This window comes from Parerythrobacter aestuarii, assembly GCF_030140925.1.
GTDB lineage: Bacteria > Pseudomonadota > Alphaproteobacteria > Sphingomonadales > Sphingomonadaceae > Parerythrobacter > Parerythrobacter aestuarii.
In genome coordinates, this window is record NZ_JARBWD010000001.1 from 1,301,447 (window position 1) to 1,355,163 (window position 53,717).

The window sequence follows — 53,717 nt, forward strand, 5'->3', positions numbered from 1 at the left end:
AACTTCATCGAGCCGGCCGATGTCCGGCAGATCAACACGCAGTTCACGCCGGAATACTTTGCCGACGAACTGCAGTTGCAGGCGCACATCGAACACAACTTCGGTGCCATCCAGGTCGGGCTTTCGGGCACTTACCAGGAAACCAGCGTCGACTCGCGTCAGGATTACAACAACGGTGTTGGTGCAATCCCGCAGGCGGCAACCGCATTCGGCACCCTGGCCGTATTCGCCAACCCGCTTGCTGTCGGCCCGGTCGTGGCTTCCTACTTCCAGCCGGTGGTGGATGCCCTGTTCGATGGCAATGGCAACCTCTGCGTCTCGGACACGCGGGCAGATAACCGTGGTGCCTTCGAAGGCTTCGCAATCTGTACGCCGGACGGCACTCAGTTTGACCGCTCGCGCACCAACGGCAAGTCGTGGTCAACGGAAATGATCATCTCGTCGGACTTCGACGGGCCGTTCAACTTCCTCGTTGGCGGCATTTATGCCAATGCCAAGGCGACTGACACCGACTACTACGTCAACGCTTTCGCGATCGACTATATCACCGGTGTGCTTGGTTCGTTTACGTCGCTGGGTGCAGGCTTGCCGCCGAGCTACCTCGCAACCTCGTTCTATCGCAACAATACCCAGCGGTTCGAGCTCAAGAGCTACGGCCTGTTCGGCGAAGTCTATTTCGACGTCTCCGACAATCTCAAGCTGACTGCGGGCCTGCGGTACAACAACGACAAGAAGGCGCTCGATGCCCGCACCACGCTGGCGAGCTTCCTCAACCCGTACTCCAACGATGGCGATCCGTTCGCTTCGCCCTTCGTTGGCAGCTTCGATGCCGACCCGGGCACCGCTGGCAACCAGTTGCTGCAATCACGCAGCGTGGGCTTCGACGAGATTACCGGTCGTTTCGTAATCGACTGGCAGATTTCGCAGGACAACCTGATCTACGCTTCGTATTCGCGTGGCTACAAGTCGGGTGGTATCAACCCGCCGCTGTCGCCGGTGTTCGCGGTGAGCGAGAGCTTCGGTCCGGAATCGATCGACGCCTTCGAAATCGGTTCGAAGAACACCTTCGCCAACGGGGCACTGCAGGTGAACGCCACGGCGTTCTACTACAAGTACTCCGGCTTGCAGCTGAGCCGCATTATCGCGCGGACCTCGGTCAACGACCAGATCGACGCAAAGGTCTGGGGCCTGGAGCTTGAAACGCTGGTTTCGCCTTCTCCTGAATGGCTGATCAACGTCAACTTCAGCTACCTCAACGCTACGGTGTCGGGTGACCAGTTCTTCTCCAACCCGCGTGATCCGGGTGGTGGCGATCCGAATGCGGTCATCATCAAGGACATCACCAACGGTGCGCTGTGCGCCGTCACCGGTGCCGGTGCGAATGCTTTCGTCAATGCCGTCAACCCGGCGCTGGGTCTGCAGGGCACCACGTCCTTCCCGTCCGACAGTGGTATCGCTTCGAACGGTGCCTTCAGCATCTGCTCGGTGCTCGACGCACAGGCGACCGCCATCGGCGGCCTGTTCGGCGGCGTCCAGGTGCTGAGCCCGGGCGTGCAGGTCAACCTCAAGGGCAACAAGCTGCCCCAAGCGCCGGAAATGAAGGCTTCGGCCGGCATCCAGTACACCGCCGATCTCAGCGGTGACATGACGCTGGTTCCGCGCTTCGACATTGCCTTCACCGGTGAGCAATACGGCAATGTGTTCAACGGCCGGGTGAACCGGATCGAACCGTTCGTCCAGGCGAACGCCCAGATCCAGCTCAACGGTCCGGACAACAAGTGGTTCGTTCGCGGGTTTGTCCAGAACATCTTCAACAGCGATTCGGTGACGGGTCTTTACGTGACCGACGCCTCGTCGGGCCTGTTCACCAACGTCTTCACGCTCGATCCGCGCCGCTACGGCATCGCGGCGGGCTTCAATTTCTGACCCGATAAGAGGTTAGGGAGAGGGGAGGGCCGGCCTTCGGGTCGGCCCTTTTTCTATGCCTGCTCTATTCGCCCTTGGTGGTGGAGAACGGCGAAAAGTCGGTATCGCTGTCATAGACATCGACCCCTTCGCGCTGCTTCAGCGTACCAACCACGACATAGGTGACCGGCGTCAGCACCGCTTCCCACACGACCTTGAGCAGCCAGTTGGTGACCATCACGGTCAGCACGTCTGACGTTTCCCAGATGCCGAGAAAGGCAATGGGATAGAAGATCAGGCTGTCGATGCCCTGGCCGAACACGGTTGAACCGATTGTGCGGCTCCACAATGCCTTGCCTTGCGTCCAGACCTTCATCTTGGCGAGCACGAATGAATTGACGAACTCGCCCGCCCAGAAGGCGGTGATTGAGGCAAGCACGATCCGCCACGTACTGCCGAAAACCGATTCGTAGGCTTCCTGCCCGTCCCAGCTGGCGGCCGGCGGCATGGCGACGACGACATAGCTCATGAACGCCATGAAGATCATCGCTGCAAATCCGGTCCAGATCACCCTGCGGGCGCGGGCATAGCCATAGACCTCGGTCAGCACGTCGCCGATGACATAGCTGACGGGGAAGAACAGGATCCCGGCGCCGAAGGTAAAGCCGGCCACTGTCGAGAGCTTGGCTGCCCCGATCAGGTTCGACAGCAACAGGATTGCGACGAAGGCCGCCATGACCAGGTCGAAGTAGCGGAAGTGGGTCGGCGCGCTGCCTGAAACGCGGTTCGGGGTGCTGTTTTCCATGGCCGAGCGCCTTATCTTGGTTTTGTGTCGCGGCAAAGCACGCTAACACGCACCTCGCGCGCGCCCGTAGCTCATCTGGATAGAGCGCGAGACTTCTAATCTTGAGGCAGCAGGTTCGAGTCCTGCCGGGCGCGCCAGATTTCCATCAGGCCGAAGGATTGATGGAAATGTGGCGGGTCCCCAAAGGATCGAACCCGTTCGGAGTCGGAGCGAAGCGGAGACGAACGAGCCGCTTGGCGGCGAGGACAGTCCTGCCGGGCGCGCCAGTTTCTCTTCGCTTAACCCCGCGCCACGCTCTCCAGCGGCTCGCCGGTCACCGGATAGCCGAGATCGGCGTCGATCTCGAGCCAGCGCTCGCCGTCGCGCTCAGTCATGAAGGGTGTGATGGTGCGGACCGGGATATCGCGGGCCTGCTGCCTGGCCTCGCCGTAGCTCCCGAACAACGCCAACCGCTCGATATTGCGGCGGGTCGGGAAGATCAGCTTGATCTCGCCAGTTTCCGCCATGTCGAGAGCGCCCTTGGCCGTGGTCCAGAACAGGTGAGTGTTCTCCGAATTATCGACTGCAATGTCGACCGCTCCGGTGCCGAGATTGGCAAGATAAAAGCGGGTGTCGTAAACGCGCGGGATGCGCTCGTTCTTGGGAAACCAGCGGGCAAACGGTGTCAGCTGGTCAAAATCGAGCGTCCAGCCGAATTCCTCAAGCACCGGTGCCAGTGCTTCGGTTTCCAGCAAGCGGCGGCGCGCACCGGCCGCAGTTTCTGCGGTCACTTCGCCCACGAGGCCGATAGCGAGACCGGTCTCTTCCAGAGTCTCGCGCACCACAGCAATCTGGTGCGCCGTTTCATCCTGGGGCAGCTCGCCTTGGACTGACCGGGCAAGTTCGAAATCGGCATCGTCAACCCGGCCACCGGGGAACACGGCCATGCCTCCCGCGAAAACCATGGTCTTTGAGCGGACAGTCATGAGGATCTCGGGCGGTCCGTCTTCGCTGCCATCGCGAAAGATCACTACGGTTGCGGCGGGAATTCCATCGGCTGGTTGCGGGTCGTTTGCCATGCCAATCTTGTGGCGTGCCCTGATGCGAATGCCAAGTCGGCATTTCGCAGTGCCTGTCGGAAAACCTTACACACCGGACCCGGGTAAAGTTTGGTTTACCATCGTGTCGCCCAGAAACCTGCGGCTCGCACAAACTGGCACGCGATGTGCACAACCTTGGCTGGACCCGACAACAGTCTTCGATACGAGGCGGGGTCACTGGTCTCCCGACCCCGCCTCCCCGAAGCCTGTAATGAAAAAGGCCCGCCATCACGGCGGGCCTTTTCGATTCTGGCAGATGGAGAAAGCTCGGTTAGCCCCTTAGCTGGCGCGGGCGACGGCTTTTTCCTCCAGCATTTGCTGCAGCTCACCAGCTTCGAACATTTCCATCATGATGTCGCTGCCACCGACAAATTCGCCCTTCACGTAAAGCTGGGGAATCGTCGGCCAGTCCGAGAAGGTCTTGATCCCCTGGCGAATTTCCATGTCCTGCAGTACGTCCACGCCTTCGTAGGCGACGCCGCAATGTTCGAGGATCGAGACCGCCCGGCTGGAAAAACCGCACTGCGGGAACAGCGGGGTACCCTTCATGAACAGCACGACGTCACTGCCTTCGACGATGTCGGAGATGCGGGAATTGATGTCAGACATGGGGCCGATAGCCTTCCTGTTTGAATTCGGTGTTGTCCGTCACTTGGGGACGGCAGTTGTCAGTTGCAAGGCATGGAGCACGCCGCCCATGTTCCCGTCCAGCGCGGCATAGACCAGCTTGTGCTGCTGTACGCGGCTCTTGCCTGCAAATTGCGGTGCGGTGACCTTGGCTGCCCAATGGTCGTTGTCGCCAGCAAGATCGGTCATTTCGACAACCGCCCCGGGCAGGGCGGCGGTGATCATGTCCGTAATTTCGGTTGCGGTCATAGGCATGGGACAAGCTCTGCCTTGCTCAGTTTTCGCTCATGTACTGGCGGCGGGCTTCTATGGCCATTTCTTCCAGGGCGGCACGAACGCCTGCTTCGTCGATTTCGACGCCAGCGGTGGTAAGATCGCCTAGAACCTTGCGGATCACGTCCTCGTCGCCGGCCTCTTCAAAATCGGCTTGCACCACGGCCTTGGCATAGGAATCGGTTTCCTCTTCGTTGAGGCCCATCTTTTCCGCAGCCCAATGCCCCAGCAGGCGATTGCGGCGCGCTGCAACCTTGAATGCGGTGTCTTCGTCCATGGCGAACTTGGCCTCTTCAGCGCGTTCGCGGTCTTTGAAATCGGTCATATTTGTCCCTCGAAAGTGAATACTTGGCCGAGATAGGGGGGCTTCGGCAGACGGCAATGCCGATCAGTCCATCAGGACAACGAGTTTTCCAACAGCTTCGCGGTTTTCCAGCTTGGCGATGGCCTTGCCGCCATCTGCGAGGCTGAATGTTTCGGAGACCAGCGGGTCGATCTTGCCGGCCTGCATCAGGTCGAACAATTCCTGGACCTGCTCGCGGTACTTGACCGGTTCGCGTGCGGTAAAGGCACCCCAGAACACCCCGGCGATGTCGCAGCTCTTGAGCAGTGTCAGGTTGAGCGGCATCTTGGCGATGCCCGCAGGGAAGCCGACCACGAGGAAGCGGCCTTCCCACGCGATCGAGCGCAGCGCCGGTTCGGAATACTGCCCGCCGACGATGTCGTAGACGATATTGGCCCCTTCCGGGCCGCAGGCGGCCTTGAAGGCGTTGGCGAGTGCCTTGGAGGCATCCTTGTCCATTTCCTCGCGCGGATAGATCACCACTTCGTCGGCACCGGCCTGCCTGGCAACTTCGCCCTTGGCTTCGCTGGAAACGGCCGCGACGACGCGTGCACCGAAGGCCTTGGCCAGTTCGACCGCCGAAAGGCCTACGCCGCCCGCTGCACCCAGCACCAGCACGGTGTCACCTTCCTTGATGTGACCGCGATCCTTCAGGCCGTGGATAGTCGTGCCATAGGTCATCAGCAGCGAGGCTGCCTTCTCGAACGGGACACCGTCAGGCACCGGGAACAGTCGCCCAGCATTGACGATCACCTTTTCGGCGAGGCCACCATTACCCATGCCGCCGAGCACTTTGTCGCCGACCTTGAAGTTCTCGACCCCTTCGCCGATCGCCTCGACAACGCCGGAAATTTCGCCGCCGGGTGAATAGGGGCGCTCGGGCTTGAACTGGTAGAGGTCGCGGATCATCAGCGTGTCGGGATAGTTGATGGCGCAGGCCTTCACATCGACCAGCACTTCGCCCGGGCCGGGGGTGGGGACTTCGATCTCGTCGAGCGTCAGGGTCTCAGGTCCGCCAACGGCGTGGGTGCGTAGGGCTTTCATGCGGCAATCTCCGTTCCTCGTGTCAGCCATGGCATCGCCGATGCCTGCTGCTTCTCATATGTATCGATAGCGCCTGCCTGCTGCAGCGTCAGGCCGATTTCGTCCAGCCCTTCGAGCAGGCATTGCTTGCGGAAAGGATCGACTTCGAAGGCGAATCGATCCTGGTAGGGGGTGGTGACCGTTTGCGTCTCGAGATCGACCGTGATGGGATCGGTCTGTGCAACTTCCAGCAGCCGGTCGACCTGCTCCTGCGGCAGGGCGACGGTCAGGATGCCGTTCTTGAAGGCATTGCCGCTGAAAATGTCGGAAAAGCTGGGCGCAATGACCACGGTGATACCGAGGTCGAGCAGCGCCCAGGCTGCATGCTCGCGGCTCGAACCGCAGCCGAAATTGTCGCCAGCGATCAGGATCGGCGCGCCTTTGAACTCATCGCTGTCGAACAGGTTGTCGGGATCTTGCCGAACCGTTTCGAAAGCGCCTTTGCCGAGCCCTTCGCGAGTGATGGTCTTGAGCCAGTGTGCCGGGATGATCACGTCGGTGTCGACGTTCTTGGCACCATAGGGGATGGCGCGCCCTTCAACCTGGCTCACAGGATCCATCAATCGGTCTCCGGCTTCTCGCCCGAGGGGATCGGCCCGGGCTGGGGCTTGTCGTCTTTCTTTTTGCGCTTGCCCGCATAGAGCAGAGCGGCGGCAATGGCAGCGGAGCCGATGGCTCCGGCGATGGCTTTGGTGGGGATCTTCTTGGTCATGGAAACGCTTTGGTATCGCTGGCGACTTCTCGCAAGGGGGTTCAACCGGTCAATTCACGAACATCGGCGAGCCGCCCCGTCACTGCGGCGGCAGCGGCCATGGCTGGGCTCATCAGGTGTGTACGTGCACCGGGACCCTGGCGACCGACGAAATTGCGGTTGCTGGTCGAGGCGCAGCGTTCGCCGGGCGGGACCTTGTCGGGGTTCATGGCGAGGCAGGCTGAGCAGCCCGGCTCGCGCCACTCGAAGCCGGCTTCGGTGAAGATTCTGTCGAGCCCTTCTTCCTCGGCCTGGGCCTTGACGAGGCCGGAGCCCGGTACGGCGATGGCCCACTTCACTCCTTCGGCCTTCTGGCGCCCCTTCAGCACGGCGGCGGCGGCGCGAAGGTCTTCGATGCGGCTGTTGGTGCAGCTGCCGATGAAGACATTCTCGATCGGTACGTCCTGCATCCGCTGTCCGGGGGTCAGGCCCATATAGTCGAGGCTCCTGGCGGCAGCGGCCTGCTTTGAAGCATCGGCGAAACTTTCGGGGGAGGGCACTGCTCCACCAATCGGTACGACATCCTCGGGGCTGGTGCCCCATGTCACGGTCGGCTCGATATCGGCGGCGTCGATGACCACGCTGGTGTCGAACTGCGCACCTTCGTCGGTTGCGAGCGAGCGCCACCATGCCACGGCCTGCTCCCACTCCTCGCCTTTCGGCGCATAGGGGCGGTCCTTGAGGTAGGCGAAGGTGACATCGTCGGGCGCGATCAGGCCGGCGCGGGCACCGCCTTCGATGCTCATGTTGCAGACGGTGAGCCGACCTTCTGCGCTCATCTGTTCGAACACCTTGCCGCGATACTCGATGACATGGCCGGTGCCGCCGGCAGTGCCGATCACGCCGATGATGTGCAAAATCAGGTCCTTGGGCGTCACACCTGCGCCCAAGTCTCCTTCGACCCGGACTTCCATGGTTTTTGAGCGCTTGAGCTGCAGCGTCTGTGTAGCAAGCACATGCTCGACTTCGCTGGTGCCGATGCCAAAGGCCAGTGCACCAACCCCGCCATGCGCGGCGGTATGCGAATCCCCGCAGACGATGGTGGTACCGGGCAGCGAGAAGCCTTGCTCTGGCCCGACGACATGGACGATGCCCTGTTCGCGGGCGATGGCGTCGATGTAGCGGATGCCGAATTCAGGCGCGTTGCGCTCGAGCGCGGCGAGCTGCTGTGCGCTCTGCGGATCGGCGATGGGAAGGCGCTTGCCCGATGCGTCGACTCGAGGGGTCGTCGGGACGTTGTGATCGGGCACCGCCAGAGTCAGGTCGGGCCGGCGCACCGTGCGCCCGCTCAGCCGCAAGGCTTCGAAGGCCTGCGGGCTGGTGACTTCATGGACGAGATGGCGGTCGATATAGACCAGCGCGGTGCCGTCCTCGCGCTGGTCGACGACATGCGCGTCCCAGATCTTCTCGTAAAGCGTGCGCGGTTTGCTGCTCATGGAGCGATGCTTTGCGGCCTTTGCGCAACACAGGCAAGATTGCGTGCCAAAAGCAATTGCGGGGTCATGGAAATGAAAGCTATTTGCGCCTAACTTACACCCATGTCAGCAAAGGTCCCCTCTCGCCCGTTCGCCTTTCCCATCCGCGTCCTGCCCGATGATATCGACTTCATGGGGCATGTGAACAATGCCCGGTATCTCAATTGGGTGCAGGATGCAGTGCTGGCGCATTGGCGCAAGCTGGCCCCGGCAGAGGAAGTCGCGAGCAAGGCGTGGGTCGCGCTCAAGCATGAAATCACCTACCGCAAGCCTGCGTTCCTGGAAGATGATGTCGTCGCCAGGACGGTGCTGGAACATTTCCAGGGTGCACGGGCATTTTATCACACAGTGATCAGCCGCGGCGAGGAAGTGCTGGCCGAGGTGAAGTCCAGCTGGTGCTGCATCGATGCCGAGACGCTGCGCCCGGCGCGCATCGGAGACCATTTGCGCGAGTTCTTTTTTCCCGACGCCGACTGACCTATACAGACATCCATGCTTGATTGGCTGGTCCCTGTCCTGATCGTCGTCGCCACTATCCTTGCGATGGAATTCGTGGCGTGGTCGAGTCACAAATACATCATGCATGGCTTCGGCTGGGCCTGGCACCGCGACCATCACGAACCGCATGACAACATGTTCGAGAAGAACGACCTCTACGGAGTCGTCGGCGCGGTCATGAGCATCTCGATGTTCCTATGGGGCAGCCCGTTGATCGCGGCAGAATATGTGTGGCCGCAGGCCACCTGGATCGGGTTCGGCATCCTTTGTTACGGCATCATCTACACGCTGGTGCACGATGGGCTGGTCCATCAGCGCTATTTCCGCTGGGTGCCAAAGCGCGGCTATGCCAAGCAGCTGGTGCAAGCGCACAAGCTGCACCACGCAACCATCGGCAAGGAAGGCGGGGTCAGCTTCGGCTTCATCTTCGCGCGCGACCCGGCCAAGCTCAAGGAAGAGCTCAAGCGTCAGCGCGAAGCGGGCATCGCGGTAGTGAGGGACGCGGCAGGAGCCTGATCACTCGTTGCGGGTCGCGATCCAGCTGCCACAGATCACCAGCACTGCGACCGAGACCCACACCCATGGTGCGCCCAGTGTGGCCCATGTGAACAGCACGCCAGCGCTCATCGCGGTCACCGCTGCCAGCTTGGCCGGGCGGCGGATAACGCGGTTCTCCCGCCAGTCGGCAATCTGTGGGCCCCATTGCGGGTGGTTGAGGATCTTCTGCTCCCATGCCGGGTTGCTGCGGGCGAAGCAGAACACTGCCAGCAGCAGGAACGGCACAGTCGGCATCAGTGGCAGTATAGCCCCGATCGCTCCCAGTGCGACGCTGGCGATTCCACCCGCGAGATAGAGCGGGCGCATCGTGTCAGGCGGTCGCGGCAATTCGCGCGGCGTGTTCCCGGACCAGCGCGATCATGTTGGGGACGCCTTGCGTGCGGTTGGAACTCAGCTGGTTTCTCAGGTCGAAGGGTTCGAGCGCCGCGGCGATATCCATGGCCGCGACCGTCTCGGCCGGCTTGTCCTGCACCGCGGCAATCACGAGAGCGACGATGCCCTTGGTGATTGCGGCGTTGCTATCGGCAAGAAAGTGAAGTTTGTCGCCTTCGCCCGTAGGATAGACCCACACGCTGGCCGAGCACCCACGCACCAGCGTGGCATCAGTCTTGAGGGCATCGGGCATGGGGTCCAGCTCGCGGCCCAGCTCGATGAGCAGGCGGTAACGTTCGTCGCCTTCAAGGAACTCGTATTCTTCCTGGATGTCTTCAAGCGTTCGCATGCGGGGGCATGTAGTCGCTTCGCATCACAAATCCACCCCGCTGGCGATGGCCTCGAGCTTGCGGATGCGTTCCTTGAGATCGGCCATCTCGATCCGCGCCGCGCCTTCACCTGCGCCGCCTTCGATCTCGACCAGGCCGAACGACCTGGTCTTGTCCAGCTCCTGCCGTTTGAGCGCGAGCCAGCCGTGCCAGGCGCGCAACAGCGCAGCGACGACAACGCTCAGGCCAACCAAGGCGGTTACGGCAATGACGAATGTGGGGTCACTCATCTCGATCTTTCCTCCTGATGGGGTATTTCCTGCCTACCCCGGTCCCTTTCCTGTCAGCGCTCGTCGCGCAATTTCTCAATCTCTTCGGCCGTACGACGGGCGGGATCGGTAGCGATCCGTTCCAGCACCTGGATCCTGTCCTTCAACTGGCCCACTTCCTCTTGCAGCTCTTTCTCGCGCTGGCTCTGTTCCAGTGCCGCTTGCTTGTCGGCACCGTGCTGGCGGAGCCGCCGGCTGCCGCCGCCGCGCGATCGCAGCACACCGGCAACGGCGCTTATCAGCACGATCAGGACAATGGCGGTGGCCCAGTTCACGACGTCTTCTCCCGGCTATCGAGCCGAAGGTCCGTATCCTGCAGGTCGCGAAGTTGTTCGATCTGCCGTGCAAGCGGCTCGTTGTTGTCGGTCGCAATGCGCTCCAGCACACGGACACGCTCTTCGAGTGCTTCGTATTTCGCGTCGCTGGCCTTGCCGCTCTGGTTGGTGCGGTGTTCTTCGAGCCAACGCTTGTGCTTCAGGCTCTTGCTGGCGATGCCGTTGATACCCAGCGTCACGATAACGATGATCGTCAGGACAAAGCCGAAAATCAGGATCAGGTCTCCGTCCATTATGCTGCCTCCTCGGTCTTGCGGGCCGGCGCGGAGGCGTCCCGCAAGGATTCGATCTCATCAGCGAGGTCATGCGAGCGATCGGTTGCGATCCGCTCCAGCACTCGCACGCGGTCTTCCAGCGTTCCGGCTTTGGCTGCTGGCGTCGTCCCACTGCTGCCGCTCTTGCGGCGAAGGAACAGCCAGACCGCGCCACCCGTGGCGACGGCGGCAAGGCTGGCCATCTGCAAGGCGTCGATGACCAGGGGGGTGTCTGCTCCGAACATCAGGCGTTCCCTTCTGGTTCGCGGTGCTCGAGAGCCCGCTCGCGCAGTGCCTCGATCTCGCTGCCCAGGTGATAGCCACTGTCCGTGACGATCCGCTCCACATTGGCGAGCCGGTCCTTCATTGCGCCCAGTTCGGCACGCAATTCGGCGTTTTCCTGAGTCAGCAAGGTCACGCGTTGTTTGGCTTCGGCATTGTCTTTCGGATAAACGGCGCGTCCCCAGCTGTTCTCCAGCGGATAGCCGTTCTTGACGCGAAGCCATGTCGTGAACACCCAGCCTGCAACAGCGCCAAGGCCAACGACAGTGAGAAGTTCGGTGGTGATAAGCTCCGAAATCATCAGGCTTTTTCCTTGCTTTCGATGTTGAGTGGGACGCCGGCGTCCTTGTCGCGCAAGGCTTCGATTTCATCCGCGAGCGAATAGCCACGGTCTGTGACGATCTTCTCCAGCACGATCATGCGATCCTTCATGGCGTCGAGCATGTCGTGCAGCTGGCGGTTTTCGGCCTTGAGCGCCTTCGTCTCGCCGGTTTCCGCCCGTTCAGTCTTGCCGCCCCACTCGTCTTCGAGCGGGTAGCCATGTCGGGCACGAATCCAGTTATTGAGAACCCACCCGCCAGTGGTGATCGCGATGATAGTCAGGACGAAAGCCTGTCCACCCCATTCCATTACACATTCTCCTTGCGAGCGATGTCGAGGGGGACGCCGGCACCCTGGTCTTCGACCTTCTTGGTGTCGCGCAGGGCTTCGATCTGGGTGGCGATATCGTAGCCGCGATCGGTAACGATGCGTTCAAGAACCTGCACCCGGTCTTCCAATCGCTGCACCTGGCTCGAATACTGGGCTGCTTTCTCGGCGGTTGCGGCAGCGGTCGTGGTGACCTGCATCTGGGCAACCTTCTCCTTATGCTTGGCCCAAATCGCGACCATCGGGATTGTGCACCCGAAAATGATTGCGACTATCGGTATCAATTCACCCACGTCCTAATCCTCCCTTGTGCGCTCGATCAGCGCAGCTTCTCGATTTCCTCTGCCGTCCGGCGGGCCGGGTCGGTGGCGATGGTTTCCAGCACCGCCATCCGGTCCTGCAGCATGGCGATGGTTTCCTTCAGCTCGGTCTTGTCGTGCACCAGCTGGGCCTCGCGGTCGCTGCGACCAAATTTGATCTCGGCCATCTTGCGGCGGTGCTTGAGGACCGAGTCTGTGATGCCCCACAGACCCATTGCACCAAACAGGACAACCAGCGGGATCATGAATATCGCTTCGGTCGGCATTGGCTTGCTCCCCTCTGTCCAAGTCGCTTAGCGCAGGCGCTCGATTTCAGCGTTGAGGCGCGGGTTGGATGAGACGTAGAAGGTCTCGACTTCAGCCAGCCGACGGTCGATCTCACGGAACTTGCCGCGCACTTCGCGCACCGTCCGCTTCGGGTTCTGGCGCATGCCCTGCCAGTACTTCTGCTCGTCATGGTCGGTGTAGAGATGGGACGGCTTCTTGTTCAGCAGGATGCCGGCCACGAAGTAGGCGAGGATCGGCCAGCCCATCGAAAGGGCAAGGACGATGAAGCCAAGCCGGACCCAGAGGGCGTTGACGCCGGTGTAGTCGGCAATCCCGGAACAGACACCCAGGAACTTGGCGTTCTGCTTGTCGCGATAAAGCGTGGTGCGGGGGGTGTTCACGAGTTTGCTCCTCTCTTCTCGGCGACGAGCTTCTCGAGCTCGGCCAGTTTCAGATTGTCTTCTTCCGGATCCTGCACCAGGCGGGCCGGCTTGAAATCGACGTGGTCGTGGGCGACCAGGCGTTCGACGGTGTCCATGCGTTCATCGAGGCGCTTGGCCAGCTGGTACATTTCTTCCAGCAGCACTTCGTCGTCGCTGGTGATGGTCGCTGCGGTCTTCCACTTGGTGACATAGTGCAGGATCAGCCACGGAAGCCCGATGAAAATGGCCGGGATGATGATGATTTCTTCCATGGTGAATTAGTCCTCCTGCTTGTCTTTCTTGCCGCCCATTCCCAGGGCACGCTTCATTTCTTCGAGTTCCTCATCGACCTTGTCGCTACCCGCGAGGGCATTGATTTCGTCGGCGAGGCTGGGGGTACCCGACTGGTCGGCGATGCTGAGCGCTTCGGCACGGCCTTCGGCATAATCGACCCGGCGTTCGAGCTGGTCGAAACGGGTGAGGGCATCGTCTACGCGCTCGTTGGTCATCAGGCTGCGCAGCTTGACGCGGTTCTCGGCGCTCTCGAGGCGGGCAGCGATCGCAGTCTGGCGGCTGCGGGCTTCGCGCAGGCGGCCCTGCAATTTGCTGATGTCCTGTTCATAGGCGCGCAGCGCATCATCGAGCACGGCGATTTCCTGCTTGAGCTGGTCGCTCATGTCGGAGGCCTTCTTCTTTTCCACCAGGGCGGCGCGGGCGAGGTCTTCGCGGTCCTTCGACAGCGCCAGCTGGGCTTTCTCGGCCCAGTCGGCCTGCAGCTTGTCCAGCTTGACCGTGTGGCGATGCATTTCCTTCTGGTCGGCGATGGTGCGCGCGGCAGAGGCGCGGACTTCGACCAGCGTTTCTTCCATCTCCAGAATGATCATGCGGATCATCTTCTGCGGGTCGTCCGCCTGATCGAGCATGTCGTTGAAGTTGGCGGCAATGATATCGCGGGTGCGGCTGAAAATTCCCATAAAGGGTGCTCCTGAAAGAAATTCGTTGACCTTGGCGTTGACCTTGTCCGGCTGCGTCCATTCCGATGCAGTGAGTGGATCGCTGCCCTTGCCCTGTGTCGGGGTGGGGCTGCGGCGCAGCTTTTCTACCTCGGCTTCGAGGCGCGACAACCCGGAACGGACCGGAGCCCTGTACGCCATATTGGCGCGAGGGGACTGGGGGGAGCCTTGGGGGGGGCTGGCGGGCTCCGGTCCTAGGGGGTTGGCAGGCTTGCTCACGCGATTTCCACCTGCTGGTAAGCAGCGGTGGCAGCGTAAGCAGGCGTAATCTGAACCTGCGTGCTCAGGGCCACGAATGCCGTCATTGCGGTGATGCTGGCGAGAGCGGCCTGACCGAGTTTGGTCTGGAAGAATTCGCGGTTATACATGGTCGGGTTCCTCCCTAGTGTAAGTGCCTCCAAACTTTCTGGCGGCGTTTGACCAGCACTCTGCAAAGGCCGTGCCAAACTGCAAAAACGGGAGAATTCAGAGGTCCTTAAGGTTTTTCACCAAATGTCACTTGGTGCATATTGCCAACCCTTGGGAAAAATCACTATATATCGGTCATGGAGCGCGGGAATCAGTTTGTTGGCCAGTCCACGGCCTTTCTCGATGCGGTCGAGCGGGCCAGCCGTGCGGCCCCGATGCAGCGCCCGATTCTCATTATCGGCGAGCGGGGGACCGGCAAGGAACTGATCGCCGAACGCCTGCATCGCCTGTCGTCGCGCTGGGACGAGCCGCTCGTCATCATGAACTGCGCGGCGTTGCCCGAAACGTTGATCGAAGCCGAACTGTTCGGCCACGAAGCGGGTGCCTTCACCGGTGCTACCAGAGCGCGCGAAGGAAGGTTCGAAGAAGCCGACAAGGGCACGCTATTTCTCGACGAGCTGGGCACATTGTCGATGGCCGCACAAGAACGGCTTTTGAGGGCTGTCGAATATGGCGAAGTGACACGGATCGGTTCGTCGCGCCCGGTCCGGGTCGACGTTCGGATTGTTGCGGCCACCAATGAAGACCTGCCCAAGCTGGCCGAGCAGGGCAAGTTCCGCGCCGACTTGCTCGACCGGCTCAGCTTCGAAGTCATCACCTTGCCGCCCCTGCGCGTACGCGAAGGCGATATCGGTGTATTGGCTGAATATTTCGGACGGCGCATGGCGGCCGAGCTCGAATGGGAAGGGTGGCCGGGCTTCTCCGCCCATGTCCAGGCGCAGCTGGAGGAGCACCAATGGCCCGGGAACGTCCGCGAATTGCGGAACGTCGTGGAGCGGGCGGTCTATCGGTGGGACAGCTGGGAAGAGCCGATCGGCCATGTCCAGTTCGATCCCTTTGACAGCCCGTGGAAACCGATTGCCGAGGAAGGTCCGAAGCGGACCGAGGGCACGGATTTCCGCGATGCTGTCCAGCATACGGCGCGGCCGACACTTGACCTCGAGAACGTCGACGATTTGCGCGCGGCAGTGGACGAGCATGAGCGCAAGATCGTCGAGCATGCGTTGGGCAAGCACCGCTGGAACCAGCGGCAGACGGCCAAGGCACTGGGGCTGACTTACGACCAACTCAGGCATTGCATCAAGAAGCACGGCCTGATGGAAGAGGATTGACGGTTCACACAACAGGGGGATGAGGGTTTGCGTTTTTCATCTTTGGCAGGGAGCTTGGCCCTGCTTTTCGCGATGCCGGTTGCGGCTCAGGATTCCGGCACCGATTCTGCACCAGCGGCTACAACAACCGCTGAACTCGGGCGTCAAATGTATCGCTACGATCAGGCTGCCTGGCACGGCACCGATGCCGTCGCTGCCCAAGTCAACCTCAGGGACTACCCAGAATTGCGCGGCTATCTGGTCGAGCCGCTGGACAACGGCAATCTGTCTTTCGTGTTCTTTGCCGAGGATGATGCGGGGCGCTACGAATTCGCGCGGCTGGAAATGGACGGTTCTAAGGTCCTGTCGGGCGGTATCCTTGAATCAGAGGAAAGAACGCGCCTGTCGCCGCGGCTCGAAGCGATGGCTGATGCCCGCGCCAGCGCTATCGACGAGTTGAAACGGCAGGAATGGCGCTTTTGCAGCAACAGCCCGGCCAACACACTGATCTTTCCACCCGATGACGAAGGTACCGTACCGGTCTATTTTCTCACTTCGACAACCGAGGCCAATCTGTTCCCCTTTGGCGGACACTATCGGATCGATGTAAAGGCGGATGGCAGCGTCGCCGCATCGCGCAAATTCACCAATTCCTGCCTCAACCTGGGCCTGCGCAAAGGGCCGAATGGTGAGAAGCCGGTCGGGATCGGAGTCTCGCACTTGCTCGACGAGGAGCCCACCGAGATCCACTATTTCCAGAGCTACTACGTCCCCGCAAAGGTGTTCGTGATGATCGATGGTGCTGCCTGGGTTATCGAAAAGGGCAAGCTTGACGAGAAGATCGAGGACTTTGGCCAGTAGACCGGCATTGTCTCCGCCGTGGTCAGGGCTCGCCAGTCGAGAGCCTTGCTGCCACGTCGTGACTTGACATTTCCGGATCATTTCCATATTTCTAGAAACATGGAAATATTGGATCACGACGCTGCTGCCTTAGCGATGGTCGATCGACTGTCTGCGCTGGCGAGCGAGCACCGGCTGGCGGTGTTCCGCGTGTTGGTGAAGGCAGGTAAGACCGGCCTTCCGGCAGGCGAAATCGCTGCCAGGCTTGGTTTGCCTGCCAGCTCGCTGTCGTTCCACCTTTCGCATCTGCGTCAGGCAGGGCTGGTGCAGGACGAGCGCGTCGGTCGCTCGATCATTTATCGCGCCGGCTTCGATACGATGCGGTCGCTGGTCCAGTATTTGCTCGAAGAATGCTGCGTCGATGATGCAGCCGGCACGCCGTGCGCGGATGCATGCGGCGAACTGAAAGGATAAGTTCATGAAGCGTCTCCATGTCAGCCTCTCCGTCTCCGATCTCGCCCGGTCGAAGGCCTTCTATTCGCAGATGCTCGGCAGCGAGCCCACGCTGGAGAAGGATCACTATGCGCAATGGATGCTGGACGATCCGGCGGTCAATTTCGTGATCGAAGACAATGTCGGCACAACGGGCCTGTCCCACCTGGGTGTCCAGGCCAATGATGCTGATGAGCTGGAGGCTCAGTTTTCACGCGTCCGCGCTACCGGGCAGGATGTGTTCGAGGAAGGTGACACGCAGTGCTGCTATGCCAAATCGACCAAGAACTGGGTGTCCGACCCGGATGGTGTCGTGTGGGAGACTTTCCAGACACACAGTCGCACAGCCGACTTCGGTGTGCCGTCGCGGCGACCGAATGAAGCTGCGTGATTGACCGGCGGCCCTACCTGATTGTTCGCTTGCCCGCCGGTTCGCCAGCGGGCAAGCAGCGTCCATGTGCAATCTCTACAAGGTAAGAAGTTCGCATACTGAAGTCGCCGACTTCTTCGACGCAATTGTCGAGGATTTCGGCGCCAATACCGCCGAGGAAGTCTATCCCGGTTACCCCACATCTGTAGTCGCCGACGGCAGGCTGCAATCTATGGTGTGGGGCTTCCCCCTCGCTCGCAAGGGTGCAAAAGGGCAGCCGCTCAAGCCCAAGCCGGTCAACAATACCCGCACCGACAAGGTGAAGAGCTATTTCTGGCGGGAATCGTTCGAGGAACGTCGCTGCCTTATCCCGGTCTCCGAATTCGCCGAAGCAGAGGGCCCCAGGGGCAGCATGACGCGCACATGGTTTTCCATGCCCGACGCGCCGCTGTTTGCCACCGCCGGGATCTGGCGCCAGACCGACGAATGGGGAGCGGCGTGTTCGATGCTGATGACCGAGGCCAATGCGCAGGTTGGACCAATCCACAACAGGATGCCCGTGATCCTCCCACGCGACGTATGGGGGCAATGGCTGGGCGGGACTCCGGGCGAGGCCTATGACTTGTGCGTGCCCTATGCGGGACAGCTAGCGGTCGATCGGACCGAAGAGCCGTGGTTCAAGCGTCGCGGCGGGTCGGCCTGAACCCGCCTTGTCGCAAAGCTGCAACAACATTGGCGAAACAAACACTCCTTAACTTGTCGGCGCCGCATCGACTGCTAAGAGTGTGCGCCAGAGTTTGGGGGTCGTTTTCGTATGCATGTGTTGGCTGCCCGTTTCCGGAGGCACCAGACTTTTTCATTTTTCCTGTGGTTGGCATTACTGCTGGCTACAGTCGCATGCGCCTTTCCCGCTCGCGCGCAGGACGGGGCGACCACGCTCACCGATGTCCAGCTGATCGCCGAGAGTCAGGACCAGACGATTGTCCGCCTTCGTTTCTCCCCTGCAGTCGCGACTTTTTCCGACGTCAGCGAGGACGGAGTTGCCGCGGTGCAGCTTGCCGATACGCGCCGTGCGCAGGGGGCAGCGCTCAATCGGCAGCTCAAGGGATTGGTTACCGAAGTCAGCTTCAGCCAGGATTCTGACGGGCTGACGGTCCGTTTTCGTAGCCGCAATCCGGCAATCCTCGAAACGCGGACCAGTGGTGAGACCAATTTGCTCGTCACGATCCGGCGGCCTCGCCCAGGTGAATCCATCCGGTCGGGCGAGCGCGTCAAAGGTGAAGGGTTCGCTTATGGCCAGGAAGGCGACCTGCCAGAATTCCGCGACCCGGCCCCGGGCGAAGACGGATTCGCGCTGATCGAACTCAAATATGCCGACGTGAGCGAAGTCGTGGGGCTGCTTTCCGACGGTGCTAGCGTGAAACCGAACGATGCCTTTATCCGCTCGGAACCTGGTTTCGGTTCTCCGGGAACAAATGGCACCAATTACGGCAATGTTGTGCGCCCACAGGAGGAGGAGGAGCTCCCTCTCGGGCAGAAGGTCAATTCCAGCCTAGGCATCGATCGCCGCCTCAATGCCATCTGGGTCGAAGGCTCGCCTGAACGGATCGCCCGGGTCAGGCGCATGATCGCCCTGATCGATCGCCCGGTCGACAGCGTCATACTCGAGACCCAGTTCGTGGAACTGACCGAAACCGGAGCCCGCAATGTCGGGTTCGATTTCACCGATGGCAACGGGCGGGTCGGCTTCGGCACGATCCAGTCCGGGCAATTCCTCGACTTCGGCTTCAGCCCCGAAGCGACGGTGGAATCGTTCAGCCTGCAGGCGGCTGTCTACGCCCAGGTGCAAAAGGGCGAAGGAAGGATCGTCTCGGCCCCGCGAATAGCTGCGCAAAGCGGAACCACGGCCAAGATCACCACCGGCGATGCCTTGCCGATCCTCACTTCGATCCAGCTGTCGGGCGTGAACGGTGTGTCGCAACAGGTGCAATATGTGAATGTTGGCGTCACCTTGCAGATTGCCCCGAGGGTCAATAGTGACGGCTTCATCACTTCGAAGATCTATGGTGTCGTCTCAAGCGTGACAGGGTTCTCGCAGGGCTTCCCGACGATCAGCCAGCGCGAGGCCGAGACCAGCGCGACGGTCCGTGATGGCGAGACCTTCGTGATCGGCGGCCTCACCCAGGAAGCGCGCCTGATCTCCAAGAGCAAGGTGCCGATCCTTGGGGACATCCCGCTGATCGGCGAGCTGTTCAAGCGCGAGAACTCCACCGACAGCAACACCGAGCTTTACATCATCATTACGCCGCACATTATCCGCCATGGTGACAGCGCAAAATTGCGCGAGGTCCTGCGGCGCGAGGCTGATGGCGAGTCTTCGCTCGAAAGTCCCAAGGGCCAATAACCCAAGAAATCAGTGGCGTTTGGAGATGTTTTTACATTCTGCGCACAATAATGTCGTTAATACTGGGTATATGCGCAATATCTTATAGTTAACTCCGGGTTGATGTTGATTTTTCTCCAGTAGCCTTGACCGCGGCCTTCCGAAGCGTAGTGTCCGCCTTACTGGACTGAGGAGCAGGGGTCGTAGTCACTGGTTGCAGCCATCGGGAGAAGGCTGTCGGTGAAGCTCTTATCCGCTTTCCGGGACTGAACTCGCCTTTGAGGGGGAATACATGAAACTTACCAACCGCAAGACCGCGCTCATCGCTGGCGCAGCTGCCGTGGCGGCATTTGCCGTTCCGGCTGTCGCCAACCATGCCTGGAGCAACTACCACTGGGAACGCACCGGTGATGCCGTAACCGTTCCGGTGATCGACAACACCACCGGTATCTGGGCTCAGCGCAACCACACCGGTCTGGCCGTCGCCGATTGGAACCAGTCACCTGTGATCGACGCGCCGCTGCTGCGTGGTAATGCCGATCCGTCCTGTGCAGGCGTCGCCAACCAGATCAACGTCTGCAACGACGACTATGGCAACACCGGATGGCTCGGTATCGCCAGCATCAGCATCTCGCGTGGCCGTAGCTCGCACATCACTGCCGGCATCACCAAGTTGAACGACTATTACTTCAACCAGCCGCAGTATAACAACGACACTTGGCGACAGCTGGTGACCTGCCAGGAAATCGGTCACGATTATGGCCTCGGCCACCAGAACGAGGACTTCAGCACCGACCTGACGACATCGTGCATGGAATACACCAGCCAGCCGGCAGGAAATGAAAGCCCCGATGCGCACGACTACGAGCAACTGCTCGACATCTACGCGCATAGCGATGGCGGCAGTGGCGGCCCGGGCGGCGGCAAGGGCGGCGGCAAGAAGTTCGATGCGGGCAATCACCCGTCGAACTGGGGCCAGGCCATCGCATTCGATGCCAAGGGGCGTCCCAATGTCTATCGCCGGGTGCAGGGCAACGAGATCATCGTGACCCATGTGACCTGGGCTATCGGCGAAGGCCCGAGCCACGATCATTGATCTGACCTCGATCGAAAAGAAGAAGGGTCCGGTGGAAGCCGGGCCCTTTTTCGTTGCAATCGTTACGCACCGCGCCTATCTGGCCCTCATCCCGACATTGTCGTGACACTGGAGGGGCTGGCGCCACACGGGGCCGGCACCGAACCCGCTTGTCATGTCAATGCCGAGCAAATGGAGACCGAATGGCCGATATGGCTCGCCTGACTGCATTGATCGAACCCGAAGCGGAAGCGCTGGGTTTCGAACTCGTGCGCGTCAAGATGATGCCTTCGGAAGCCGGCGATGGCGGCATGGCGCTGCAGATCATGGCGGAAGACCCGGCAACGGGTCAGCTGGTGATCGAGCAATGCGCTGCGCTGAGCCGCCGCGTCTCCGACGTGATGGATGCAGTCGAAGAGCAGGGCGAAGTGCTGATCGAAGGGGCCTATCACCTCGAAGTGAGTTCCCCCGGTATCGATCGCCCGCTGACCAGGCCTAAGGATTTCTCCGAGTGGGCTGGTCACGAAGCGAAGGTGAGCCTGACAGAAAAGGTCGATGGCCACCGCAATATCCGTGGTATACTGCGCGGCATCGAAGGCGAGACGGTCACCATCGAAGACCGCAAGGCGGGCGCAATCGCCGTCTTGCTCGAACAGATTCACAGCGCCAAGCTGGTCCTGACCGACGAGCTTATCGCTGCCACCAAACCCATCGACACCAGCGGTGTCGAGGATATCGAAGAAGACCAAGAAGAGAAGGCTGACGACTGATGGCCAGTGCAATTTCCGCCAACAAGGCCGAGCTGCTCGCGATCGCGAACTCGGTTGCTTCGGAAAAGATGATCGACAAGGCGATCGTCATCGAAGCGATGGAAGAAGCGATCCAGAAGAGCGCGCGCAACCGCTATGGTGCTGAGAACGACATCCGCGCCAAGCTCGACCCGCAGACCGGCGATTTGCGCCTGTGGCGTGTCGTTGAAGTGGTCGAGGAAGTCGAAGACTACTTCAAGCAGGTCGATCTCAAGGCCGCGCAGAAGCTTGAAGCCGATGCCAAGATTGGCGACTTCATTGTCGATCCGCTGCCGCCAGTGGACCTTGGTCGCATCGATGCGCAGAGCGCCAAGCAGGTGATCTTCCAGAAGGTCCGCGATGCGGAGCGCGAGCGCCAGTTCGAGGAATTCAAGGACCGTGCGGGTGAGATCATCACCGGTGTCATCAAGTCGGTCGAATTCGGCCATGTCATCGTCAACCTCGGCCGCGCCGAAGGTGTCATCCGCCGCGACCAGCAGATCCCGCGCGAAGCCGCGCGTGTCGGCGAGCGTGTCCGCGCGATCATCACCAAGGTCGAGCGCAACAACCGCGGCCCGCAAATCTTCCTCAGCCGTGCGCACCCCGATTTCATGCGCAAGCTGTTCGCGCAGGAAGTGCCAGAGATTTACGATGGCATCATCGAGATAAAGGCCGCAGCCCGCGATCCGGGCAGCCGTGCGAAAATCGGTGTGATCAGCCATGACAGCTCGATCGACCCGGTCGGCGCCTGTGTCGGTATGAAGGGCAGCCGCGTGCAGGCCGTCGTGCAGGAACTGCAGGGCGAGAAGATCGACATCATCCCGTGGTCGGAAGACACCGCTACCTTCATCGTCAACGCGCTCCAGCCGGCCACGGTCAGCCGCGTCGTGCTCGACGAAGATGAAGGCCGCATTGAAGTCGTGGTTCCGGATGACCAGCTGTCGCTGGCAATCGGTCGCCGCGGCCAGAACGTGCGCCTCGCCAGCCAGCTGACCGGTCACCAGATCGACATCATGACCGAAGAAGAGGCGAGCGAGAAGCAGAGCAAGGAATTTGCCACCCGTTCGAAGATGTTCGAGGAAGAGCTCGACGTCGACGAAACGCTGTCGCAGCTGCTTGTGGCCGAAGGCTTCTCCGAGCTGGAAGAAGTCGCCTACGTGGCGATGGAAGAACTGGCGGCCATCGAAGGCTTCGACGAAGAGCTTGCCGAAGAGCTTCAGAGCCGCGCGCAGGAAGCACTGGACCGACAGGAAGCTGCCTATCGCGAGGAGCGCCGTGCGCTGGGCGTCGAAGACGCGCTGGCCGATATCCCGCACCTCACGGAGCAAATGCTGGTCGTGCTGGGCAAGGGCGGGATCAAGACGCTCGACGACCTCGCCGATCTTGCCACCGACGAACTGATCGCCAAGAAGCGTGAAGCTCCGCGCCGCCGCAACAATACCGACGGTCCGCCGCTGCGCCGCAACCAGCGTACCGAGGACAAGGGCGGTGTGCTGGGCGAATTCGGCCTTTCCGAAGAGCAGGGTAACGAGATCATCATGGCCGCTCGCGCGCACTGGTTCGAGGACGAAGAGCCAGCTCCGGTCGAGTCCAAGGATGATATGGAAGCCATCACCGGCCCTGAGGTCGATGAAGGCGACATGCAGGAGGCCGCCGATGCGGACTCCCCCCAATGAGCGCGTAAGCTCCGACATCTCTGACGGTGGCAAGGCCCGGAGCGATTCCGGGCCTGAGCGCCGGTGCATTCTTTCTGGAGAGCATGGTGCACGTAATGCGCTGATCCGACTGGCGATTTCGCCTGACGGTGACGTGTTGCCCGATGTCCATGCGCGAGCGCCGGGCCGCGGTGCCTGGATCAGCGTCTGCCGAGCCGAACTGGAAGCGGCGCTGGCGAAAGGCAAGCTGAGGGGTGCGCTGGCGCGAGCGTTCAAGGGCGCGACACTCAATGTGCCGGAAACGCTGCCACAATTGATTCAACAGAGCCTCACCAAGGCGTTGCTTGATCGGCTGGGCCTCGAAATGCGGGCGGGGCACATTATCTTGGGCTCCGACAGGATTGCCGAACACGCCCGCGGCGGGGTGTTGGAGCTGCTGCTCCATGCCGCCGATGCCAGCGAAGACGGGTCGAAGAAACTCGACCAGGCCTGGCGGGTCGGGAAAGAAATCGAGGGATCGGGGGCACGTGGTACCCGCTTGCCACTGGACCGGGATGCTTTGTCTGTGGCATTGGGCCGCGACAATGTCGTCCATCTGGCGCTTGCCGACGCTGCCGCGGCGGCACGGGTCGATCTGGCCCTGCAGCGCCTGCTGCACTTTTCAGGAACGCCTTCCGGCGTACCGGATGACGGTGGAACGGGTGACCGCGCCGCCGCTGAGACGATTTGAGATCGAAGGAAGAAACGAGTTTTATGAGCGACGACGACAAAAAACCCCGGGAACGCAAACCCCTCACTCTGAAGGGTAGCCAGCCGGGCGAAGTCAAGCAGACCTTCAGCCACGGCCGCACCAACAAGGTGGCGGTCGAGGTGAAGCGTAAGCGCAAGCTCCTGAAACCGGGCGAAGCGCCACCGCCTCCGCCACCACCACCTCCACCGCCGCCCGTGGCAGAGGAGCCCAAGAAGGCTGCGCCGAAGAAGAAGGCTGCGCCACCCAGCGAAACCCCGCAGGAACGCGTTGCCCGCCTCCAGCGCGAGGCCGAGGAAGAGCGGCTGAAGATGGCCGAAGAAGCGCGCAAGCGCGACGAGGAGAGGGCCAAGCAGAACGCCGCTGAAGAGAAGAAGCGGGCAGAAGAAAATCGCAAGGCCGAAGAAGAGGCCGAGAAGCGCGCAGCGGAGGAAGCCGAAGCGGCGGCCAAGGCCGAAGCCGAGGTGGATACCACCGCCGCCGATGCCCCTGCCGATGCTGCCGAAGGTGCCAAGCCAACGGTATCGCGCAAGTTCACGCCGGTTGCTCGTCCTGAACCCAAGAAACCGGAAAAGAAGAAGAAGGAAGAGCGCAAGCCGGTCATCGACGACCGTTCGAAGGACAAGCGCCGGGGCGGCAAGCTCACCGTCAAGCGTGCGCTCAATGAAGACGAAGGCCGCCGTGCTCGCTCGCTCGCTGCGCTGAAGCGTGCGCGCGAGAAGGAGCGTCGCTTGCATGGCGGGCCGACTGCACCGCGCGAGAAGCAGGTTCGCGACGTGGTCGTGCCGGAAGCCATCACCGTCGGTGAACTCGCCAAGCGTATGGGCGAGAAGGGCGCTGACCTCGTGAAGGAGCTCTTCAATCTCGACATGATGGTCACCGTCAACCAGACGATCGACCAGGATACCGCCGAACTATTGGTCGAACAGTTCGGCCATAACATCCAGAAGGTGTCCGAGGCCGATGTCGACATCCAGGCCGAAGAGGATGTCGATCCCGAAGACACGCTGAAGCCGCGTCCGCCGGTCGTCACCATCATGGGCCATGTCGATCACGGCAAGACCTCACTGCTTGATGCCCTGCGCGGTGCCAATGTGGTGAAAGGTGAAGCAGGCGGCATTACCCAGCATATCGGAAGCTACCAGGTGAAGACCAAGGGCGGCGATACCATCACCTTCCTCGACACACCGGGCCACGCTGCGTTTACCGAAATGCGCCAGCGCGGTGCCAATGTCACCGATATCGTCGTGCTGGTCGTGGCCGCTGACGACGGCATCATGCCGCAAACAATCGAAGCCATCAATCACACCAAGGCGGCAGGCGTCCCGATGATCGTGGCGATCAACAAGATGGACAAGGAAGAGGCCAACCCGGACAATATCCGCAACCGCCTGCTTGAACATGAGGTGATCGTCGAGAAGCTGTCAGGCGATGTGCAGGATGTCGAGATTTCGGCTTTGAAGAAGACCGGCCTCGACGAATTGCTGGAGAAGATCGCGCTGCAGGCCGAATTACTCGAGCTTAAAGCCAATCCCGACCGTATGGCCGAAGCCACGGTCATCGAGGCCCAGCTCGACAAGGGTCGTGGCCCGGTTGCGACCGTGCTCGTCAACCGCGGTACGCTCAAGCGCGGCGACACCTTTGTCGTCGGCACCGAAAGCGGCCGAGTTCGCGCCATCGTCAACGATCAGGGCAAGCAGATCAAGGAAGCCAGCCCGTCCATGCCGGTCGAGGTCCTTGGCCTCGGCGGCGTGCCGAGCGCAGGCGATACGCTGACCGTGGTTGAAAACGAGCAGCGGGCCCGCGAAGTTGCCCAGTACCGCCAGGAAAAAGCGACCGAGAAGCGCACCGCGCTGGCTCCGACCAGTTTCGATACGATGTTCAACAACCTCGCATCGAACGTGATCGAATTCCCCGTGCTGGTGAAAGCCGATGTGCAGGGCTCGGTCGAAGCGATCACAACCGCGCTGCACAACCTCTCGAACGACGAGATCAAGGTCCGCGTGCTGCACGCAGGCGTGGGTGCCATCACGGAGAGCGACGTCACCTTGGCGGCAGCTTCCAACGCGCCGATCATCGGCTTCAACGTACGCCCCAATGCCAAGGCGCGCGAGCTGGTGAAGCGCGACGGGGTGGAGATGAAGTATTACGACGTCATCTACCACCTGACCGAGGAAATCGCGAAGGAGATGGCGGGCGAGCTGGGTCCGGAGCGGATCGAGAACGTCGTTGGCCGTGCCGCAGTCAAGGAAGTCTTCAAGTCCGGCAAGAAAGACAAGGCAGCAGGCCTGCTGGTCGAGGAAGGCGTCATCCGCAAGGGTCTGCACGCACGCCTCACGCGCGAAGACGTTATCGTCTCGGCCACCACCATCGCCTCGCTGCGCCGCTTCAAAGACGATGTGGACGAAGTCCGCGCAGGTCTCGAATGCGGTGTGGTCCTCGCCGATACGAACGACATCCAGCCGGGCGACCAGCTGGAAGTCTTCGAAGTCGAGGAGCGTGAGCGGACGCTGTGAGCGGGGCCAACGACCCGACACAGCACGCTCTCGGAGCCGCGCATGCGGACCTGATGGGCGTCGAGTTCGACAGCTTTGATGCGGAGCGTGAGGAAATCACGCTCCGTTTCCATGCTCCCGACAGCTTCATCACCCCGCGCGGCAGCGTGCAGGGCGGTCTTGTCGCGGGGTTTCTCGATGAAGTGATGGGCTGGGCGCATGTCTGGGCCACCAATCACGAGGAAGCGCCGCTCAACCTCGACCTGACGATGACGATCCTGCGGCCCGTGCTGGCGGGACCGTTGGTGGGCAAGGGACGCGTTATCCGGCGCGGTCGGAAGGCGATCTTCCTCGAAGGTGAACTGTTCGACATGGACGGAAAGCTGCTGGCCCGCTCGACCAGCACGGCGATCCCGACACCGCGCCCCGTGGCCAAGGACTGATGGCACGGTTGGTCACTTTCCTTGGGAGCATCAATGTCGGCGGCAACAGGATCAAGATGGTGGATCTTGTCACGGCGCTCACGGACGCTGGGTTCAGGGACGTCTCGACCGTCGCGGCGAGCGGAAATGTGATCCTGACCGATGATCGCGATCCGTCGATGCTGGAAATCCAGTTGGAAAGCGTCGTCGAGCAGACCTTCGGGTTCAAATCCTGCGCCATGGTGCGGACCCAGGATGAAATCCGCTACGCGATCGACGAAAACCCGTTTCACGGCACCGGGCCGCGATATGGCTCGGACAAGATGGTGCATTCGATCTTCCTCAGCCAGCAGCCGGACAAGTCAGCCGTCGATGCGTTGATCGAGGAGCATCGAAGCAAAGGCAGCGAACGGCTCGCGCTGGGTGACCGCGTGCTGTTTCTCGACTATGTGCATGGCGTCGGCGTGTCTTCGCTGTCGAACAAGGTTCTCGAACGGAGGCTTGGCTGCAAGGGCACGGCGCGCAATATGATTTCGCTCAAACGTATACTTGATAAAATGGTGGCCTGATGGCGCGACAGCAATTCACACCTGAACAGCACTCGGTCCGGGTCCTCAAGGTCGCTGAACGGGTGCGGCATATCCTGAGCGAACTGCTGGCGCGGCAGGAGGTGCATGACGAGACAGTCAGCGCGGCCAATATCGCCGTGACTGAAGTCAGGATGACGCCTGACCTCAAGAATGCGACCGCCTATGTGAAGCCGTTGTTGGGCAAGGACGAGGACGAGATCGTCAAGGCGCTGCGGCAGAACACCGCTTTCCTTCAAAAGGAAGTGGCCAAGCGGCTGGGCCTGAAGTTCGCGCCCAAGCTCAAGTTCCGGGCCGATGAGAGCTTCGAGGAAGCCGATCGTATCGAGAAATTGCTGAGCGATCCGCGCGTGGCGCGGGATCTCGATAGCGATCCTGAAGAATAGCACGCGTCCCAGCGTTGACCTTTGGTCAGCTTCGCTTCCGCTGGGACCCGTCCTGGGGGAGAATAATGTCGGACCAACGCATTTCCTATGACCAGCCCGCTGAGGGCGTCGCACGGATTACGCTGACGCGTGCCGACAAGGCCAATGCGCAGGACAAGGCTATGCTCTACGCGCTCGATACGGCCCTGACGCGGGCGGCGCAGGATGAAGCGGTGCGCTGCATCGTGCTCGCGGCGGAGGGCCAGCACTTCTCCTCCGGTCATGATCTGAGAGACGATAGCGCGCTGGCGGATTTCCCGTCCGTCACCCAATGGGCCGGCTTCGATGCGCCGGGGCAGGCCGGACAGATGGCCGCCGAGCACGAGATGTATCTCGGCCTGTGCTGGCGCTGGCGCAACCTTCCCAAGCCGGTGGTGGTGCAGGTGCAGGGGCTGTGCATGGCGGGCGGGCTGATGCTGGTCTGGCCGTTCGATATCGTCATCGCCAGCGAGGATGCGGTGTTCTCCGACCCGACCGTGGCGTTCGGCGTCAACGGGGTCGAATATTTCGCGCATGTGTGGGAGCTGGGCCACCGCAAGGCGCGTGAGCTGCTCTACACTGGCTGCGATCTGTCGGCTGAGGATGCGAAGGCGCTGGGCATGGTCAATCATGTCGTCCCGCGCGCCGAGCTTGAGGTGCGGACGCTTGAAATGGCGCTGCGGATTGCTCAGCGTCCGATGATGGGCCTGCGGTTGGCAAAACTGGCCTGCAACCAGAGCCAGGATGCGCAAGGCCTCGGCAATGCACTCCATGGCGTGATGGGCTGGCAACAGGTCGGCCACGCGCAGGCGCGGCTGGAACATGGCATGCCAATCGATCCGGAAGGGGCGGAGCTGATCCGGGAAGACCGAAAGCGCTAGCCCTTGGGGCGCAGCCGGGCCTTGAGCTGGATGGTCACCTTCTTGCCGACAATCAGCGAATAGGACTTCATGCCGAAGTCGTAGCGGTTGATCGTGGTCTGGCCGGTCAGGGTGATTGGCTCGCCGGCAGAGGCGCTGGCCGGCGGGGTATCGAAGGCGATGCTCAGCGTGACCGGTTTCGAGACGCCGCGTGCTGTGAGCATGCCATCGACGGTGCCGTTGCGTCCGTCACCAAGCGTCATCCGGCTGCCCTTGAAGCGGACGGTCGGGTATTTCTCCACCCAGAAGAACTTTTCACCCTTGAGTCGCTCGGCCGTCAGCTTGTCGGATGCGGTCAGGGTGCGGGCGTTGATCGAAACGTCGAGGTCGATCTGCTTCGGATCTGCCGGAGAAAGCCGCGCAGTGCCGGACATCTCGGGAAAGCCGGCGGTCTTGCTGCCCACGCCAAGGAAGGCGACCTTGGCCGAGACGCTGCTGCCCGCGCTGTCGACGACATAGCGGGTGGGGGCAGGGGCCGCCGCACCGAGCGCAAGGGCAGCCAAGAACAGGCAGGGTTTGCTGATCGACCACATGCTATCCCCATACCATTCGGCGCATCGCTTGTCGAAGCCGTTGTCGATCCTCTAGCACTCTTTCACGGGTGATTTGGGGGGCAGCTTGGCCAAGCTCTATTTCTACTACGCCAGCATGAATGCGGGGAAGAGCACGACCCTGCTGCAGGCCGCCTTCAACTATGGCGAGCGCGGCATGAAGGTCTCGCTGTGGACCGCAGCGCTCGACGACCGGCCCGGATTCGGTGCGATCAGCAGCCGGATCGGCCTGTCCAGCGATGCCAACCGCTTCACCGAGGATACCGATATCCTCGAGGCTGTACTGGAAGAGCATTCACGTGGGCGGGTCGATTGCGTACTGATCGATGAAGCGCAGTTCATGACCGAAGAGCAGGTGTGGCAATGCGCCAAGCTGGCCGACGAGACCAACACGCCGGTCGTCTGTTACGGCCTTCGTACCGATTTCCAAGGGAAGCTGTTTCCAGGCTCGGCCGCGCTGCTGGGCATCGCTGACGCATTGGTAGAGCTAAAAGGCGTCTGCCATTGCGGGCGCAAGGCGACGATGAACATGCGGGTCGACGAACGCGGCAAGGCAGTGAAAGAAGGCGCGCAGACCGAGATCGGCGGCAACGACCGCTATGTCGCGCTGTGCCGCAAGCATTTCGTGCAGTCTCTGGCGCACTAGCCGCGCACGCCCTATCTACCGCTCATGACCGACACTCTCCTGCTCGCGGCGATCCTGATCCCGTGCCTGATCGTGGCCATCGTGTTCCATGAGGTCGCACATGGCCTCACAGCGAACCTGCTGGGCGATCCGACGGCGAAGGAGCGCAACCGGCTGAGCCTCAACCCGATCCGCCATGTCGACCCGGTCGGGACGCTGCTGGTGCCCGGCTTCCTGTTGGCGGTGGGCGGCCCGGTGTTCGGCTGGGCCAAGCCGGTACCGGTGATCAAGGAAAGACTGCGCAACCCGCGCTTCGGGATGGTAGCGGTGGCGGCTGCAGGACCGGGGACGAACCTCGTGCTGGCTCTGCTCGGTGCGGTCGTGCTGGGGCTGGTCGGACCGGGGCTGGTGTTCGACAGTGCGGGCGAGCCGACGGTGTGGTGGGACGTGTTTCAGTACTTCCTGATCCTCAACGTCTTCCTTGCCTTCTTCAACTTGTTGCCGATTCCGCCGTTTGATGGCTCGCACATCGTCGAAGGGTTGCTGCCACCGTCGCTGGCGCAGCATTATGAAAAGCTGCGCCCACTGGGGATGCTGCTGTTCATCGTGTTGATTGCCGCGACATGGGCCTTCCCCGATGCCGGGATCATCGATCGCACAGTCGGGCCGCCGGTCGAGTGGGCGCTGGACCAGCTGTATGGGCTGGCCGGCGCTATCGCAGGCTAGCCGCCAACCGCGTCGACAAAGCGCGCTTTGGTGTGACGCGCGAGCAGCTCGGCTTGCCATGCCTCGCGCCGGTCGTTGGCGATACAGGCGACGATGCAGCCGCCCCAACCGCCCCCGGTAAGCCGCGCACCGACTGCACCCAGCTCGACGGCACTTTCCACCAGCGCATCGATCGCCGGCAAGGACATCTCGAAATCGTCGCGCATGGAGGCATGGCTCATGTTCATGAGCGCACCCAGCGTGCAGGTGTCGCCGCCTTCCAGCGCTTCGACAGCTGCCAGCACCCGGCGATGCTCGGTGGCGCAGTGGCGTGCGCGCTTGCGGACACTTTCGTCGAGACCTCTCGCGGCTGCGATTTCCTCAGGATCGAGCCGGCAGATATCGTCGCGCCCAATCGCTTCGCGGGCGGCGTCACATTCTTCCTTGCGCGCCTTGTAGCGGCCATCGGTCAGCTTGCGGGTGAGGCCCGAATGGATCACCACCATGGTGTGGTCGGCAGGTAGCGGGACGACGGTGTAGTCCAGCGTCGCGGTATCGAGTGCAATGGCCTGGCCCGGTTGCGGGATGGCGACCGCGACCTGGTCCATGATGCCGCAGGGTACGCCCAGATATTCGTTTTCCACCCGCCGCGCCGCCAGCGCCAGCTCGAGGTCGCCAAGATCGCTGCCGCCCGACGCGCGCGCAGCCTTGAGGATCGCCACGATCAGCGCGGCCGAGGAGGACAGGCCCGAGCCTGCCGGGATGGTCGACTGGATCGAGAGCGCTGCGCCGCCCGCAAGCAGCCCGAGCGACACCGCTTCGCGTAGCGCCCCGACGGAGGGATCGGACCAATGGTCCTGTGCAGGCTCGTGCAGCGCGCGTTCGGCCGACCCGGAATAGCCGCGGGCGGAGACGCTGATGCGGTTGTCCGCGCGCGGGATCAGGTTAACCGACATGGCGACGGAAAGCGCCGCCGGCAGCACCATGCCGCCGTTGTAATCGGTATGCTCGCCGATCAAATTGACGCGGCCGGGTACAGTGGCGGTAAAAGCCGTTATCTCACACCTCCCGTAGAGCGGCTGCGGCTGCCTCGGGCATCACGTCCACCGTCATGGTGCCCGAATGTTGCTCGACCGAGGCAAGGTATTTGACCCGGCCCGGTGCGCGTAGCAGCGGGTAGAACTGCGCCGTGAAGTGATATCCTGCCGAGCCGCCACGCGGGGCGGCGTGGAGCGCCAGCATCGTGGCGGCGGGCTGCTGGAACAACGCGTCATATCGGCGAGTGATCTCACCCAGCAGCTGCGCGAAGCCCGATTTCTCGGCGTCGGTCATGTCGTGCAGCCCTTCGCGGCGGATACGCGGGGCAAGCCAGACCTCGTAGGGAAAGCGGGCGTAGCGAGGGCAGAAGGCCGCGATGCCGCCTTCCTCGGCGAGGCCGTAGTCAGGCATGGCGCGGCCTATCTCCGCAGCGAGGTCGTATCCATCTGCAAAGGCATCGATCGCGCGCTGCTGCACCTGGGGGACGGTGTGGAAGCCATAGATCTGACCGTGCGGGTGGGGCAGTGTCACGCCGACCTCATCGCCACGGTTTTCGAACGGGAGCACGTAACTGCATCCCGACTCGAACAGCGCGGCATAGCGATCCTCCCACGCGGCAAGCAGCAATTCGCGCCGCGCCTGCCCTATGGAATGCAAATTGCCCGTGTCTTGGGGGCCATAAACCACGACATCGCAGGCTCCGAGCGCGGGCGCTGTTTCCATGCCTTCCAGCACTGGCGGCTGTGGGGCGGAAGGGTGATAAGCCGACCAGCGGTTGTCGAACACCGCGATCTCGAAATCCTCGAACGGGATTTCCGTCGCCGGGCCACCGGGGAGGGTCGGCGCGAGCGGATCGTCGCTGGCCGAAGGTTTGAAGGTGCGATTCTGGCGGTGCGCGGCGTAGGTGTTCCACTCCTGCCGCAGCGGATGGAACCGCAATTCGCCGCCGAGCGCGACATCGTCGGCCTCCTGCGGTTGCGGTGCCAATGCGTGCAGCGCATGGCCATAGAGCCGTAGCATGCGTCCGTCGGCCTTGGTAAAGTCACGCCGGTGGACCGGGCGGCCTGAAGCGTCGGGGCCAATAATGCTCTGGCTGTCGGTCATGCTTCGCCTTGCTGGGCGAACCAGTCCGCGACGCGTTCCTGCGCCTCTTGATCCAGATGCAGCCCCAGCTTGCCGCGCCGCCACAGCACATCCTCTGCGCTGCGGGCGAATTCGTGCTCGACGAGGTAGCGCAACTCGGCCTCGTAGAGATCGCCGCCCATATGCTGGCCCATCTCGGCGAGCGAGGTCTTGCCGTGCAGGATATCGTCAATGCGGGTTCCATAGGCGCGATAGAGCCGCCTGATGCCATCGGGCGGGAACCAATCGTTGTGCATCTGTAGCTGGGCGAGGCGATTGTCGACCTCCTCGATCGGGATATCGCCACCGGGCAGGTGCTTGGATGCTGTCCATGGCGAACCATGAAACTGCAGCTTTTCAAGCGCATGCTCGGCGAGCTTGCGATAGGTTGTGATCTTGCCGCCGAAGACGGAGAGGATTGGCGCACCGCCTTCGCTGTCGAGCTCGAACACGTAATCGCGGGTGACCGTGGAGTTGCTGGACGAATGATCGTCGTACAGCGGCCGCACACCGGAGTAGCTGGAGACGGCTTGTTCGGGCGATACGGGCACCCGCAGGTATTCGTTCACCGCATCGCAGATGTAGCGGCTTTCCTCGTCCGAAATCGCGATCTGGTTGGGGTCGCCGGTGAAGAGCACGTCGGTCGTCCCGACCAGCGTGAATTCGCGCTCGTAGGGAATGGCGAAGACGATGCGGTTGTCGCGGTTCTGGAAGATGTAGCAGCGGTCGTGCTCGAACAGCTTCGGAAAGATCAGATGGCTGCCCTTGACCAGCCTGAGATTGGTGTGGTTGCGCCCAGGATCGGCGAGGCCGAGCACGGTATCGACCCATGGCCCAGCCGCATTGATCACAGTGCGGGCAACGACCCGCTCTTCGGTGCCGTCGGCACTGCGCAGGTCCGCGATCCAGACATCCTTGCGACGATCGAGCGCCACGCATTCCGTGCGGGTGCGGATATCCGCGCCGCGTTCTCTCGCATCGACTGCATTGAGCACTACCAGCCGCGAATCCTCGACCCAGCAGTCCGAGTATTCGAAGCCGGTGACCAGCCGGTCCTTCAACACGCTGCCATGCGGCGGCTGGCGCAGGTCGATCGTGCTGGTCGGCGGCAGGAGCTTGCGACCGCCGAGGTGGTCATAGAGGAACAGGCCCAGCCGCAGCATCCACTTCGGCCGCAGCCCCTTGTCATGCGGCAGTACGAAGCGCAGCGGCCAGATGATGTGCGGGGCCATGGCGAGCAGCCGCTCGCGCTCGATCAGGCTCTCGCGCACCAGCCGGAATTCGTAGTGCTCGAGATAGCGCAGGCCGCCATGCACCAGCTTGGTCGAGGCGCTCGAGGTATGCCCGGCGAGGTCATCTTTCTCGACCAGCAGCACGCTGGCCCCGCGCCCGGCCGCGTCGCGGGCGATCCCTGCGCCATTGACGCCGCCGCCGATGATCAGAAGGTCGAAGATCTCGCTCGCCATCTCACTCACGCATGTCATTCACCGGGCGCGCCCTACCGGGGATTTTCGCGCTTGCCCATTGGTTTGAGAGAAAAACGTCGGTAGGCCTCGGTGCCGATAGAATGACGCTCTGGGGAAGGCGCAGTAATGAATATTGTACAGGTCGCGGTTTTTCTTGGCCTGATGGCGCTGCTGGCTTTCCTGACATGGCGCAAGGTCGCCGCCGCCCGCGCCGCCAGCCATGCCTCGGCCGACCGCGAGATATTCCTCGCCGGGGGTGGGCTCAACTGGGTCTTCGTAGCCGGGGCGATCACGCTGACCAATCTTTCGACCGACCAGCTGGTGGGGATGAACGGCAACCAGATGCTGCTGCTGGCGTGGTGGGAGCTGGCCGGATTTGCGGGTCTGCTGCTGCTCGCCTTCGTGTTCGTGCCGATCTACTATCGTAACAATTGCACCACGATCACCCAACTGCTCGAGCAGCGCTATGATGGTGCCAGCATCCGCACGGTCATTTCCGGCCTGTTCCTGCTCGGCAATTTCGCGATCTACCTGCCAGCGGTGATCTATTCCGGGGCGTTGTTCATGCAGACGCTGTTCGGGGTCGAGGCTTCGGTTACGGCGGTGGCGGCGGTCTTTGCTGTGGTGGGGGCAGCCTATGCCATCCTCGGCGGGCTGCGCGCCGTCGCAGTGCTCGATACCTATGCCGGGGTTGGCATCCTCGCGCTGGCGCTGGTGGTGGTGTTCCTCGCGCTGCAGGCGGTCGGCTGGGACATTACCACCGGCGTCCCTGCAGAGCGGCTGAGCATGATCGGCGCGGTGGACAGCCCGATCCCGCTCCACACGCTGTTCACGGGCATGCTGTTCATCCAGATCTTCTACTGGTCGACCAACCAGAACATCACGCAAAAGGCGCTCGCCGCGCCCAATGTGAAAGAAGCGCAGAAGGGCGTGATCGCCGCTGCCATCATCCGCGTGCTGATCGTGCCGCCGATCGTGGTGCTGCCCGGCATAGTCGCCTTCAAGCTGTTCGGCGATGTCGGCGACCGGGCCTATGCGATGGTGGTCGGAGAAGTCCTGCCCAGCTGGACCAGCGGCATGTTTGCCGCGATGATCGCGGCGGCGGTGCTGACAACCTATTCGGCGGTGATGAACGCCACCATCACGCTATGGTCGGTCGACTTCCACCGGCGCTTTATCAATCCCGATGTGGACGTGCAGCGCCTCAACCGCCTGGTCGGTGTGCTCGCTATGCTGGTCTCGATTGCGCTGGTGCCGGTCTATGCCGGGGCCGAGAGCATCATCAACCTGTTGCAGGAGCTGAACGGGTTGCTGTCGATGCCGATCCTTTCGGCCTTCATCGCCGCGCTGCTGTTCCGCAATATGGATGCGCGCGCGGCGGTGGCGGGGCTGGTCTGGGGTTTCAGCATCTACGCCTTCCACACATTCTATCTCTACGTGCCGGAGAATTTCGGCGGGGTCAGCTGGTATGCGACCGCGGGCCTGCCGTGGGTGCACTATATCGACGTGATGGTGTTCGTGCTGTTCAGCTCGGTGGCGGTGGCGCTGCTGACCAACCTGCTGGTGTTCGGTAACCGCGCGACACTTGCGATTGGCAAAGGCGATCCCCAGACTGACGGGGTATGACCGAAAAGCTACCTCCACCTCACGGCTGGATCATCCTCGATAAACCGCGCGGCATGGGCTCGACGCAGGCGGTGGGGGCGGTGAAGCGCAATTTGCGCGAGGGCGGCTATGCCAAGACCAAGGTAGGGCATGGCGGGACGCTCGATCCCGAGGCGGAAGGGGTGTTACCGATTGCGCTGGGCGAGGCGACCAAGCTGGCCGGGCGGATGCTCGACGCGTCCAAGATCTACGAGTTTACTGTCCAGTTTGGCGAGGAGACCGATACGCTCGATGCCGAAGGGGAGGTTGTTCGAACCTCCGATCATCGTCCGCCTATGGCGGCGATCGCGGCGGTGCTGGAGCATTTCACCGGCGACATCGAACAGGTACCGCCGAAGTATTCCGCGCTGATGGTGGACGGCAAGCGCGCCTATGACCGGGCGCGGGCCGGGGAAGAGGTCGAACTGAAGACGCGGGCGATCACTGTCTACGACCTCCATTTCTCCCGTCATCCCCGCGAAGGCGGGGATCCAGAGCTGCAAAGTTCTGACCAAGCCGCCCTGGATTCCCGCCTTCGCAGGAATGACGAGGCGGGGGTTGAACTGGAGTCCGCCTTCCAAATTACCTCCGGTCGTCCCGACCCCTACGATCCCGGCGCGCCGCTCGAACTGGCCGACGCCATCACGCTCACTGCTCATGTCTCCAAGGGCACCTATATCCGCAGCCTTGCACGCGATATCGCCCATGCTCTTGGAACTGTCGGCCACGTTACCTATCTCAGGCGGACGAAGGCGGGCCCCTTCGCTGAAAAGCAGGCGATTTCGCTGGACAAACTCAACGAAATCGGTAAGGGCGCGCCACTTCAAGACCTCCTCCTGCCGCTCGAGGCGGGGCTGGACGACATCCCGGCTCTGAAACTCGATCCCGATAGTGCGCAGGCGGTCCGCCAGGGCCGGGTCGTCTCGGGAATGCCCCAAACCGACGGGCTCTACCTTGCGAAGCTGGAAACTGTTCCGGTTGCGCTGGTCGAACTCAGCGGTGGTACGATGAAGGTCGTCAGGGGCTTCAACCTGCCAGATGTCGCTGAGTAAGAGAGAATACACATGTCGGTAGACGCCGAAACGAAGACGAAGATCATCAAGGACAACGCTCGTGACAAGAACGACACGGGCAGCCCGGAAGTCCAGGTCGCGATCTTGACGCAGCGCATCAAGAACCTGACCGAGCACTTCAAGGATCACCACAAGGACAACCACTCGCGTCGTGGCCTGCTCCAGATGGTCAACAAGCGTCGCAGCCTGCTCGCCTATCTCAAGAAGAAAGACGTAGAGCGCTACAACGCCCTGATCGCGAAGCTGGGTCTTCGTAAGTAAGAGTTTCTCGGAGCGGCCCAACTTGGGCCGCTTCGTTTATCCGGCTCCCGCACAATCCGGTGCAGGGGCGGTACTACGGGGCGCGAATAGCCCCATACCGGACCGGGACGGAATACCCGGCACAGTAGGCCCCGCACCGCAATAAGGCCGTGCGGGTCAAATTAGGAAAATCAATGTTCGACACGAAAACCGTATCGCTGGAGTGGGGCGGAAAGACCCTCACTCTGGAAACCGGCCGTATTGCCCGTCAGGCTGACGGCGCGGTCCTCGCCACCTATGGCGAAACTGTTGTTCTTTGCGCGGTCACCGCAGCAAAGAGCGTACGCGAAGGGCAGGACTTCTTCCCGCTCACCGTCCACTACCAGGAAAAGTTCTCCGCTGCGGGCCGTATCCCGGGCGGCTTCTTCAAGCGCGAAGGCCGCGCAACGGAGAAGGAAACGCTGACCTCCCGCCTGATCGACCGCCCGGTGCGGCCGCTGTTCCCGGAAGGCTTCTACAACGAAATCAACGTTATCGCGCAGGTTCTCAGCTATGACGGCGAGACCGAGCCGGATATCGTTGCCATGATCGCGGCTTCGGCTGCGCTGACCATTTCGGGTGTCCCGTTCATGGGCCCGATCGGCGCTGCCCGCGTTGGCTTCCGCAATGGCGAATACGAACTCAACCCGAGCCTGGCGACCTGTCTCGACGAAGATGGTCGCCTCGACCTCGTTGTCGCTGCGACCAATGACGCGGTGATGATGGTCGAATCCGAAGCCAAGGAGCTGACCGAAGAGGAAATGCTCGGCGCTGTCATGTTCGCGCATGAGGAAAGCCGCAAGGTTATCGGTGCGATCATCGATCTCGCCGAACAGGCCGCCAAGGATCCGTGGGTCATCGATAGCTCCGACGACACCACGGCGATCAAGGAAAAGCTGCGCGGCATCGTTGGTGACGACATTGCTGCCGCTTACAAGCTGACTGACAAGTCGGCCCGTTCCGAAGCGCTCAATGCCGCCCGTGCCAAGGCCAAGGACGCCTTTGCCGAGGAAGAGCCGCAGACCCAGATGGTCGCCAACAAGGCGGTCAAGAAGCTGGAATCGGAAATCGTGCGCGGTGCCATCCTCAAGGACGGCCAGCGCATCGACGGCCGCAAGCTCGACCAGGTTCGCCCGATCGAAGCCATGGTTGGCCTGCTGCCGCGTACGCACGGTTCGGCGCTGTTCACCCGCGGGGAAACGCAGGCAATCTGCACCGTCACGCTGGGTACCAAGGATGCCGAGCAGATGATCGACGGTCTCGAAGGCCTGTCGTACAATCACTTCATGCTGCACTATAACTTCCCGCCCTATTCGGTCGGCGAAGTGGGTCGCTTCGGCTTCACCAGCCGTCGCGAAACCGGTCACGGCAAGCTCGCCTGGCGTGCTTTGCATCCGGTCCTGCCCAAGCATGAAGATTTCCCGTACACCATCCGCATCCTGTCGGACATCACCGAATCCAACGGATCCAGCTCGATGGCGACCGTTTGCGGTGGCTGCCTGAGCATGATGGACGCCGGCGTTCCGATCGAGCGTCCGGTTTCCGGCATCGCGATGGGCCTCATCCTCGAAGGCGACGACTTCGCGGTCCTGTCGGACATCCTGGGTGACGAAGATCACCTCGGCGACATGGACTTCAAGGTGGCCGGTTCGGAAAGCGGCATCACTTCGCTGCAGATGGACATCAAGGTGGCCGGCATCACCAAGGAAATCATGGCGAAGGCGCTGGAGCAGGCCAAGGCCGGCCGTGCGCACATCCTCGGTGAAATGAACAAGGCGCTTTCGGGTGCCCGTACCGACGTTTCCAAGCACGCTCCGCGTATCGAGACCATGCAGATCGACAAGTCGAAGATCCGCGACGTCATCGGCACCGGGGGTAAGGTGATCCGCGAGATCGTCGCTGAAACCGGCGCCAAGGTCGACATCGACGACGAAGGCGTGATCAAGATTTCGTCTTCGAACCTCGACGAGATCGAAGCCGCGAGGAAGTGGATCGAAGGCATCGTCGAAGAGGCGGAAGTCGGCAAGATCTACAACGGCAAGGTCGTCAATATCGTCGACTTCGGTGCGTTCGTGAACTTCATGGGCGGCAAGGACGGTCTCGTCCATGTCAGCGAAATGAAGAACGAGCGCGTCGAGAAGCCGACCGATGTCGTCAGCGAAGGCCAGGAAGTAAAGGTCAAGGTGCTCGAGATCGACCAGCGCGGCAAGGTCCGTCTGTCGATGCGAGTGGTTGACCAGGAAACCGGCGAAGAGCTGGAAGACACCCGTCCGCCGCGCGAACCGCGCGGTGATCGCGGCCCGCGCGGTGATCGTGGCGGTCGCGGCGGCGATCGTCGTGGTGGCCGTGGTGGCCCGCGCGGCGGTGGCCGCGATCGCGGCGATCGTGGTGGCAAGGACGATGGCGGTGAAGCCCACGTCCCTGACTTCCTGAAGGACTGATCCTTCGCACAAGCAAACAGGGAAGGGCCGCTCGACAGGGCGGCCCTTTTCGTATCTAGGACCCTTCCATGCTGCCCCGCGAAACAATTGCCATCGCCCAGATCCCTGACGGAGAGGAGTTGACCCTCGTCAGCCACGGACGCGATTTCATCATAATGCTGGGGCGGGACGAGCTGATGGGCACCCGCATGCAGTTCAGCGAGGAACAGCTGGCGGAGCTGACCTTGCAACGGATCAATGCCTCGCGTCCGCGCGTGCTGATTGGCGGTTACGGGATGGGCTTCACCTTTCGCTCAGCGCTCAAGCATGCGCCTGAGCAGGCCGAGGTTGTGGTCGCAGAAGTCGTGCCCGAGATCCTCGATTGGGCGAAAGGGCCACTCGCGGAACTTACCGGCAGTTGCCTCGAAGACACGCGCGGCGAAGTGATTCTCGCCGATGTCGCTGCATTGATCGACGACGCGGTGGACGGCACGACGCGGCGCTATGATGCGATCCTGCTCGATGTCGACAACGGCCCTGACGGGATCGTGCGCGACGGTAACGAGCGGCTTTATACCAAGACCGGCCTTGGCCGTGCGCGCGACGCGCTCAACCCCGGCGGTGTGTTGGCGGTGTGGTCGGCTGCACCCGATCACAAGTTCACCCAGCGGCTCAAGGGCGCCGGTTTCGACGTGGAGGTAAAGACCGTCCGTGCCCGACCCAACAACAAGGGGCCGCACCACACAATCTGGTTTGCCACACGTTTGCGGTAGCGTTCTTGCGCGGTTCATTCCCGATGTGACAGGGTAGCTCTGGTCGTGACTGGATTCGGGGAAGGGGGAACCGATGCGCAAGACCTTGCTGGCTGTTGCAACACTTCTGGGAGCAAGCTGGGCTGCACCCGCACTTGCGAGCGGTGACTATTGTGAACCTCTCTGGCGGCCAGAGAATCCGGACCTGAACTGCGCCGGCTCAATCCCCATCGCGCCAGGCAATGATTCGCGGATCAACCTGTTCCTGCTGCTGCAGGACCGCGCTGGCAATGACGGCGCAGGTCTCGCCTATCCCGACACCCAATGGCGCAGTTTCTATGGCCGCAACTTCATGCGCTGGAACAATCTCTACGACGCCTGGTATCCGGACGGAGGGGAATCTCTCAACTTCGGCTATGGCTACGCCGGACGATGCCAGACGGAAGAGAGCGGCAAGACCGCTTTCCTGAAAGCCGTCGATGCGTTGCGCGGCCTGAAGGGCGAAACACGTACCCTCCTGTCCACTTCGCGCGATCGGCTCGGCGAAATATGCGACAGAAGCCGACGGGAGGCGAAGCTTCCAAGCGATGGCGGCTATTTTCTCAACATTGGCGCCAACGGGATCGGTGATGCGCCGTTCGGCTTCATGGCCTATCTCGAAGCCTCGGCGAGTTTCTATGGTGGCAACTGGGACCGAGCGACTGACTATTACGGCCTGATTCACGCTGCGGATGTCGATGATTGGCTGACCGAAACCTCGAAATACATGGTCGCTCGCACGCTCCTGAACCAGGCCATCGCCAGTGCGGAAGACGACTGGGGCTGGTTCCCACTGGCCCAGGTCGATGCCGAAGTGGCCATGCGGTCGGAGAAGGCTTTTTCCAACTACTTGGAGGCCTATCCCGAGGGGCGTTATGCTGCGTCGGCACGCGGTCTTCTCCGCAAGGCCTTGTGGCTGCAGCGTGACTACGCTCGACTTGGCGCGACCTATGCAGATGCCTTCGCCGCCGTCGATCCTGATACGCCGGAAGCTGCGCGGCTGATATCGGAAATTGACGATAAGTACCTGATCCGCAATCCGGGCAAGGTCAACGATCCCTATCTAGCGGCCGCGAACCTGCTGTTGCGGATGCGCAGCGAGAACTATTATTTTGCCGGTGACGATGCACCCGAGCAGCTTACCCAGACCGAACTGGACAGCCAGGCCCTGGTGTTCGCGGATCATCCCGAGCTGTACGGTTTCCTCAAGGCCAGCTTCGCTTTCTATGTCGACAAGGACTATGCGGTGGTGCGCGAGCTGCTGCCCGACGATGCCCGACAAGACCGCTACTCCCCCCTGGCGTTCAGCCGGCAGTACCTGCGCGGGCTGGCGCTGCATGCGCTGGGGGACCGCAACGAGGAAGGCTTCTGGCGCGAGCTGATTGGCGGTGCGCAGGGGCTCTACCAGCGACCGGCAGTCGAGCTGGCACTGGCGCGGGCGCTCGAACAGAAAGGTGAGGTAGGCGACGCCTTCGTGGCCAACTCCCCGATCCGGGATTGGCGCATCCGGCGCATGCTGCTGGGCCTGTCAGCAGGGCCAAGGCTGCTCAAGCAGCAGGCACGGGCCGATGGCCCCAACAACGAAGCGGCCTTCGCCCTCTTTACTGCCCTGTTCCGGCAGTTGCAGCACGGTGAATATGCCGGTTTCCTGGAAGACTATCCGCTCGCGGCAAAATACCCGTCGGACCAAGACAGTGGCTCGCTGTGGGGTGTGATGGATGCCGAGAAGGCCCCGGTTTACCTGTTCCGCAGCGGAGAGTTCTCGGCTGGCTATGCTTGCCCGTCGCTGGAAGCGACCGCGCAGGTGCTGGCGCGCGATCCGACCAGCAGCAAAGCCCGCCTGTGCCTGGGCGAGTTTTATCGCCTCAACGGCTTCGACGAGTTCGAATTCGTGCGGTCCTGGTACGGCGAAGACGGGGCCGGGCAGCTCGGCACGTCGACCAGCTATCCGGGCAAGGTCACACACCGGCTCGACCTCTACCGTGCGGTCATGGCCGACACCTCCGCTGCGCGCGGGGACAAGGCTTACGCACTGTATCGTGCCATCCGCTGTTATGCCCCCAGCAACAACAACACCTGCGGTGGCGAAGGCGTGGAGGAGAATGTTCGAGCGGCATGGTTCCGCCGTCTCAAGCGCGACTATGCCGATACCGCGTGGGCGAAGGAGCTTGAATATTACTGGTAGGCTGTGGCTGGCAGCGCTTGCCGGGCTGGTGCTGGTGGCCTGCAATCCGGCCAGCGACCGAGAAGCGCAAGTGGTCGACCCCGCCGACTACAGCGCCTTCTACCTGTGGAGCGGTGTCGAGCCGGTGCCGCAGATGCAGGGTGCGGATGCGGTCTATGTCCTGTGGGGCGAATTGCGGCTCGACGAGCCGGACCGGATCGTTCCGATCCTGCGTACCGTCCCTTCAGGCGAAGCGAAGGAGTTGTGGCTTGTGGTGCGGGCGGAGCGAATTGGCTGGGGCGAGGGTGCCTATCGCCAACTGCTGGAAACCGCCGGGATCTGGAACCGGGACGGGCTGCTGACAGGCGTGCAGGTCGACTTCGATTCCAGCACCGGTCGGCTTGATGGATATGCCGCATTCCTTGCCGACCTGCGTCAGCGCTTGCCGCGCGGCCTGCAGCTATCGGCTACAGGGTTGATGGACTGGCCTGCCAATGCGTCCGACGACGACCTTTCAGCCATGGCCGGTGCGCTCGACGAGATCGTGGTGCAGACGTACCAGGATCGCACCACCTTGCCAGGCTATCAGCGCTACCTTTCTGCCACCGAGAGGCTTCCGCTGCCCTACCGCGTGGCGCTGGTCGAAGGCGGGGAGTGGGACCCGCCGGCACATCTCCCCGACGATCCCCGCTTCAAAGGCTACGTGGTGTTCCTGCTGGCTGGAGCGCCGCGTCAGAAGCCATAGACCAGCGTAAAGCGAGTCAGCGTGTCGGTCTTGACCGCACCCGGCGGCGGGTCGGTGTCGTGCTCGACGGTGTAGGACACCCGGGCCTTCAGCGCTCCTGACAGGCCAGCCTCGAGCCCGGTGGTGGCGATCAGGCTGGTGTTGTCGCCTTCGAGGAAGACACTGGCATCCTGCGTCAGCGCGATAGTCTCGGCGACCTGCCAGTCGAAGTCGGCGGCGGCGAGGCCGGCGAGGCTCGATTGAGTGCTACCGATGACCCGCTCGGTGCGACGCCACGCCGGACCTGCCTTCACTTCGAGCGATGTGGTGTCGGTGTCGAGCACCCGGTAGCCAAGCCCGCCGGAAGCGGAATAGCGCGCTGAATAGCCCTGGAAACGGTCACGTTCGTATTGTGCCAGCGCGTAGGCGTAGAGATCGCCGCTGATGTCGTAATTGACTTCGTAGGCGGCAAGGTACTGCTCGCGCGTGGTGACCCCGTTGGAGCGCTGGTAGTCGACCAGCGCGCGCAGCTTGTGCCGCCAATCGATGCCCTTGCGAGCCAGCTTGAGCCCGGCGCTGATCCCGGTGTTGGAACTGTTTCCGGTCGCGCGGAAGGCGCCGATCTGGCCTTCGCCGCTCCAGTTGTCGAACACGCCGGCCTGGCGGATCTGTTCTTCTTTCGCTGCGGCTTCCTGTGCAGCGAGTGTTTGCTGCACCGAGGCGAATTCCGTAGCGATCGTGTCGAGTTCGGCTGCGTCGTCAGGGTGAACCTCGCGGGCCAGGTCGAGAATCGTTGCTACCTTCCCAGCATCGCCCGAGGCGATTGCCGCTTCGATCAAGGCGCGGGTCGATTGCGGCAGTTCGGCCAGCGCAGGCGTGGCAAGAAATCCCGCCGCAAGCGGCAGGACGACAAGTGAAATTCGCATGAAAACTCCTTTGCGCGCTTAACGCCTCAGGCGAGGGCGCGTTCCGGCGCGGACTACTCAGCCGATGATCCGCGGGGTGCCGAGGTAGTCACGCTTGCCAAGTGGCACGCCCTTCATTCGCAGGATGTCGTAGAATGTCGTGGCATGGAAATAGAAGTTGGGCTGGCTGAAACTAAGCAGGAAATTCTGCCCGGTAAATTCCATCAGTCGCTTGCCGCCCAGCACGAAGCCGATGGTCTTGTCAGCGATCGCTTCAAGCTGCTCGGGCGTAACGGCGGCCAGCTCGTCCTGGGTGCGCTTGAGCTTGGCCCGCATCGCGTCCCAGTCCTGCGGCAGTTCAGTGAAATCGGGCGAGAACTCGCCGGTCGGCAGCAGGCTGATGACGTAGGCCGAATGGGCCCACACGCTGCGGACATGCCATGGCAGGTTCCACATGTTGTCCGCCAGCTTGGCTTCGATCAGTTCCGAGGCTTCGCAGCCGCTCTCGCCGCAATGCGCCTCGGCCTTGTCGATCACGCCGGCCATGCCGCCGAGGATCTGTTGGCAGCTGGGGACAAAGGCATCGTACAGGGTCAGGGACATGGCGGTTTCTCCTCAAGTCAGAAAAAGGCCCGGCTGCAAAGGTCGCAACCGGGCCCATGAATTCGTAGCTTAGCGGACGCGCGGGCCGCCAAATGGCAGCGGCGGCGGGGGCCGGCGCGCGCCACGCGGCAGCTGGGCCTGGTAGGCCCGGCCGCAATGCTCGACGCAATAGGGGAAGCCGGGGTTCACGTCTTCGCCGCAGAAATGGAAATCGGGCTCGCCCGGGTGGCCCATCGGCCAGCGACAGACCTTGTCGGACAGATCGAGCAGGCTAGTCTTGTCGGCAATCTCGGGGCTCGGCTTGGCCGGCACCAGTCGGCGCGGCGGGGCCGGCGGGATCGGCGGCTGCTGGTCGCCGGGACCCTGGCGCAGGAAGCCACCGGGGCCAACCGAAACGATCTTGGGCAAGTCGCTCTGGCCGGCGTTGGGAAGCGGCTGCGACGGGGTGCCGGAATGGGGATTGCTGGCAGGAGCGGGCGCTGAAGCGGGTTTCGCCGCCGGCTTGGCCGCAACGGGCTTGGCAGCAGGCTTGGCCGCAGCCTTCTTGGGCGCAGGCTTGGGTGCCGGCTTGGCTGCGGCCTTCTTTTTCTTGTCGTTGGCCTTCACTGGGGACGGTCGCGACTTGAGGCCCAACCGATGGGCCTTGCCAATGACCGCATTGCGGCTGACTCCGCCCAGCTCATCGGCGATCTGGCTGGCAGTCGCGCCGCTCTCCCACATTTTCTTGAGCTTCGCGGTGCGTTCTTCGGTCCAACTCATAAAGGTACTCTTGCCATCCGTATTCGTGTGTGCGGGCCATATAGGAACGATCGGTCCATCTTGCCAGCCTTGCGTCGAGCGCCTACCCGCGCGTCCATGAGCGATCAAGCGAACACTGGGGCTGAAGGCACTGCCGTCGATAAAGGCACGTCGCCTGCAAGGTTCCGACCTCGTGGTGAACCGGTTTTCACCGGGATCAACTGGATAGGGCTGTGGAGCCTGTACCAGAAGGAGGTCCGCCGCTTCATGAAGGTGCAGACGCAGACGATCTGGGCCCCGGCGGTCACCACCTTGCTGTTCCTGGTCATTTTCTCCGTCGCGCTGGGGCGGTCGGGTCGCGAAGTGCTGGGCGTTCCCTTCGCCAGCTTCGTGGCGCCGGGGTTGATCGTGATGGGCATGATGCAGAATGCCTTCGCCAATAGCTCTTTCTCGCTCCTGTCGGGCAAGATCCAGGGCACCATTATCGACCTGCTGATGCCGCCGTTGTCGGAAGGTGAGCTAATGACTGCGATCATCGGTGCGGCTGTCACGCGCTCGATCCTTGTCGGTCTGGCGGTGGCCGTGGCCATGGTGCTGTGGCCCGGGGTGACGCTCAGCATCGAACATGGCTGGGCCATCGTCTGGTTCGGGCTGATGGGCGCGGTGATGCTGGCGCTGATGGGCCTGATGACCTCGATCTGGTCGGAAAAGTTTGATCACAATGCCGCCATCACCAACTTCGTAATTGCACCCCTCAGCTTGCTGTCAGGCACATTCTACGTGATCGACAACCTGCATGGCGTATTCCAGGCGATCAGCCGGGCGAACCCGTTCTTCTACGTGATTTCGGGCTTCCGCTACGGCTTCCTCGCGGAAAGCGACATCGGCGATAGCGGGCAGCAAGTACTATACGCTGCCCTTGGACTCGGCGTGATGAATCTGGCTTTTGCCTACATCGTGTACCGGGTCCTGAAATCCGGCTGGAAGATCAAGGATTGATGCCGGCGGTCAGTGTGTAAGTGCGCGGCGCATCTTGTAGCGACCGCGATCGAAGCCTTCGAACAACTCCGGGATCTGCGGGTGGTCGATCGGACCACCATCGCCATCGGCCACGAGGTTCTGCTGGCTGACATAGGCGACGTAGGACGATTCGTCGTTCTCGGCGAGCAGGTGGTAATAGGGCTGGTCGCGCCGTGGCCGGATTTCCTGCGGGATTGATTCGTACCATTCTTCGCTATTGGCGAAGACCGGGTCGATATCGAAAATCACACCGCGGAAATCGAACAGGCGATGGCGCACGACATCGCCAATGGCGAAACGTGTGCTGAGCTTGCGGGGAGCCTCGATCTGGCGACCGGCTTGCGGCGAGAAGAAAATCGCGCTGTCCATCGCGCAAATATAGGTCAAGTTTGCAGGTGCACAATGGGACCAAGGTCCCGGTCCCCCGATTTCGCGCAAAACGGGGCTTGGCAAGGGCGTTGCTCTCGGCTAGCAGCGCGCCCTTCGACCGGTCCGGAATTCGGTCCGCTCCTCGCGGAGAGGTGGCAGAGTGGTCGAATGCGCTGCACTCGAAATGCAGTATACGGGCAACCGTATCGAGGGTTCGAATCCCTCCCTCTCCGCCATTTCCTAGCAGCATTTCTCCCTGAGCCAGGTCGCGACGCCGGGTCATCATCGAACACTCGCTGAAGCGACGTTTCACGGCCCCATTACTGCTGTGACCAGAGGACCTCGGTCCAGCCGGTCGAACGGGCCGGCGACAGCGGCAAGGCAAAGCAGCTGCCAGGCCATTGAGCCGGTCGCTTCTTCCACCGTGCATCCACTGCTTGCTGGCGGCGGCGCGGTGTTCATCTTGCCGTCATGGGCATGTTCTCTAAGATGATCCGGGGACGGTTATGGAGGGCTCGGTGATTCTTTCTCGATCGGGCCGGCTTGCCTTGATTGCTTTGCTGGCCCTGGCATCTGCTCCCGTGCGGGCGGACGTCATGGAAATCGGAGATGATGGCGCGCGCTGGGTAGCGGGCGGGCCGGGTGCTGTACCCGGCAGGTCGGAGCTTTCCGCCCTCCAAGCACAAGACGGCAAGAAAGTGGTTGTCGAAGCCGATATTCCTGCGGTCGCCATTTCCGATCCTGCGCTGCACGCACTTGGCATCCCCTTGATATACCAGGCCAAGGTGCTTGAACTTGCCAATCGCTTCGACCTTAGCCCGAGCCTGATCGAAGCGCTGGTGTGGCAGGAAAGCCGCTGGCGCCATGGTGCGATCTCGAGCGCCGGGGCACGCGGACTGGCGCAACTCATGCCGGGGACCGCGCGGTACCTCGGTGTCGATGCCGATGATGCGTTGCAGAACCTCGAAGGTGGAGCGCGCTACCTGCGCGAACAACTCGACACCTTCGATGGCGATCTCGAGAAGGCACTGGCGGCCTACAACGCTGGGCCCGGCCGCGTGATCGCTGCGGGCGGCGTTCCCAATATTCGCGAGACCAGACTTTATGTTGCGGCCATCATGGGGCGCTTGTCCGATCATTCCCGGAAGGAATACCAGTAGAATGCGTTTGATCACCCGTCTGGCAGCGCTGGCAGCCCTGATCTTCCCCACCACCGTGCTGGCAGCCGATCCGGCAGGTTCAGGTCCGGTCGTCAATGCGCTGGCCTGGCTGCAGGGTACGCTGCTGGGTTCGGTTGCGACGGCCGTGGCGGTCATGGCCGTCGCTGCCGTCGGCTTCATGATGCTGACCGGCCGTATCAACTGGCGCTTCGGCGCGACCGTGATCATAGGCGTCTTCATCCTGTTCGGCGCGACCACCATCGTGGCCGGCATCCAGAGCGCGGCGGGCTGAGCTGACGTGACCGATCTCGTCCGCCATCCGGTCCATCGCGCACTGACTCGGCCCCAGATGTTCGCCGGGGTGACGATGAACTTCTTCATCATCAATTTGATGGTGACGACGATCGCTTTCCTGATCCTGAAAAGCTTCTGGATCATTCCCATCCCGATCGTCACCCACGCGATCGGCTATTTCGTGAGCCTGCGCGAGCCGCGCGTGTTCGACCTGTGGATTACCAAGGTTTCGATGTGCCCGCGGGTGAAGAACTATAAGCGCTGGGGGTGCAACAGCTATGCACCCTGACCTGGAAAGAGCAGCCCGATGAGCAACTGGATCGGCCCCGCCAGCTGGAGCGAGAAGGAAGCTCGCGCCGGCGACCGGCTGCCCTATGCCCGGCTGGAGGATGAGAACACGCTGTTGCTGCGCGATGGCTCGCTGATGACGGTTATCCAGGTGCCGGGCTTGCTGTTCGAGACCGAGGATTCCGAAGCGCTCAACGCCCATGCCGCGACCCGCGAAGTGGTACTGCGCTCGACGCTGGATTCGCGTTTCGTGCTCTATCACCACGTTATCCGCCGGCGGGTGGCGATCGAGCTGCAAAGCGAATTCCCTGATCCGCTGAGCCGGCATATCGACGCCCGCTGGCAGGAGAAGCTCGGATCGGGCTCGCTGTTCATCAACGACCAGTTCATCACCCTGATCCGCCGTCCGGCGCGGGGCAAGGCCGGTTTAGCCGAACGGATGGGCAAGTTCTTCAGCCGCCGCGGGCAGGACGAGCTCACCGCCGATCCGCGTGACCTGCGCTCGCTCAAGGCGGCGATCGGCGGGCTGCTGGCGTCGCTGCAGGCCTATGGCGCGAGCGTGCTGGGCGAATATTCCGGGCCCTCGGGCGCGACCAACAGCGAGCTGCTGGAGCTGCTCTCCGCGCTCTACAATGGCGAGATGCGTCCGGTGCGCAAGCCGGCGGACGATACCGATGTCGGCTTCATGCTGCCTTATCGCCGGGTCTCGTTCGGCTTGGACGCGCTGGAGCAGCGCGGGGCGGGGCAGCCCGATTTCTCCGCGATCCTGAGCCTCAAGGACTATCCCGAAGCGACCTCGCCGGGCCTTCTCGACGGGTTGCTGCGGCTGCCCTGCGAGATGATCGTGACGGAGACCTACGCCCCGCAGGAGCGGACGACCGCGCGCGAGCGGATCGACCTGTCGCTGCGCCGGCTGCGCTCGGTCGACGAGGAAGCGACCGCCGAACGCGTCGACATGATGGCGGCGCGCGACGCGCTGGGCAATGGCGCGGTCGGCTTCGGCGACCATCACCTTTCCGTGCTGGTGCGCGAAAGCAACCTGGCCCGGCTCGACGATGCCAGCGCCGCCTGCGCCGCTGCACTGGCCGATACCGGCGCGGTGGTAGTGCGCGAGGACACCAATCTCGAACCCGCCTTCTGGGCGCAGTTCCCCGGCAACGAGAAATATGTCGTGCGCCGGGCGATGATCTCCAGCGCCAACATGGCGAGCTTCGGTTCGCTCCATGGCTTTGCGCTGGGTCAGGCCGAAGGCAACCACTGGGGCGATGCCGTGACGCTGCTGGAGACGACCAGCGCGACGCCGTTCTTCTTCAACTTCCACAATGGCGACCTGGGCAATTTCAGTGTCATCGGCCCGTCGGGTTCGGGCAAGACCGTGGTGATGAATTTCCTCGCCGCACAGGCGCAGAAGTTCAAGCCGCGCACCATCCTGTTCGACAAGGATCGCGGGGCCGAGCTGTTTATTCGCGGGATCGGCGGTCGGTATGACCGGATCTATGCCGGCGAGCCGACCGGTTTCAACCCGCTGGCGCTGCCCGATACCGCCGCCAACCGGGCCTTCCTGCGCAACTGGCTCGGCGTGCTGCTCAAGGCCGATGGCCCGGAAGAGCTGCAGATGATCGCCCATGCGGTCGACGCGGCTTACGAGAACGATGCCTCGCTGCGCCGCCTGCGGCACTTCCGCGAGCTGCTTAGCGGTTCACGCCGCCCCGAGGCGGGCGACCTCGCCGATCGCCTCAGTGCCTGGATCAACTCGGGCGAGAACGCCTGGCTGTTCGACAACGAACTGGACCGGCTCGATCTCGACAACCGGGTGCTCGGCTTCGACATGACCGCGCTGCTGGAGAATCCCAAGCTGCGCACGCCGACCATGATGTACCTGTTCCACCGCATCGACGAGCGGTTGGACGGGCAGCCGACCATGATCCTGATCGACGAGGGCTGGAAAGCGCTTGACGACGAGGTCTTCGCCGCGCGCATCCGCGACTGGCTCAAGACGCTGCGCAAGCGCAACGCGCTGGTCGGTTTCGCGACCCAGAGCGCCGCCGATGCGCTTGAGAGCCGCATCTCCACCGCGCTGGTCGAACAAACCGCGACGATGATCTTCATGCCCAACAGCCGAGCGCGGGCGGAGGATTATTGCGACGGTTTCGGCCTTACCAGCCACGAGCTGGCGCTGATCCGCTCGCTGCCGGCGCACAGCCGCTGCTTCCTGGTCCGCCAGCCCGATGCCAGCGTCGTGGTCAGGCTCGACCTCTCCGGCGCGCCCGAAGTGCTGACCGTCCTTTCGGGCCGCGAAGGCACAGTGCGGCGGCTCGACCTGCTGCGCGAAGCAGTGGGCGACAATCCGGCCGACTGGTTCCCGGCGCTGACCGGCCATGCCTGGCCGCTGCCCGCCGAGACTGAGGCTGACCTGCCCGAAGTCACTGCCTTCAAGCAGGCTGCCGAATGAGCGCGCAGTGCGATCTTGCAATGTCGGAAGCGGCCGGCGGGATCGCCGCCGCGCTGCAGGCTGTCGACTGCGTCGCTTCCGAGGTCACTAGCGCGGCTTTCGGGCGACTGTTTGCACCCGGTGGACAACTTGCGACGGTTCTTACGATCCTGCTCACCCTCTACGTCATTTTCTTCGCCCTGGCACTTATCACCGGGCGATCGAACCTGAGCGTGAGGTCCATGTTGCCGCGGATCATCCTTGTCGGGATGGTACTCACCTTCTCAACCAGCTGGGCGGCATTCCAGAGCGTGGTCTGGAACCTGGCGCTGGGCGGTCCCGACTGGCTTGCGGGCGTCCTGACCGGGGACCGAGGGTCTGCCACCATGACCTTCGCCAGCAAGGTGGACGTGGTGTTTCTCGCCGTCGAGCAGGCTTCGCAGGGCCAGATGGATTTTGAGGCATTTTCGCCGCCGGGTATGTTGTGGCTGGGGGCCTTGCTTTTCATGCTGGGCACGGTGGGTGTGCTGGTAACGGCCCGAATTGCACTGGCAGTCTTGGTCGCGCTGGGGCCGATCTTCATCGCGATGGCCCTGTTCCAGGGCACCCGAGGCATGTTCACCGGCTGGCTCAAAGGGCTGGTTATGCTGGCGTTGACACCGCTGTTCGCGGTGCTGGCAGGAAGCGTGATGCTGGAGCTGTCGGTACCGATCCTTTCGGCCCTGACGCAGGCGCAAGGTGAGATCCCGGCGCGCCCGGCAATCGCATTCTTCATGGTCGGCGCGGTGCATGTCGCGCTGATGGCGATGGTGCTCAAGGTCGCTGGCACCATGGTGGCCGGCTGGCGTGTCTTCGGCATGGTCTCCGAACCGGGCGAGCGGAGCGGCAAATCGGCGGTAGCCGACGCGCCCACTATGGTAGTCCGCACCGAACAGGCCGCCGCCGCGCAGGTCCCCGCCGGGACGACCGTCACCAGCGCCCGCCGCACCGCCGCAGCTGCCGCGATGCCCTATCTCGCCGCCAACGACAGTGGTGCCAGTCAGCCCGCCAGCGTCCGTGAAACCCGCATCGTTGCTGCCACCACTGCAGGGGGGCAGGTCAGCCCCGCATCTTTGCCAGCCTCGCGCACGCGCGGGCTCGGCACGCGCTTCAGGGCAGCGCCCCATCGCCCTGTGGAGAAGCTGAAATGAACCGCGCTGCCATCCCCGCCGCGCTCGCGATGCTGCTTGCTGCGACCCCGCTGGCGGCACAGGATTCGCGCCTGGTCGAAGTCGAATATGACGAAGCGCGGATCTTCACCATCCAGGGCCGCACCAAGGTGCAGGCGACGATCCAGTTCGGCGAGGACGAAGCGATCGAGAATGTCGCCATCGGCGATTCCGCTGCCTGGCAGGTGACTCCCAACAAGCGCGCGAACCTGCTGTTTGTGAAGCCGCTGGAGCCGACCGCGTCGACCAACATGACCGTGGTGACCAACAAGCGCACCTACCTGTTCGACCTCGTTGCAAGCCCCAAGGCCAAACCGCTCTACATCCTCAGCTTTTCCTATCCCGAGGAAGAGATGGAGGCAGCGGCGCAACTGGCTGCATCTGGGCAGGCCAACCCGGTCGAGATGGCGGCGGCTACCGATCCCTATGCGGTGGTCGATCCTGCCGCGCTCAACTGGGAATGGCAGAAGACCGGCGATGCCAATCTGTTCCCGGCGCGTGCCTTCGACGATGGCGATGCTACCTTCCTCGAATGGAATGAGGGCGTGCCTGTCCCGGCGATTCTGGTGAAGGATTTCGAAGGCACCGAAGGCCCGGTCAATTTTACCGTGCGCGGCAACACCGTGGTGGTCGACGGAGTCCCGCGAGAGATCATCCTGCGCTCGGGCGAAGAGATCGCGACGCTGGTCAACACCGGCCCTACGCGCCAGGAAAAGCTCCCCAGCCAGGCCTCGCTTGGCGGTGAGCAGCAGAAGAAGCGATAGGAAGGATACCAGTCATGCGCCTTGCCATGCGTCTTCCGGAAAAGCCCGCCGCCAGCGGTGCCGCCAATGATCTCGACCCGCGCGAGATCGTGGATAGCGATGTGACCGATCTTGCCTCGCGCACCGCTTATCCGGCCGTCGCGGCGAAGAGCGGGCGGTCCGATGCGCTGGGGCTGGTGGCGGGGATCGCCATCGTCGCCGCATTGGGAGGGGTGACGTTCTGGAGCATGAACGCCGCGCAGGTGCCGCCGCAACAAGGCGTGGGGAGTGCCGATGTTGCACCCCAGGCCGTCGCTCCAGAACCGGTGCAGGCGCAGCCACCGGCTCCGGCGGCCCAGCCGGCAATCGCGCCGCGCCCCGATCCGGCCCCGGCTGCGGTGCTGGCGCGCGATCCCAATGCTGCGACGATGGCAGTGCTCAACCCTAATAGCGCCCCGACGCTGGTGTTCGATTCCAGCGCCCGCGCGACGTCGCCTGTTGCCGGGCCTCCGGGCACGGCTTCGGCCACGGAGGGTGGCGGCGCGACCGGAAATTCGGTCAATGACTTCGCGAGCCGTATCGGCGGGGTAGGTGGCGGTCCGGCGCAGGCGACCGCCATGGTCAACCCGACGACCACGGTGACCCAGGGC

At 62.5% G+C, this 53,717-nt stretch carries 66 protein-coding genes and 2 tRNA genes (2 of these 68 running past the window's edge); 37 read left to right on the forward strand and 31 right to left on the reverse strand.

All coding sequences use genetic code 11. From position 1 onward, the window contains the following. Positions 1–1,926, forward strand: partial view of a TonB-dependent receptor gene (locus QPW08_RS06395; protein WP_284124901.1) — the 3' portion only. The gene continues 966 nt to the left of window position 1, outside the view; the window shows 1,926 of its 2,892 coding nt (coding positions 967–2,892); its start codon lies off the left edge, out of view; its stop codon occupies positions 1,924–1,926. 64 nt (positions 1,927–1,990) lie between these two features. Here QPW08_RS06395 and QPW08_RS06400 read toward each other — a convergent pair whose 3' ends face one another. Beyond that, entirely contained in the window at positions 1,991–2,710 is a 720-nt protein-coding gene (locus QPW08_RS06400; RefSeq protein WP_284124902.1) for a queuosine precursor transporter, read from the reverse strand. A 60-nt stretch (positions 2,711–2,770) separates the two neighbouring features. Between QPW08_RS06400 and QPW08_RS06405 the strand changes: the two genes are divergently transcribed. Further along, a tRNA-Arg gene (locus QPW08_RS06405) sits at positions 2,771–2,847 on the forward strand. Positions 2,848–2,988: 141 nt separating this feature from the next. On the opposite strand, the gene QPW08_RS06410 is transcribed toward QPW08_RS06405, so the two are convergent. The 8 genes from QPW08_RS06410 to leuC form a co-directional block, all read right to left on the reverse strand. Then, positions 2,989–3,768, reverse strand: coding sequence for an NUDIX hydrolase (locus tag QPW08_RS06410; RefSeq protein WP_284124903.1), 780 nt, complete (start codon positions 3,766–3,768; stop codon positions 2,989–2,991). Between the two features lie 300 nt (positions 3,769–4,068). Further along, a complete protein-coding gene (gene grxD, locus QPW08_RS06415) occupies positions 4,069–4,398 on the reverse strand; it encodes a Grx4 family monothiol glutaredoxin (RefSeq protein ID WP_284124904.1) in 330 nt (109 codons plus the stop codon). Positions 4,399–4,437: 39 nt separating this feature from the next. Continuing rightward, positions 4,438–4,671 (reverse strand): BolA family transcriptional regulator, encoded by a 234-nt coding sequence (locus tag QPW08_RS06420; RefSeq protein ID WP_284124905.1) that lies wholly within the window; start codon positions 4,669–4,671, stop codon positions 4,438–4,440. Between the two features lie 19 nt (positions 4,672–4,690). Further along, entirely contained in the window at positions 4,691–5,014 is a 324-nt protein-coding gene (locus QPW08_RS06425; RefSeq protein ID WP_284124906.1) for a DUF1476 domain-containing protein, read from the reverse strand. A 63-nt stretch (positions 5,015–5,077) separates the two neighbouring features. Next, on the reverse strand, positions 5,078–6,076 hold the full coding sequence (locus tag QPW08_RS06430; RefSeq protein ID WP_284124907.1) for an NADPH:quinone oxidoreductase family protein: 999 nt from the start codon (positions 6,074–6,076) through the stop codon (positions 5,078–5,080). Beyond that, positions 6,073–6,675 (reverse strand): 3-isopropylmalate dehydratase small subunit, encoded by a 603-nt coding sequence (gene leuD / locus QPW08_RS06435; protein ID WP_284124908.1) that lies wholly within the window; start codon positions 6,673–6,675, stop codon positions 6,073–6,075. The genes QPW08_RS06430 and leuD overlap by 4 nt, the downstream gene beginning before the upstream one ends. Further along, entirely contained in the window at positions 6,675–6,827 is a 153-nt protein-coding gene (locus QPW08_RS06440; RefSeq protein WP_284124909.1) for an isopropylmalate isomerase, read from the reverse strand. Before QPW08_RS06440 ends, leuD begins: the two co-directional genes overlap by 1 nt. Positions 6,828–6,868: 41 nt before the next feature. Then, positions 6,869–8,302 carry a 3-isopropylmalate dehydratase large subunit gene (gene leuC, locus QPW08_RS06445; RefSeq protein ID WP_284124910.1) on the reverse strand — a complete coding sequence of 478 codons (1,434 nt, stop codon included), beginning with the start codon at positions 8,300–8,302 and terminating at the stop codon, positions 6,869–6,871. Between the two features lie 102 nt (positions 8,303–8,404). On the opposite strand from leuC, the gene QPW08_RS06450 reads away from it, so the two are divergent. Both QPW08_RS06450 and QPW08_RS06455 read left to right on the forward strand, forming a co-directional pair. Next, a complete protein-coding gene (locus QPW08_RS06450; protein ID WP_284124911.1) occupies positions 8,405–8,818 on the forward strand; it encodes an acyl-CoA thioesterase in 414 nt (137 codons plus the stop codon). Between the two features lie 15 nt (positions 8,819–8,833). Beyond that, complete coding sequence (locus tag QPW08_RS06455) at positions 8,834–9,355, forward strand: sterol desaturase family protein (protein ID WP_284124912.1); 522 nt, start codon at positions 8,834–8,836, stop codon at positions 9,353–9,355. Here the strand turns inward: QPW08_RS06455 and QPW08_RS06460 are convergent, their stop codons facing one another. The 14 genes from QPW08_RS06460 to QPW08_RS06525 form a co-directional block, all read right to left on the reverse strand. Next, positions 9,356–9,703, reverse strand: a complete 348-nt coding sequence (locus tag QPW08_RS06460) for a YbaN family protein (RefSeq protein WP_284124913.1) — start codon at positions 9,701–9,703, stop codon at positions 9,356–9,358. Positions 9,704–9,707: 4 nt separating this feature from the next. Then, positions 9,708–10,118: a SufE family protein gene (locus QPW08_RS06465; protein ID WP_284124914.1), complete on the reverse strand. Its 411-nt coding sequence runs from the start codon at positions 10,116–10,118 to the stop codon at positions 9,708–9,710. 24 nt (positions 10,119–10,142) lie between these two features. Next, a complete protein-coding gene (locus QPW08_RS06470) occupies positions 10,143–10,388 on the reverse strand; it encodes a hypothetical protein (protein ID WP_284124915.1) in 246 nt (81 codons plus the stop codon). A gap of 53 nt (positions 10,389–10,441) precedes the next feature. Then, positions 10,442–10,702 carry a hypothetical protein gene (locus QPW08_RS06475; protein ID WP_284124916.1) on the reverse strand — a complete coding sequence of 87 codons (261 nt, stop codon included), beginning with the start codon at positions 10,700–10,702 and terminating at the stop codon, positions 10,442–10,444. Continuing rightward, entirely contained in the window at positions 10,699–10,995 is a 297-nt protein-coding gene (locus QPW08_RS06480; protein WP_284124917.1) for a hypothetical protein, read from the reverse strand. The genes QPW08_RS06475 and QPW08_RS06480 overlap by 4 nt, the downstream gene beginning before the upstream one ends. Further along, complete coding sequence (locus QPW08_RS06485; RefSeq protein ID WP_284124918.1) at positions 10,995–11,261, reverse strand: hypothetical protein; 267 nt, start codon at positions 11,259–11,261, stop codon at positions 10,995–10,997. Before QPW08_RS06485 ends, QPW08_RS06480 begins: the two co-directional genes overlap by 1 nt. Further along, positions 11,261–11,599, reverse strand: coding sequence for a hypothetical protein (locus tag QPW08_RS06490; protein ID WP_284124919.1), 339 nt, complete (start codon positions 11,597–11,599; stop codon positions 11,261–11,263). The genes QPW08_RS06485 and QPW08_RS06490 overlap by 1 nt, the downstream gene beginning before the upstream one ends. After that, a complete protein-coding gene (locus QPW08_RS06495; RefSeq protein WP_284124920.1) occupies positions 11,599–11,928 on the reverse strand; it encodes a hypothetical protein in 330 nt (109 codons plus the stop codon). The genes QPW08_RS06490 and QPW08_RS06495 overlap by 1 nt, the downstream gene beginning before the upstream one ends. Beyond that, the gene (locus QPW08_RS06500; protein ID WP_284126310.1) at positions 11,928–12,188 is read right to left on the reverse strand and encodes a hypothetical protein; all 261 of its coding nucleotides are present in this window, start codon (positions 12,186–12,188) and stop codon (positions 11,928–11,930) included. The genes QPW08_RS06495 and QPW08_RS06500 overlap by 1 nt, the downstream gene beginning before the upstream one ends. A gap of 77 nt (positions 12,189–12,265) precedes the next feature. Beyond that, positions 12,266–12,532 (reverse strand): hypothetical protein, encoded by a 267-nt coding sequence (locus tag QPW08_RS06505; protein WP_284124921.1) that lies wholly within the window; start codon positions 12,530–12,532, stop codon positions 12,266–12,268. A 27-nt stretch (positions 12,533–12,559) separates the two neighbouring features. Then, complete coding sequence (gene pspC / locus QPW08_RS06510) at positions 12,560–12,934, reverse strand: envelope stress response membrane protein PspC (RefSeq protein WP_284124922.1); 375 nt, start codon at positions 12,932–12,934, stop codon at positions 12,560–12,562. Further along, positions 12,931–13,227, reverse strand: a complete 297-nt coding sequence (gene pspB, locus QPW08_RS06515) for an envelope stress response membrane protein PspB (RefSeq protein WP_284124923.1) — start codon at positions 13,225–13,227, stop codon at positions 12,931–12,933. Before pspB ends, pspC begins: the two co-directional genes overlap by 4 nt. A 6-nt stretch (positions 13,228–13,233) precedes the next feature. After that, positions 13,234–14,079 carry a phage shock protein PspA gene (gene pspA, locus QPW08_RS06520; protein ID WP_284124924.1) on the reverse strand — a complete coding sequence of 282 codons (846 nt, stop codon included), beginning with the start codon at positions 14,077–14,079 and terminating at the stop codon, positions 13,234–13,236. 104 nt (positions 14,080–14,183) lie between these two features. Continuing rightward, positions 14,184–14,336 carry a hypothetical protein gene (locus QPW08_RS06525; RefSeq protein ID WP_284124925.1) on the reverse strand — a complete coding sequence of 51 codons (153 nt, stop codon included), beginning with the start codon at positions 14,334–14,336 and terminating at the stop codon, positions 14,184–14,186. 177 nt (positions 14,337–14,513) lie between these two features. Here QPW08_RS06525 and pspF point away from each other — a divergent pair, with 177 nt between their 5' ends. From pspF to QPW08_RS06600, 15 genes are all read left to right on the forward strand, one after another. Next, entirely contained in the window at positions 14,514–15,548 is a 1,035-nt protein-coding gene (pspF, locus tag QPW08_RS06530) for a phage shock protein operon transcriptional activator (RefSeq protein WP_284124926.1), read from the forward strand. A gap of 147 nt (positions 15,549–15,695) precedes the next feature. Continuing rightward, positions 15,696–16,388, forward strand: coding sequence for a hypothetical protein (locus QPW08_RS06535; RefSeq protein WP_284124927.1), 693 nt, complete (start codon positions 15,696–15,698; stop codon positions 16,386–16,388). A 99-nt stretch (positions 16,389–16,487) separates the two neighbouring features. Further along, positions 16,488–16,841, forward strand: coding sequence for an ArsR/SmtB family transcription factor (locus tag QPW08_RS06540; protein WP_284124928.1), 354 nt, complete (start codon positions 16,488–16,490; stop codon positions 16,839–16,841). A 4-nt stretch (positions 16,842–16,845) separates the two neighbouring features. After that, entirely contained in the window at positions 16,846–17,250 is a 405-nt protein-coding gene (locus QPW08_RS06545; RefSeq protein ID WP_284124929.1) for an ArsI/CadI family heavy metal resistance metalloenzyme, read from the forward strand. A gap of 64 nt (positions 17,251–17,314) precedes the next feature. Beyond that, a complete protein-coding gene (locus QPW08_RS06550; RefSeq protein WP_284124930.1) occupies positions 17,315–17,932 on the forward strand; it encodes an SOS response-associated peptidase in 618 nt (205 codons plus the stop codon). Positions 17,933–18,100: 168 nt separating this feature from the next. Next, entirely contained in the window at positions 18,101–19,633 is a 1,533-nt protein-coding gene (locus QPW08_RS06555) for a secretin N-terminal domain-containing protein (protein ID WP_284124931.1), read from the forward strand. A 271-nt stretch (positions 19,634–19,904) separates the two neighbouring features. Next, the gene (locus QPW08_RS06560; RefSeq protein WP_284124932.1) at positions 19,905–20,708 is read left to right on the forward strand and encodes a hypothetical protein; all 804 of its coding nucleotides are present in this window, start codon (positions 19,905–19,907) and stop codon (positions 20,706–20,708) included. 182 nt (positions 20,709–20,890) lie between these two features. Beyond that, positions 20,891–21,457, forward strand: a complete 567-nt coding sequence (gene rimP, locus QPW08_RS06565; RefSeq protein WP_284124933.1) for a ribosome maturation protein RimP — start codon at positions 20,891–20,893, stop codon at positions 21,455–21,457. Next, positions 21,457–23,151: a transcription termination factor NusA gene (gene nusA, locus QPW08_RS06570; RefSeq protein WP_284124934.1), complete on the forward strand. Its 1,695-nt coding sequence runs from the start codon at positions 21,457–21,459 to the stop codon at positions 23,149–23,151. Before rimP ends, nusA begins: the two co-directional genes overlap by 1 nt. Continuing rightward, entirely contained in the window at positions 23,132–23,860 is a 729-nt protein-coding gene (locus QPW08_RS06575; protein WP_284124935.1) for a DUF448 domain-containing protein, read from the forward strand. The genes nusA and QPW08_RS06575 overlap by 20 nt, the downstream gene beginning before the upstream one ends. A gap of 23 nt (positions 23,861–23,883) precedes the next feature. Beyond that, positions 23,884–26,394 (forward strand): translation initiation factor IF-2, encoded by a 2,511-nt coding sequence (gene infB / locus QPW08_RS06580; RefSeq protein WP_284124936.1) that lies wholly within the window; start codon positions 23,884–23,886, stop codon positions 26,392–26,394. Beyond that, positions 26,391–26,816: a PaaI family thioesterase gene (locus tag QPW08_RS06585; RefSeq protein ID WP_326521301.1), complete on the forward strand. Its 426-nt coding sequence runs from the start codon at positions 26,391–26,393 to the stop codon at positions 26,814–26,816. Before infB ends, QPW08_RS06585 begins: the two co-directional genes overlap by 4 nt. Then, on the forward strand, positions 26,816–27,364 hold the full coding sequence (locus QPW08_RS06590; RefSeq protein ID WP_284124937.1) for a DUF1697 domain-containing protein: 549 nt from the start codon (positions 26,816–26,818) through the stop codon (positions 27,362–27,364). Before QPW08_RS06585 ends, QPW08_RS06590 begins: the two co-directional genes overlap by 1 nt. Further along, on the forward strand, positions 27,364–27,768 hold the full coding sequence (gene rbfA / locus QPW08_RS06595) for a 30S ribosome-binding factor RbfA (protein WP_284124938.1): 405 nt from the start codon (positions 27,364–27,366) through the stop codon (positions 27,766–27,768). Before QPW08_RS06590 ends, rbfA begins: the two co-directional genes overlap by 1 nt. Positions 27,769–27,833: 65 nt before the next feature. Continuing rightward, on the forward strand, positions 27,834–28,667 hold the full coding sequence (locus tag QPW08_RS06600; RefSeq protein WP_284124939.1) for an enoyl-CoA hydratase: 834 nt from the start codon (positions 27,834–27,836) through the stop codon (positions 28,665–28,667). On the opposite strand, the gene QPW08_RS06605 is transcribed toward QPW08_RS06600, so the two are convergent. Further along, positions 28,664–29,239 (reverse strand): YceI family protein, encoded by a 576-nt coding sequence (locus QPW08_RS06605; protein ID WP_284124940.1) that lies wholly within the window; start codon positions 29,237–29,239, stop codon positions 28,664–28,666. The genes QPW08_RS06600 and QPW08_RS06605 overlap by 4 nt on opposite strands. 85 nt (positions 29,240–29,324) lie before the next feature. On the opposite strand from QPW08_RS06605, the gene QPW08_RS06610 reads away from it, so the two are divergent. Together QPW08_RS06610 and QPW08_RS06615 are read left to right on the forward strand one after the other, a co-directional pair. Beyond that, positions 29,325–29,903, forward strand: coding sequence for a thymidine kinase (locus QPW08_RS06610; protein WP_284124941.1), 579 nt, complete (start codon positions 29,325–29,327; stop codon positions 29,901–29,903). 24 nt (positions 29,904–29,927) lie between these two features. Further along, positions 29,928–30,608: a site-2 protease family protein gene (locus QPW08_RS06615; RefSeq protein ID WP_284124942.1), complete on the forward strand. Its 681-nt coding sequence runs from the start codon at positions 29,928–29,930 to the stop codon at positions 30,606–30,608. Here the strand turns inward: QPW08_RS06615 and galK are convergent. The 3 genes from galK to glpD are packed head-to-tail and all read right to left on the reverse strand — an operon-like array spanning position 30,605 to position 34,213. Further along, positions 30,605–31,645: a galactokinase gene (gene galK / locus QPW08_RS06620; RefSeq protein WP_284126312.1), complete on the reverse strand. Its 1,041-nt coding sequence runs from the start codon at positions 31,643–31,645 to the stop codon at positions 30,605–30,607. The two genes, QPW08_RS06615 and galK, sit on opposite strands and share 4 nt — an antisense overlap. A gap of 1 nt (position 31,646) precedes the next feature. Then, on the reverse strand, positions 31,647–32,729 hold the full coding sequence (locus QPW08_RS06625; RefSeq protein WP_284124943.1) for a galactose-1-phosphate uridylyltransferase: 1,083 nt from the start codon (positions 32,727–32,729) through the stop codon (positions 31,647–31,649). Continuing rightward, positions 32,726–34,213 carry a glycerol-3-phosphate dehydrogenase gene (glpD, locus tag QPW08_RS06630; protein ID WP_284124944.1) on the reverse strand — a complete coding sequence of 496 codons (1,488 nt, stop codon included), beginning with the start codon at positions 34,211–34,213 and terminating at the stop codon, positions 32,726–32,728. Before glpD ends, QPW08_RS06625 begins: the two co-directional genes overlap by 4 nt. A 126-nt stretch (positions 34,214–34,339) precedes the next feature. On the opposite strand from glpD, the gene QPW08_RS06635 reads away from it, so the two are divergent. The 7 genes from QPW08_RS06635 to QPW08_RS06665 all read left to right on the forward strand — a co-directional run bounded on the left by QPW08_RS06635 (position 34,340) and on the right by QPW08_RS06665 (position 43,329). Beyond that, a complete protein-coding gene (locus QPW08_RS06635) occupies positions 34,340–35,839 on the forward strand; it encodes a sodium:solute symporter family transporter (RefSeq protein ID WP_284124945.1) in 1,500 nt (499 codons plus the stop codon). Continuing rightward, on the forward strand, positions 35,836–36,909 hold the full coding sequence (truB, locus tag QPW08_RS06640) for a tRNA pseudouridine(55) synthase TruB (RefSeq protein WP_284124946.1): 1,074 nt from the start codon (positions 35,836–35,838) through the stop codon (positions 36,907–36,909). Before QPW08_RS06635 ends, truB begins: the two co-directional genes overlap by 4 nt. Positions 36,910–36,921: 12 nt before the next feature. Further along, on the forward strand, positions 36,922–37,191 hold the full coding sequence (gene rpsO, locus QPW08_RS06645; RefSeq protein WP_284124947.1) for a 30S ribosomal protein S15: 270 nt from the start codon (positions 36,922–36,924) through the stop codon (positions 37,189–37,191). A 173-nt stretch (positions 37,192–37,364) separates the two neighbouring features. Beyond that, positions 37,365–39,650 (forward strand): polyribonucleotide nucleotidyltransferase, encoded by a 2,286-nt coding sequence (gene pnp / locus QPW08_RS06650; protein WP_284124948.1) that lies wholly within the window; start codon positions 37,365–37,367, stop codon positions 39,648–39,650. Positions 39,651–39,718: 68 nt separating this feature from the next. Continuing rightward, positions 39,719–40,402 carry a spermidine synthase family protein gene (locus QPW08_RS06655; RefSeq protein ID WP_284124949.1) on the forward strand — a complete coding sequence of 228 codons (684 nt, stop codon included), beginning with the start codon at positions 39,719–39,721 and terminating at the stop codon, positions 40,400–40,402. A gap of 73 nt (positions 40,403–40,475) precedes the next feature. Further along, positions 40,476–42,605 carry a tol-pal system YbgF family protein gene (locus QPW08_RS06660; RefSeq protein ID WP_284124950.1) on the forward strand — a complete coding sequence of 710 codons (2,130 nt, stop codon included), beginning with the start codon at positions 40,476–40,478 and terminating at the stop codon, positions 42,603–42,605. Next, a complete protein-coding gene (locus QPW08_RS06665; RefSeq protein WP_284124951.1) occupies positions 42,589–43,329 on the forward strand; it encodes a DUF3142 domain-containing protein in 741 nt (246 codons plus the stop codon). The genes QPW08_RS06660 and QPW08_RS06665 overlap by 17 nt, the downstream gene beginning before the upstream one ends. Here the strand turns inward: QPW08_RS06665 and QPW08_RS06670 are convergent. From QPW08_RS06670 to QPW08_RS06680, 3 genes are all read right to left on the reverse strand, one after another. Beyond that, entirely contained in the window at positions 43,317–44,234 is a 918-nt protein-coding gene (locus QPW08_RS06670; protein ID WP_284124952.1) for a DUF481 domain-containing protein, read from the reverse strand. The two genes, QPW08_RS06665 and QPW08_RS06670, sit on opposite strands and share 13 nt — an antisense overlap. Positions 44,235–44,291: 57 nt before the next feature. Then, positions 44,292–44,816, reverse strand: coding sequence for a DUF1993 domain-containing protein (locus QPW08_RS06675; protein ID WP_284124953.1), 525 nt, complete (start codon positions 44,814–44,816; stop codon positions 44,292–44,294). Positions 44,817–44,885: 69 nt separating this feature from the next. Continuing rightward, positions 44,886–45,575, reverse strand: coding sequence for a GcrA family cell cycle regulator (locus QPW08_RS06680; protein WP_284124954.1), 690 nt, complete (start codon positions 45,573–45,575; stop codon positions 44,886–44,888). A gap of 96 nt (positions 45,576–45,671) precedes the next feature. On the opposite strand from QPW08_RS06680, the gene QPW08_RS06685 reads away from it, so the two are divergent. Further along, entirely contained in the window at positions 45,672–46,553 is an 882-nt protein-coding gene (locus QPW08_RS06685; protein ID WP_284124955.1) for an ABC transporter permease, read from the forward strand. Positions 46,554–46,562: 9 nt separating this feature from the next. Here the strand turns inward: QPW08_RS06685 and hspQ are convergent, their stop codons facing one another. After that, entirely contained in the window at positions 46,563–46,943 is a 381-nt protein-coding gene (gene hspQ / locus QPW08_RS06690; RefSeq protein ID WP_284124956.1) for a heat shock protein HspQ, read from the reverse strand. A 146-nt stretch (positions 46,944–47,089) separates the two neighbouring features. Here hspQ and QPW08_RS06695 point away from each other — a divergent pair. The 8 genes from QPW08_RS06695 to QPW08_RS06730 all read left to right on the forward strand — a co-directional run. After that, positions 47,090–47,179 (forward strand) — tRNA-Ser (locus QPW08_RS06695). A 360-nt stretch (positions 47,180–47,539) separates the two neighbouring features. Beyond that, on the forward strand, positions 47,540–48,103 hold the full coding sequence (locus tag QPW08_RS06700; protein ID WP_284124957.1) for a lytic transglycosylase domain-containing protein: 564 nt from the start codon (positions 47,540–47,542) through the stop codon (positions 48,101–48,103). Between the two features lies 1 nt (position 48,104). Beyond that, positions 48,105–48,395, forward strand: a complete 291-nt coding sequence (locus QPW08_RS06705) for a TrbC/VirB2 family protein (RefSeq protein WP_284124958.1) — start codon at positions 48,105–48,107, stop codon at positions 48,393–48,395. Positions 48,396–48,401: 6 nt separating this feature from the next. Then, positions 48,402–48,686: a type IV secretion system protein VirB3 gene (locus QPW08_RS06710; RefSeq protein ID WP_284124959.1), complete on the forward strand. Its 285-nt coding sequence runs from the start codon at positions 48,402–48,404 to the stop codon at positions 48,684–48,686. An 18-nt stretch (positions 48,687–48,704) separates the two neighbouring features. Further along, on the forward strand, positions 48,705–51,137 hold the full coding sequence (locus QPW08_RS06715; protein ID WP_284124960.1) for a VirB4 family type IV secretion/conjugal transfer ATPase: 2,433 nt from the start codon (positions 48,705–48,707) through the stop codon (positions 51,135–51,137). Then, entirely contained in the window at positions 51,134–52,306 is a 1,173-nt protein-coding gene (locus QPW08_RS06720; protein WP_284124961.1) for a type IV secretion system protein, read from the forward strand. Before QPW08_RS06715 ends, QPW08_RS06720 begins: the two co-directional genes overlap by 4 nt. Beyond that, complete coding sequence (locus QPW08_RS06725; RefSeq protein WP_284124962.1) at positions 52,303–53,088, forward strand: TrbG/VirB9 family P-type conjugative transfer protein; 786 nt, start codon at positions 52,303–52,305, stop codon at positions 53,086–53,088. The genes QPW08_RS06720 and QPW08_RS06725 overlap by 4 nt, the downstream gene beginning before the upstream one ends. 14 nt (positions 53,089–53,102) lie before the next feature. Next, positions 53,103–53,717, forward strand: partial view of a TrbI/VirB10 family protein gene (locus QPW08_RS06730; RefSeq protein ID WP_284124963.1) — the 5' portion only. It continues 507 nt past the right edge of the window; only the first 615 of its 1,122 coding nucleotides appear in the window; its start codon is at positions 53,103–53,105; its stop codon lies beyond the right edge, outside the window.

Coding starts and splice junctions, on each gene's coding strand:
- QPW08_RS06400 (WP_284124902.1), bottom strand. CDS start 2,710: ATGGAAAACAGCACCCCGAACCGCGTTTCAGGCAGCGCGCCGACCCAC.
- QPW08_RS06410 (WP_284124903.1), bottom strand. CDS start 3,768: ATGGCAAACGACCCGCAACCAGCCGATGGAATTCCCGCCGCAACCGTA.
- grxD (WP_284124904.1), bottom strand. CDS start 4,398: ATGTCTGACATCAATTCCCGCATCTCCGACATCGTCGAAGGCAGTGAC.
- QPW08_RS06420 (WP_284124905.1), bottom strand. CDS start 4,671: ATGCCTATGACCGCAACCGAAATTACGGACATGATCACCGCCGCCCTG.
- QPW08_RS06425 (WP_284124906.1), bottom strand. CDS start 5,014: ATGACCGATTTCAAAGACCGCGAACGCGCTGAAGAGGCCAAGTTCGCC.
- QPW08_RS06430 (WP_284124907.1), bottom strand. CDS start 6,076: ATGAAAGCCCTACGCACCCACGCCGTTGGCGGACCTGAGACCCTGACG.
- leuD (WP_284124908.1), bottom strand. CDS start 6,675: ATGGATCCTGTGAGCCAGGTTGAAGGGCGCGCCATCCCCTATGGTGCC.
- QPW08_RS06440 (WP_284124909.1), bottom strand. CDS start 6,827: ATGACCAAGAAGATCCCCACCAAAGCCATCGCCGGAGCCATCGGCTCC.
- leuC (WP_284124910.1), bottom strand. CDS start 8,302: ATGAGCAGCAAACCGCGCACGCTTTACGAGAAGATCTGGGACGCGCAT.
- QPW08_RS06450 (WP_284124911.1), top strand. CDS start 8,405: ATGTCAGCAAAGGTCCCCTCTCGCCCGTTCGCCTTTCCCATCCGCGTC.
- QPW08_RS06455 (WP_284124912.1), top strand. CDS start 8,834: ATGCTTGATTGGCTGGTCCCTGTCCTGATCGTCGTCGCCACTATCCTT.
- QPW08_RS06460 (WP_284124913.1), bottom strand. CDS start 9,703: ATGCGCCCGCTCTATCTCGCGGGTGGAATCGCCAGCGTCGCACTGGGA.
- QPW08_RS06465 (WP_284124914.1), bottom strand. CDS start 10,118: ATGCGAACGCTTGAAGACATCCAGGAAGAATACGAGTTCCTTGAAGGC.
- QPW08_RS06470 (WP_284124915.1), bottom strand. CDS start 10,388: ATGAGTGACCCCACATTCGTCATTGCCGTAACCGCCTTGGTTGGCCTG.
- QPW08_RS06480 (WP_284124917.1), bottom strand. CDS start 10,995: ATGGACGGAGACCTGATCCTGATTTTCGGCTTTGTCCTGACGATCATC.
- QPW08_RS06485 (WP_284124918.1), bottom strand. CDS start 11,261: ATGTTCGGAGCAGACACCCCCCTGGTCATCGACGCCTTGCAGATGGCC.
- QPW08_RS06490 (WP_284124919.1), bottom strand. CDS start 11,599: ATGATTTCGGAGCTTATCACCACCGAACTTCTCACTGTCGTTGGCCTT.
- QPW08_RS06495 (WP_284124920.1), bottom strand. CDS start 11,928: ATGGAATGGGGTGGACAGGCTTTCGTCCTGACTATCATCGCGATCACC.
- QPW08_RS06500 (WP_284126310.1), bottom strand. CDS start 12,188: ATGGTCGCGATTTGGGCCAAGCATAAGGAGAAGGTTGCCCAGATGCAG.
- QPW08_RS06505 (WP_284124921.1), bottom strand. CDS start 12,532: ATGCCGACCGAAGCGATATTCATGATCCCGCTGGTTGTCCTGTTTGGT.
- pspB (WP_284124923.1), bottom strand. CDS start 13,227: ATGGAAGAAATCATCATCATCCCGGCCATTTTCATCGGGCTTCCGTGG.
- QPW08_RS06525 (WP_284124925.1), bottom strand. CDS start 14,336: ATGTATAACCGCGAATTCTTCCAGACCAAACTCGGTCAGGCCGCTCTC.
- pspF (WP_284124926.1), top strand. CDS start 14,514: ATGGAGCGCGGGAATCAGTTTGTTGGCCAGTCCACGGCCTTTCTCGAT.
- QPW08_RS06535 (WP_284124927.1), top strand. CDS start 15,696: ATGTATCGCTACGATCAGGCTGCCTGGCACGGCACCGATGCCGTCGCT.
- QPW08_RS06540 (WP_284124928.1), top strand. CDS start 16,488: ATGGAAATATTGGATCACGACGCTGCTGCCTTAGCGATGGTCGATCGA.
- QPW08_RS06545 (WP_284124929.1), top strand. CDS start 16,846: ATGAAGCGTCTCCATGTCAGCCTCTCCGTCTCCGATCTCGCCCGGTCG.
- QPW08_RS06550 (WP_284124930.1), top strand. CDS start 17,315: ATGTGCAATCTCTACAAGGTAAGAAGTTCGCATACTGAAGTCGCCGAC.
- QPW08_RS06560 (WP_284124932.1), top strand. CDS start 19,905: ATGAAACTTACCAACCGCAAGACCGCGCTCATCGCTGGCGCAGCTGCC.
- rimP (WP_284124933.1), top strand. CDS start 20,891: ATGGCCGATATGGCTCGCCTGACTGCATTGATCGAACCCGAAGCGGAA.
- nusA (WP_284124934.1), top strand. CDS start 21,457: ATGGCCAGTGCAATTTCCGCCAACAAGGCCGAGCTGCTCGCGATCGCG.
- QPW08_RS06575 (WP_284124935.1), top strand. CDS start 23,132: ATGCGGACTCCCCCCAATGAGCGCGTAAGCTCCGACATCTCTGACGGT.
- infB (WP_284124936.1), top strand. CDS start 23,884: ATGAGCGACGACGACAAAAAACCCCGGGAACGCAAACCCCTCACTCTG.
- QPW08_RS06590 (WP_284124937.1), top strand. CDS start 26,816: ATGGCACGGTTGGTCACTTTCCTTGGGAGCATCAATGTCGGCGGCAAC.
- rbfA (WP_284124938.1), top strand. CDS start 27,364: ATGGCGCGACAGCAATTCACACCTGAACAGCACTCGGTCCGGGTCCTC.
- QPW08_RS06600 (WP_284124939.1), top strand. CDS start 27,834: ATGTCGGACCAACGCATTTCCTATGACCAGCCCGCTGAGGGCGTCGCA.
- QPW08_RS06605 (WP_284124940.1), bottom strand. CDS start 29,239: ATGTGGTCGATCAGCAAACCCTGCCTGTTCTTGGCTGCCCTTGCGCTC.
- QPW08_RS06615 (WP_284124942.1), top strand. CDS start 29,928: ATGACCGACACTCTCCTGCTCGCGGCGATCCTGATCCCGTGCCTGATC.
- QPW08_RS06625 (WP_284124943.1), bottom strand. CDS start 32,729: ATGACCGACAGCCAGAGCATTATTGGCCCCGACGCTTCAGGCCGCCCG.
- glpD (WP_284124944.1), bottom strand. CDS start 34,213: ATGGCGAGCGAGATCTTCGACCTTCTGATCATCGGCGGCGGCGTCAAT.
- QPW08_RS06635 (WP_284124945.1), top strand. CDS start 34,340: ATGAATATTGTACAGGTCGCGGTTTTTCTTGGCCTGATGGCGCTGCTG.
- truB (WP_284124946.1), top strand. CDS start 35,836: ATGACCGAAAAGCTACCTCCACCTCACGGCTGGATCATCCTCGATAAA.
- rpsO (WP_284124947.1), top strand. CDS start 36,922: ATGTCGGTAGACGCCGAAACGAAGACGAAGATCATCAAGGACAACGCT.
- pnp (WP_284124948.1), top strand. CDS start 37,365: ATGTTCGACACGAAAACCGTATCGCTGGAGTGGGGCGGAAAGACCCTC.
- QPW08_RS06655 (WP_284124949.1), top strand. CDS start 39,719: ATGCTGCCCCGCGAAACAATTGCCATCGCCCAGATCCCTGACGGAGAG.
- QPW08_RS06660 (WP_284124950.1), top strand. CDS start 40,476: ATGCGCAAGACCTTGCTGGCTGTTGCAACACTTCTGGGAGCAAGCTGG.
- QPW08_RS06670 (WP_284124952.1), bottom strand. CDS start 44,234: ATGCGAATTTCACTTGTCGTCCTGCCGCTTGCGGCGGGATTTCTTGCC.
- QPW08_RS06675 (WP_284124953.1), bottom strand. CDS start 44,816: ATGTCCCTGACCCTGTACGATGCCTTTGTCCCCAGCTGCCAACAGATC.
- QPW08_RS06680 (WP_284124954.1), bottom strand. CDS start 45,575: ATGAGTTGGACCGAAGAACGCACCGCGAAGCTCAAGAAAATGTGGGAG.
- QPW08_RS06685 (WP_284124955.1), top strand. CDS start 45,672: ATGAGCGATCAAGCGAACACTGGGGCTGAAGGCACTGCCGTCGATAAA.
- hspQ (WP_284124956.1), bottom strand. CDS start 46,943: ATGGACAGCGCGATTTTCTTCTCGCCGCAAGCCGGTCGCCAGATCGAG.
- QPW08_RS06700 (WP_284124957.1), top strand. CDS start 47,540: ATGGAAATCGGAGATGATGGCGCGCGCTGGGTAGCGGGCGGGCCGGGT.
- QPW08_RS06705 (WP_284124958.1), top strand. CDS start 48,105: ATGCGTTTGATCACCCGTCTGGCAGCGCTGGCAGCCCTGATCTTCCCC.
- QPW08_RS06715 (WP_284124960.1), top strand. CDS start 48,705: ATGAGCAACTGGATCGGCCCCGCCAGCTGGAGCGAGAAGGAAGCTCGC.
- QPW08_RS06720 (WP_284124961.1), top strand. CDS start 51,134: ATGAGCGCGCAGTGCGATCTTGCAATGTCGGAAGCGGCCGGCGGGATC.
- QPW08_RS06725 (WP_284124962.1), top strand. CDS start 52,303: ATGAACCGCGCTGCCATCCCCGCCGCGCTCGCGATGCTGCTTGCTGCG.